A 54,776-nucleotide genomic window follows, 5' to 3' on the forward strand; every position below is an offset into this window, starting at 1 on the left:
GCCGATGATGCTGGGCGAGGCCGCTGCCTTGTTGCAGGGCGCAGCGGCCCCGGCCGGTAGTTGGACGGTAGCGCGCTATCAGTCCGATCCCGCACCGCTGGTCGAGCCGGGACAGATGGAGGACCGGCGCGCCGCCGCGCAGGTCGCCGCGCTGCTGGGTGTGCGCCCGACCGACGTCCGCCTGATGCGCGAACTGCCACCGATGCGGATGGCTGATCCCGATCGGAAGGTCTGGCCACGGCCTAATTTCGGTCCTGACGGCACGATGCTGCATGGCGCATTCCTGCTGGCGAGGCGCACAACGGGCGGCTGGCAGGTGGTGCAGGCGCGGCAGGGGGCGAACGGGCGCTGGTACGCCATCACCCTGTCGCTGATGGCGGGCATCTTCATCCTGCTGCTGCTGCCTGCTTATTGGGTGGCGCGGCGCATTACCCAGCCGATCCGGCAATTGGCCGACGGCGCGGCGACCGAGCGGCCCGAACGCGCGGACCCGCTGCCGCTGACCGGCCCGCCGGAGGTGCGCGCGGTCGGCGCGGCCTATAATCATATGCGCGCGCGAATCGCCGATTATCTGAACGAACGCACGGCGATGCTGGTCGCGATCGCGCATGATCTGCGCACGCCCATGACCCGCCTGTCGTTCCGGCTGGAGGCGCTGCCCGACGGGCCGCGCGCCAAGGCGCAGGCGGATGTGCAGGAAATGCGCGCAATGGTCACCGACCTGCTCGATTTCATGCGCGGCCAGGGCGAGGGCGCGGCGCGGGTGCGCATCGACCTGTCCGCCATCATCGAGACGCTGGCCGACGACCTGGCCGATATGGGGCAGGATGTGGCGGTGACGCATAGCAGCCGCGCGGTGGTGCGCGGCGACGCGGTGGCGCTGCGCCGCTGCATCGCCAATCTGGTCGAAAATGCGGTGCGCTATGGCGGATCGGCCCGAATCGCGATGACAGTGGCGGATGAGCGCGTGACGGTGGCGGTCGAGGATGACGGGCCGGGCGTGCCCGATGTCGCGATCGAGCGGCTGTGTGAGCCTTTCTATCGCGGCGAAGCATCGCGTAACCGGGAGACGGGCGGCGTGGGCCTGGGCCTCTCCATCGCGCGGCGGATTGCGGACAGCCATGGCGGCGCACTGGCCTTCGCCAACCGCGCCGGCGGCACCAGCGGATTACGGGCCAGCATCACCCTGCCCCTGGAACGCTGAACCCGACGGAGTCGCCGATCAGTCGCCGCCGTCGAAGGCGAGCGAGGCCCAGGACGCCATCGCATCCACCGCCAATGGCGACAGGCGGATCGCGCGGCGACGCCGGCTGCTGGGCGAACTGCGATGTTCATCCAGAAGGCCGCGCCGTTCCATCACCCCGACCTGGCCGACGACGACGCTTAGCGACAAGCGCAGCGTCTCGCTCAACTGCTCCAGCGTCAGCCCGCCGCCCTCCAGTTCCGCCTGATACAGCAGCAGCAATATGTCCCAGGCCGGATCGGCGAACAGATCATGCCCGAACAGCGTTGAGCGCATCCGCCGCGCTTCGACATAGCGGGCCAGCGCGGGTCGCTGGTCGTTCCCCTCGCCGTCCAGTATCGCCGGCTCTTCCTGCCGGGCGTGAAAATTGGTCAGGCATCGTTGCAGCGCGACCACTAGGTCGACCGCCTCCTGACTCGGCATGTGGCGGTCAGGCGGGATATGCACGGTCATGCGACGCCTTCCGGTCGAGTTCGATGCCGATGATGGCGAACAGCATCAGCGGGATCACCCAGACCGTGCTGAGGCCCGCATAGATCATGTCCGGAAAATCGGGCCGCAACAGGGTGACGACATGAGTCAGCACCGTCATCAGTTGGCAGGCGGCGACCCAGATCGGCCAATAGCGATTGCTGCGCAGCATCAGCCACAGCAACGCCGCAAAGGTCGCCATATCCACGACCAGCAGCCAATATTGGGTGGCGTGCCATGTCCCGGCGAGTTGCGCCGGGATGCTAAGCAGCGCCGCTATGACCGAAATCACCACCAGCAGCCGCCCTTCGCGCCCGCCGAAACACACGGCGAAGGCGCAGGTCATGAGCATCAAAAGCCAGAAGAAAGCCGCCAGCATCCGCATTTCCGATTGAGAGGGAGAACAATGGTCATACAGATGCCGACGGCTTTCACCCCGATCAGGCGACCAGGGTCAGGTGACGCGCGGTTTCGCGCTGTTCGAGTTCCAGGCCGATGGGGCAGCCAAAGGCCGTCACCTCATGCTGGCTGCGTTCGATGCAGCGGGTCAGCAGCGCGGTGGCGCGGACCATGTCGCTGCGGCCCTCGATGATCTTGGTCGCGCTGTCGTGGATCTGCTTGAGGATACGCTGGCTCTCGCTGGCGGTCAGCCCCGATCCCTGCGACGCGGTGAGGAAGGCGGCGGTCAGCTGCGCGGCGTCGACCAGTGCATTGTCCAGCGCGGCAAAGGCCTGGCGAGTCTGGTCGGCGACGGCCTGGGTCTTGGTGGAATCGAGGTTGAGCACAAGTCATCTCCTTCGCACGACGCTCGTTTCACCGAGCGGTGCGTGTTCAGCATGGCGATTTGGGAAAGATCAGCCCAGGACCGTGAAGGCCCCGCGAATGAGCAGCAGCAAAGCGACGACACCAACCCCGGTCAGGACAGCGGCCCGGATCATCGCCAATATGCGGCCATCAATGCTCAGTTCATTGGTCGATCCCCCTAGCGGCGGGCCGAAGGCGAGGATGCGGCGCAGGAGCGTAGGGCGCTCCGTCTCCTCATCCGGCTTGTCCGGCTGACCAAGGGATGACGCAGGTTCGGGGCCGGAGGCAAGCGGCTCCGGCTGATATATCAAAGGCTGATATGTGTCACTTTGGGGCGATCGTTGATCAACCGAAACGAATAGGCGGGCGGCCTCCTTGCGCGACGGCACACCGAATTTGCGCAGGCTGGTGCGGACACGCTGATCGACCGTATGCTCCGACACGCGGAGCTGACGTGCGATTTCCTTGGAATTGAAGCCCTGCGCCACCAGCCGCAGACACTGCTTTTCCCCCTCGCTCAAGGCCGGAAGGGTTTCCGCCACTTCATCATTCCTCCTGCGTGAGCCGCCTGCCGGTTCAACGAACGACCGGACGGGAAGGCTCAGCCACCCACATCTTCATTCACCATAGAAGGTTGCGATTCGGTTTGCACCGGACCCTAAAGTGACACGACAGGATGCAGGGATGCAATGCGGATGGGCGGCGGAACGTCCGCCCCCGACTCACATGTCCGAATTGAGCGTCCGAATCAGGCGTCCGGCTTCGCCCCGCCCTGCTTTGCCTTATGCGCCGCGAGCAGCGCGTCGATCTCGACGATGCGCAGGCGCTGGACCGTGTCCTTGGCCAAGCCCTTCAGGCGACATTCGGCCCAAAGGGCGCGGCGCTCGGATGTCAGCGCCTTAAGATAGAGGTCGGCCATGTGCGGACTCCTGCAAACCGATTGGGGGCGGTGCGTTGCCGCCCGCCCCCTTCGGCGGGCCTTCGGCCCGCCACCTCCCCATGCCGAGGAGGAACTCTATGACTTACGCCGCCTTGGAACGGCTCATGCGCTTGCGCTCGTTCGGGTCCAGGTAGCGCTTGCGCAGACGGATGGTCTTGGGCGTCACTTCGACCAGTTCGTCATCGTCGATATAGGCGATCGCCTGTTCCAGCGTCAGCTTCCATGGCGGGGTCAGGCGAACGGCGTCGTCCTTGCCCGATGCACGGAAGTTGGTGAGCGCCTTGCTCTTCATCGGGTTGACTTCCAGATCGTCGGGCTTGGCGTTTTCGCCGATGATCATGCCTTCATAAAGCGCTTCGCCCACGCCGACCATCAGGATGCCGCGTTCTTCGAGCGGACCCAGCGCATAGGCATTGGCTTCGCCCGACCCGTTGGAGATCAGCACGCCGTTCTTGCGGCCTTCGATCTTGCCCTTGTGGGGACCATATTTCTCGAACAGGCGGTTCATGATGCCGGTGCCGCGCGTGTCGGACAGGAATTCGCCATGATAGCCGATCAGGCCGCGCGACGGGGCGGAGAAGGTGATGCGGGTCTTGCCGCCGCCCGAGGGACGCATGTCGGTCATCTCGGCCTTGCGGATGTTCATCTTCTCGACAACGGTGCCGGAAAATTCCTCGTCCACGTCGATCATGACGGTTTCATATGGCTCGGTCTTGCCGCCATTCTCGTCTTCGCCAAACAGCACGCGCGGGCGGCTGATCGACAGCTCGAAGCCTTCGCGGCGCATGGTTTCGATCAGCACGCCCAGCTGAAGCTCGCCGCGGCCGGCGACTTCGAAGCTGTCCTTGTCGGCGCTTTCCGTGACCTTCACGGCGACGTTGGATTCGGCTTCGCGGGCCAGGCGGTCGCGGATCATGCGGCTCGTGACCTTGGTGCCTTCGCGGCCCGCCATCGGCGAATCATTCACGGCAAAGCGCATCGAGAGCGTTGGCGGATCGATCGGCTGGGCCTGGATCGGTTCGGTCACCGAAATGTCGCAGATGGTGTTCGCCACAGTCGCGACCGCCAGACCGGCCAGCGAGATGATATCGCCCGCCTTGGCTTCGTCCACAGGCACGCGGTCCAGGCCATGGAAGGCCATGATCTTCGACGCGCGGCCGGTTTCGATCACCTTGCCGTCCATGTCGAGCGCGTGGATCGCCTGGTTCACCTTCACCGAACCGCTGGTCACGCGGCCGGTCAGGATGCGGCCGAGGAAGTTGTCGCGGTCAAGCAACGTCACCAGGAAGGTGAAGGGCACGCCTTCGACTTCCACGGCCGGCGCTGGCACATGATCGACGATCTTCTGGAACAGCGGGATCAGCGTGCCCGAACGGAGCGTGGCGTCGTCATTGGCATAGCCGTTGCGGCCCGATGCGTAGAGGACGGGGAAGTCGAGCTGTTCGTCGGTCGCGTCGAGCGACACGAACAGGTCGAACACTTCGTCCAGCACTTCCTGAATGCGCTCGTCGGGACGGTCGACCTTGTTGACGACGACGATGGGCTTGAGGCCCAGCGCCAGCGCCTTGCCGGTCACGAACTTGGTCTGCGGCATCGCGCCTTCCGACGAATCGACCAGCAGGACGACGCCGTCGACCATCGAGAGGATGCGCTCGACTTCACCGCCGAAGTCGGCGTGGCCGGGGGTGTCGACGATGTTGATGCGGACGGGTTCGCCGCCTTCGGGCGTCCATTCGACCGAGGTCGGCTTCGCCAGGATGGTGATGCCGCGCTCCTTTTCCAGGTCGTTGCTGTCCATCGCGCGCTCTTCGACGCGCTGGTTGTCGCGGAAAGTGCCGGACTGGCGGAAAAGCTGGTCGACGAGGGTGGTTTTGCCGTGATCGACGTGCGCGATGATCGCGATATTACGCAGGGACATGTCTTGCCTTCGGGATATGGGTTCCCCCGGCCGACACAAGGTCACGCAAGAGGCTTCGGGCGCGCCCCTACAGGAAATGACGCGATGCGGCAAGGGTGGGCGCGTCGAGCGGGCCGATGGCGGGTTGGGCCGCCCGATCCGTCGAACATGGCGCCAGCACAGGAGACGCCCATGACCGACATCAGCCGCCGTACACTGATCCAGGCGGCCGCCGTCGCCGCGCCGCTGGCCCTTTCACCGCAGATGTTGAGCGCGGCGGGCAAACCGGCCTTGCGCGCGGCAATGCTGCTCGATCCGGCGATCCGTTATTTCAACGCCGCGAACATCGCGCCGACCTTCCGCAGCGTGGCGGCGATCCATGAACAGGAGACGCGCGCGTTCCAGATGGACCCGTCGGTCGAACGGCGCGCCCTCTACCCCAAGGTGGCCGACGCCCTGCGCGCGCGGATCGCCGTCCGGCTGAAGGTCACGGCGCAGGAAATCGCGCTGGTCCGCAATGCGAGCGAGGCCAATACGGTGGCGGTGCGCGGACTGGCGCTGAAACGGGGCGACCGGATCATCCTGACCGACCATAATCATCCATCGACCTGGGACAGCTGGAAACTGCGCGCGGAGCGGGAGGGGCTGGACCTGCATGTCGTGCCGGTGCCGGTCGACGCCGAATCGCCGCAGACGCTGCTGGACGGCATCGCCGCCGCCATCACGCCCAACACGAAGGCGATCTTCCTGTCGCACATGAGCAACATCACCGGCATCATATATCCGGTGGCTGAGATCGCGAAGCTGGCGCAGGCGAAGAATATCTGGCTCCATGCCGACGGCGCGCAGACCTTCGGCTGGATGCAGCTGGACCTGCCCGCGCTGGGCGTCGACAGCTATTCGGGCAGCACGCATAAATGGCTGATGGGGCCGCTGGAGGGCGGCATCCTCTATGTAAAGCGCGCGCGACAGGCCGAACTCCAGCCGATCATGATGAGCCATGGCTATTGGTTGACCGATCCGGCCAATCTGGAGACGGCGCAAAAATATGAGATTTCGGGGCAGCGCGACGATCCCAAGCTGATGGCGATCGCCGCGACGCTGGACGTGCTGGACGGCGTGGGCGGCGACGCGGTGATCGAACCGGCGGTGCGCCAGCGCGCGGCGGCGATGCGGCAGGCGATAGCCGGCGTCGCGGGCGCGCGGGTCATCGGCAGCGGTGCGGCCGCGATCACCGGGCCGGTCATCACCGTCGCCTTCCCCGGCCGTGACGTGCCGGCGATGCGCGCGAAACTGTGGCAGGGCAAGATCGCTACCGCCGCGTCGAAGCTGGAGGGCGGCGCGATCCGCTTTTCGCCGCATATCTATAATAGCGACGATGATGTGGCGGCGGTGATCGAGGGGCTGCGCGCGGGGTAGCTGAGTAGCGCGCAGGTTGCGATAGTAAGGGGACTGTTCCTTTTTGCCCTCTCCCGCTTTCACGGGAGAGGCTACGGAGACTTGGTAGCTTGCTGCCTAGTCGATGTCGGTTAGGGTCTTTCCTCTTTCTGGGGGTGACCAGTCAATAGAAAGACAGACCCTCACCCACGAAAGCGGGAGAGGGCTAGGCAGCAGACCGTCCCCTTCCCTCTCAATCCACCGCTGCTTTACGTCAGTGCAATATCTCCTTGCCCCCCGCGACGACATTTCTATGGTGCCCCGCGTCGCCAATAATATAGCCTGATGCCAAGGAGCTTCCCTCTCATGCGGTCTGCCGCCACCTTAGCTTTCGCCTCGCTGATCGCCCTCGCCACCCCGGCCTTCGCGCAGAAGGATGCGCCCGACGCCGCGAAGCAACATGCCGACAAGGTCGCCGAAGAGGTCGCGGCCAACTGGGCCAGCGCCCCGGTCGAGGAAGTGACGCAGAGCAGCAAGGGCACGGCCCGCGTCGATGGCAAGGCCATCCCCTACACCCAGACCGCCGGCACGCTCACCATCCGCGATGAAAAGGGCAAGCCGGTCGCCAGCATGTTCTACACCGCCTATACCGCGGCGGGTAAGAACCGTCCTGTCACCTTCCTGTATAATGGCGGTCCCGGCTCCTCGTCGCTCTGGCTGCGCATGGGCAGCTTCGCCCCGGAGCATGTCCGCACCGGCAATCCGGAGGCGGTGAAGCCCGCCCCGTTCGACGTCGGCCCGAACAATGACAGCCTGATCGGCAGCACCGACATGGTGTTCCTCGACACGATCGGTTCGGGCTATTCGCGCATTTTGGGCGACGCCAAGCCGTCCGATTTCTACAGCGTCGATGGGGATGTAGACGCCTTCGCCAAGGCGATCATCCGCTACACGACGAAAAATGGCCGCTGGGCGTCGCCCAAATATATTTTCGGCGAAAGCTATGGCACGACCCGGTCGGGCGCGCTTGCCTATCAGCTGGAGGATCGCGGGCTGGCGCTGAACGGCGTGGTACTGTTGTCGTCGATCATGAATTATGGCGTGCGCCAGTCGGGCTTCGACACCATCCATATCGGCTATATCCCCAGCTACGCCGCGACCGCCTGGTATCATAACCGCGTGCCGGGCGGCCGCCCCGCCAGCCTGGAAGCTTTTGTCGAGGAGGCGCGCCAGTTCGCCAATGGCCCCTATGCCACAGCGTTGCTCAAGGGGTCTGACATCAGCCCACAGGAAACCGACCAGATCGCCCAGCAATTGAGCCGCTTCACCGGCCTGTCGGTCGATTATCTCAAGCGCGCCAATTTGCGCGTCAGCCTGTCGCGCTTCCGCAAGGAATTGCTGCGCGATGGCCATGAGACGGTGGGCCGCTTCGACAGCCGCTACAAGGGCATAGACGCCGACGCGGCGGGCGAGGAGCCGGAATTTGATCCGTCCAGCACCGGCATCACCGGCCTTTATGTCGGCAGCTTTCTGGATCAGGTAACGCGCCAGATCGGCTACAAGACCGACCTTAACTACCGCCTGAGCGCGCGCGAGGGCGGCGATTTCAAATGGGACTGGAGCCATCAGGCACCGGAAGGCGGCAAGCAGAATGTCGCGGACGTGACCGCAGACCTGAGCGCCGCGATGCGCACCAACCCGCATCTGCGCGTGCTGTCGCTCAATGGCTGGTACGATATGGCGACGCCCTTCTTCTCGACCGAGCGCGATTTGAAGCACATGATGCTGGAGCCGCAGCTGCGCCAGAACCTCCAGTTCAAATATTATCCGGCAGGCCACATGGTCTATCTGAACCCGGAAGCACTGCACCAGATGCGGCTCGACATGGAGCGCTATTACGCGGAAGGCGCGCGCTGATTGCATCGGGCGCGGAGCCGGGCCATATTCGCCATTGAAGCGCCACTGTAATAGTCACATATGACAGCTGGTTCGCAATGCCGTTGGGAGACGATATGGCCACGACCGCGCCCACCACGACCGTTACTGCCGACACGCTGAACCTGACCGCGCCCGATCCGGTGCCGGTGGTCGCGCCTGAAAAGGCGGCGGGTCTGGTCCCGATCGAGGACGAGAAAAAGTCCAAGCTGGACGAGAAGGTCGACGCCTTCGTCGCGGACCTGGTCGCGCAGGACGCCAATTCGCCCGAGTTCGGTGCGCGCGTCGATCAGCTGACCAATATGGGACGCAAGGAAATCGCCGAGGCCGCGGGCCACTCCAACCGCTTCCTCGACCGGCCGGTGCGCGCGATGGACAGCGATACCAAGGTCGGCGCGGACCTGGCCGAACTGCGCCGCACGGTCGAGGATCTCGATCCGGGCAAGCGCGGCAATCTGCTCGCGCCCAAGAAGCTGTTCGGGATCATCCCGTTCGGCAACAAGATGCGCGACTATTTCGACGGTTATAAGAGCGCGCAGGGCCATATCAATTCGATCCTGGGGTCGCTGGCCAGCGGCAAGGATGTGTTGATCAAGGATAATGCCGCGATCGACGTCGAGCGGCAGAATATGTGGGCCACCATGGGTCGTCTGGAACAGATGATCCATATCAGCAAGACCATGGACGCACGCCTAGAATCCAAGGCGCTGGAACTGGATTCGACCGACCCGACCAAGGCCAAGGCGATCCGCGAAAGCGCGCTCTTCTACATCCGCCAGCGCACGCAGGATCTGCTGACGCAGATGGCGGTGACGGTGCAGGGCTATTTGGCGCTGGATCTGGTGAAGAAGAACAATGTCGAACTGGTCAAGGGCGTGGACCGCGCCAGCACCACCACGGTCGCCGCGCTGCGGACGGCGGTGACGGTCGCGCAGGCGCTCGCCGGGCAGCGGTTGGTGCTGGAGCAGATCACGGCGCTCAACACCACCACCGCCAACATGATCGACCGGACCGGCGAATTGCTCAAAAGCCAGACCGCGCAAATCCACGAACAGGCCGCGGCCAGCACGATCCCGATCGAAACGCTCCAGCGCGCTTTCCAGAATATCTACGATACGATGGACAATATCGACGCCTTCAAGCTGAAGGCGCTGGAAAATATGAAGACGACGGTGAACACCCTGTCGGGCGAGGTGGAAAAGTCCAAGGGCTATATCGCCCGCGCGCAAGGCCAGGCGCAGGCCGCCAGGGAAGTGCGGGCCGACAATCCGCTGCTGAGCGCGATCGAGGGGTGAAGATGATCGCCATCAACGTCCGTTCGTTTCGAGCGAAGTCGAGAAACGCAGGCACGGCGTTCGCCGCTTCTCGACACGCTCGAAGCGAACTGAGGCGGGCGTCATGAGCCGATCCGACCGCGTTCTGGCCGACGCCGAGGCCGTACTGCGCCGCCATAGCGATCGCGGCCAAAGCCTCTCGTCGCGCGCACGGCAGCGGCGCAATGCCGGGCTGATGCGCAAGGTCAAATATGCCTTCTGGGCGGTGCTGGCGGTAGTGCTGGCCAGCGCGGTGGCCGGTTTCATCCTGCCGCTGGGCACCACAGGCGTCATGATCGCGCTGGGCGTGATGATCGCCGCGCTGCTGCTGATCGCGCTCGCGCCGACGGAAAGCCGGGTGAAGACAGAGGCGCTGGCCGCGACCGAACTCACCGCCTTGCCGCTCAAGACCGAAATCTGGCTGGAAAACCAGCGCAAGGCCCTGCCCGCCCCGGCGATCACCCTGGTCGACAGCATCGGCGTGAAGCTGGAGATATTGGCCCCGCAACTGGAGCGGCTGAACGATCAGGAGCCGGCCGCGCAGGAGATTCGTCGCCTGCTGGCCGATCATCTGCCCGAACTCGTCACCGGCTATCAGTCGATCCCGCAGCCGCTGCGCCGCGAGGAGCGCAATGGCCGCGTGCCGGAAAAGCAGCTGGTGGACGGCCTTTCCGTGATCGATGCCGAAATCGGCCGGATGAGCGAGAGTCTGGCCAGCGGCGATCTCGACAAGCTGGCGACGCAGAACCGTTTTCTGGAACTGAAATATCAGGAAGCCAAGGAATTGGGGCAGTAGCTCCGTCCTGCCCTTGGCATGATCCATCTCACCCTCATCATCGTCGATTTCCTGACGGGCCTGCTGGCGGCCGGCGCCTGGGCGCTGGCGTCGGCCGGCGGCGCGATTGCCGCGGTGGTGGGTAGCGGCGTGCTGGGCGTGTCGCTGTTCCGGCGCTGGCGACGCAAACCCTAAATCTCCAGCTGCGACCCCAGTTCGACCACGCGGTTCACCGGCAGCTTGAAGGACTCCATGGGGCTTTCCGCATTGCGGATCATCCAGGCGAACAGCTTTTCGCGCCAGATCGCCATGCCAGGGCGGGCCGAAGCGATCAGCGTCTGGCGGCTGAGGAAATAGCTGCTGTCCTTGACCGTGATCGGGCCGCCGCAATCCTGCACCGATTTCAATGCCGCGGGAATATCGACTTCCTCCATGAAACCGTGGTTGAGCACGACGCGGTAGAAGCCTTGGCCGTTATCGGTCACGGCCACCCGGCTCTCCTCGCGCAGATGGGGCACGCCCTGGGTCCGCACCGTCAAGATGATGTTGCGGTCGTGCAGGATGCGATTGTGCTTCACATTATGGAGCAGCGCGGGCGGCACCCCATCGGTGCTGGACGACAGGAAGATCGCGGTGCCCGGCACCCGTTTCAGCGATCCGCTGGTGGAGCGGATGAACAGGTCCAGTTCCATCGCCCCGTCACGCAGCCGTTCGCGCATGATCCGCCGGCCGGTCGCCCAGGTGGTCAGGCCGACAAAGGCGATCGCCGCGACCAGCAGCGGGAACCAGCCGCCATCGGGGATCTTGGTTGCGTTGGATGCGAAATAGGCACCGTCGACCAAAAGGAAAGCGAGCGTCACGCCGCCCGCGACCAGCGGGTGCCAGCGCCACACGCTGAAGGTCAGCACGCCGACCATGCAGGCGGTAATCAGCATCGTGCCGGTGACGGCGATGCCATAGGCCGCGGCCAGATCGGTCGAACTGCGGAAGCCCAGCACCAGCAGGATGACGAAGATGAGTAGCGCGACATTGACCAGCGGCACATAAATCTGCCCGGCCGCCGACGCGCTGGTGTGCAGGATGCGCAGGCGCGGCAGGAAGCCCAGTTGCACCGCCTGCTGCGTGACCGAGAAAGCGCCCGAAATCACCGCTTGGCTGGCGATGATGGTCGCCATCGTGGCCAGGATCACCAGCGGCAGCCGCGCCCATTCCGGCGCCATCAGGAAAAAGGGATTGGCGGCGGCGGCGGGTTCGTCGAGCAGCAGCGCGCCCTGTCCCAGATAGTTGAGCAACAGGCAGGGAAAGGCGGCGTAGAGCCAGGCGATGCTGATCGCCTTGCGCCCGAAATGGCCCATGTCGGCATAGAGCGCCTCCGCCCCCGTCACCGCCAGCACGACCGATCCCAGCGCCAGGAACGCCAGTTGGGGATCATAGGCGAAGAAGCGCACCGCCCAGACCGGGTTGACGATGGCGATGATGTCGGGATGGCGCGCGATGTTGAGGATACCCAGCGCAGCCAGCACCAGGAAATAGACGACCATGACCGGCCCGAACAGCGCGCCGACCTTGGCCGTGCCGTGGCGCTGGATCAGGAACAGCCCCACCAGGATGACGATCGCGATCGGCAGCACCAGCGGGGTCAGGCTGGCCTGCACCACGGTCAGCCCCTCCACCGCCGACAGCACGGAAATGGCCGGGGTGATGATCGCATCGCCATAGAAAAGCGCGGTCGCCAGCACGCCCAGCATGGCGATCCACGGCGTCCAGCGCGATGGCCCCAGCCGCCGCCCGATCAGCGCCAGCAACGCCATGCTGCCGCCTTCGCCATGATTGTCGGCGCGCATGACGATGAACACATATTTGACCGTGACGATCAGCGTCATCGTCCAGAAGATCAGCGACAGCACGCCATAGATATGCAGCATGTCCACGGTGAGGGGATGATGGCCGACGAAGCTTTCCTTGAGCGCATAAAGCGGCGAGGTGCCGATGTCGCCGAAGACGACGCCCAGCGCGCCAAGCGCCAGCGGCGCCAGCGGCTGCCCCGCGCCGGCATCATGGGGCCGCGCGTCGTCGGTCGGAGAATACATTGTCGCAATCCTTGCCTGCGTAGGTCCGCCCGCGATGCCATGAACCGACATTGCATTTCCATAGGGATAAGCAGGCAGGCGCATAGTATTTTCATAGGATTCGGCGTCCAGCCCGGTGCTTGCCCCAACAATTTATATGCGATCCCTACGGCGGGGGAGGTTTTGCGCTCTCGCATTGCTATGCGCCCATGGGTAGATGGAGCGCCTCCCCAGCATGGAGGCTACATCATGTCCCAATGGCGTCCCCGCCCCGCCACGCAAATCGGCCTGCGATTGATCGGATTGGCGCTGCTCATAAGCTTGCGCCCGCAAGCGGCGTGGCTGCACCTTCTGGTCCGGCAGTCGCCGTCGGTCACGCCCCTGCAACTCATGCTGGCGTCATCTTGCTTCATGAGCGCTGCGGCCGGCATCGCGCTGCTGCTGATGGGACCGGACCTGTGGAAGCCAGTGCGCGTGGCACGCCGCTGGCAGAACGGACGCCAGCGCGCGCATGTTTGGGGAAAATCGCCCCGGACGGCCGATGATGCGTGCAGTTCATCAAGAGGCCGTCCGGGGTCGCAGCATCATCCGACTTTGGAGAAGTCATGACAACGCTGTCCTGGCGCTTTAGAGGATAAGCGCAACCGACGCAACCGGCTTTGATCGGTAAAAATGGAAAGGGCGCGGCCCGCCTGCGACGGCCGCGCCCGTTTGGCGTTGGTGAGCCAGATCAGCCCATATAAAGGTTGGTCGGCAGGCCGCGGACGCCGCTCTCCACCTCGAAAAAGCCGCCATCATAGGGCGTCGGATCGTCCAGCCCCACAGTCGCGCTGCTGACGAACATGCGGTCGAGATTGGGACCGGCAAATGTGATGTTGGTCACCTGCCGCGCCGGAAGGGCGATGGCGCGGTCCAGCCTGCCGTCGGGCGTGAAGCGGCTGATCCGGCTGCCGCCCCAATGGGCCACCCAGATATGCCCCTCCGCATCCACGGTCATGCCGTCGGGATAGCCATCCTCTTCGCCGAACTGGATGAACGGCTCCCGATCGGTCGCGCCATGCTCGGTCCGGCGGAAGCGGTACATCTGCTGCTTCGCCGTATCGCTATGATAAAGCCACCGGCCGCAGGGCGAGAAGGCGGGGCCATTGGGCACGCGATAGTCGCTGTCGATAATGCTCCAACTGCGATCCGGTGCCAGGCGGTAGAGCGCGCCGCGGTCATGCTCCTCGGCCATGTCCATCGTACCGCACCAGATATGGCCCTGCGCATCCGCCTTGCCGTCGTTCATCCGGTTGCCGGGGAAGTGCGGTTCCGGGTCGCCGAACGGCGTAATGACCAGCGGATCGAAGTTGATCTCGGCAAAGCCGCTCTGGAAGCCGCCGATGAACCCACCGGCCTCGCGCTCCGCCACCCAGCCCAGCGGCTCGGCCATGGCGAACCGATCGACCGCGCCGCTCTCCAGCGACAAGCGGTTGAGCGAGGGGGCAAGGATATCGACCCAATAGACGGCGTTATCGCGCGCCGACCAGAGCGTCCCCTCCCCCAGACTGTCCGCGACGCCGCGGTCGATCAACCGCCATTCCGGCATCAGCGCGCCACCGACAGGCGATAGACCATTGCATGATGATAGGGCTTGCCGGGATCGACGCGCGCCGACACGAAGCCAGGCTGGTTGGGCGCATCGGGGAATTTTTGCGGCTCCAGCGCGATGCCGTCGCCCATGCGATAGACGTGCTGGCTCTTGCCGATGAAAGTGCCGTCCAGAAAATTGCCGGTGTAGAATTGCACGCCCGGTTCGGTCGTCAGCACGTCCAGCACCCGGCCCGACACCGGGTCTTCCAGCCGCGCGGCCAGTTCCGGCGTCTTGGTCGCGCCCTTGTCCAGCGCGAAATTATGGTCGTAACCGCGACCCGCGATGATCTGCGCATCGCGCCCGTCGCGCAATCCATCGGCAACGCGGCGGGGCGCACGGAAATCGAACACACCGCCTTCGACCGGCTTCAATGCGCCGGTGGGGATCAGGTTGGCGTCGACCGGCGTATAGGCCTTGGCCGGGATCGTCAGCATATGGCCCATCGCGCCGTCGGGCGCCCCTTCGCCCGCCAGATTGAAGATGGCGTGATTGGTCATGTTGACGATCGTCGGCTTGTCGGTCTTCGCGTCGAACGCGATGCCAAGGTTGCCGGCGTCGTCCAGCGTATAGGTGACGGTCACGTCCAGCTTGCCGGGATAGCCCGAATCGCCGTCCGCGCTGGTCAGCCCCAGCACCAGCGACGCCTTGGGACCGCTCTTGAGCGACACGACCTTCCACACCTGCTTGTCGAAACCCTTGCCGCCGCCATGCAGCGAATTGACCTTGTCATTCAGCGGCAACTGATAGGCTTTGCCGTCGAGGCTGAACTTGCCACCGGCGATGCGGTTGGCATAGCGGCCCACGGTGACGCCGAAATAATTGGGGAAATCGACATAGCCTTTAAGATCGTCATAGCCGAGCAACACGTCGGCGACTTTGCCGTCCTTGTCGGGGCCGGACAGCGACTGGAGCGTCGCGCCATAGGTCAGGATCTTGGCAGACACGCCAGCGCCATTTTTCAGCGTGATCGTTTCGACCGCGGCACCATTGGCGGTGCCGGCGGGCGCGCGGCTGGCGTCGGCGGCAAGCGCCGTGCCGCTTGCGAGCGTGACAGCAAGCGCATACAGACCGACAGCGGGTGACAACGCTGTTTTCAAATCGACGACCTTCCGCATGGACTTCCTCCCTGATAGCTGCGCCCATTGACGGGCGGTTAAGGGGGATATACTCCGACAAAATAAGCAGGCGCAACCCTTGATCGGGTGGCTTGCTACTGGAACTGCAGTGGAGAAGGATGAATGGCAGGACCGATCTCATCAGGCGCGGGCGTGACCGCGACGCACAATCCCGGCACGCGCTACGGCCCTGCGCTGGCGTTGCTGGCCAGCCTCTTCTTCATGTGGGGCTTCATCACCGTCATCAACAACACGCTGCTGCCGCATCTGCGCAGCGTGTTCGAACTCAGCTATACCCAGACGACCCTGATCGAGTCGGTGTGGTTCATCGCTTATTTCGTGGCGTCGATTCCGTCGGCCAAGCTGATCGAACGGGTCGGCTATCAAAAATCGCTGGTCATCGGCCTGCTCGTCATGGCGGCGGGCGCGCTGGGCATGACGGTCGCGGCGTCGATCCCTTCCTATGGCGTGACCCTGGTCATGCTGTTCGTCATCGCCAGCGGCATTACCCTGTTGCAGGTCGCGGCCAACCCTTATGTCGCGATCGTCGGCAAGCCGGAAACCGCATCGTCGCGCCTCAACCTGGTGCAGGCGATGAACTCGGCGGGCACGATGCTGGCGCCCCTGTTCGGCGCCTATCTGATTCTGGGCCGGTCGAAGGGCGGCACGGCACAAGGCGACGTCGTCCTGACGCAGGCCGAACGGCTGGCCGACGCCCAGTCGGTGATCCTGCCCTATGTGATCGTGGCCGCGGTGCTTGCAGTTCTGGCCATCGTCATCGCCCGCTTCCCACTCCCCGCCATGGGCAATGCTACCCAGCGGCACAGCAAGGAGGAGCGGAAGAACTATTCGCTCTGGAACCACCGCAATCTGGTGTTCGGCATCCCGGCGATCTTCATCTATCTGATCGCGGAAATCGGTGTCGCCAACCTGTTCGTCAACTTCGTCAGCCAGCCCGACATCGCCAACCTGACCCATGAGCAGGCGGGCCGCTACCTGACCTTCCTGTGGGGTGGCATGATGATCGGCCGGTTCGCGGGTTCCGCGATCATGCAGAAGTTCGACGCGGGTCATGTCCTCGCCGCCTTCTCGATCGGCGCGTTCATCGTCATGCTGGTCACGGTGTTCACCACCGGCCCGGTCGCCATGTGGTCGCTGATCCTGGTCGGCCTGTTCCATTCGATCATGTTCCCGACCATCTTCACGCTCGGCATCAAGGGGCTTGGGCCGCTGACCGAGGAAGGATCGGGCCTGCTCATCATGGCGATCGCCGGCGGATCGCTTGTGATCGTGCAGGGCTGGCTGGCAGATCATTATGGGTTGCAGACCAGCTTCCTGCTGACCGCGATCTGCGAACTGTACATCCTCTTCTATGCGCTGTGGGGGTCGAAGACGACCCACGCGCTGCCGGACCAACAGGTCGCGGCGGAATAAAGCCGAGGGTCGCACCTGTGGCGTGAAAAAGGCCGGAGCGGACATGCCGCTCCGGCCTTTTTTATTCCTGCCCTGCAAGGGGAGGTGGCGACCCGCAGGGTTGACGGAGGGGGGTAACGACCAGACGCAACGCCAAGACCGCGCACCCCCTCCACCACGCCCTTTGGGCGCGGCCCCCTTCGGCAGAGGCGCATGACTCTGCCGAACCGTGCCGGGGAGGATTTACCGCTGCATCGCGCTCGCCGTATCCTCCAGCGCCAGATCGACCAGTACACCCATTGCTTCGGCCGCCGCAGCCGGATCGCCCGCCGCGATCGCGTCATAGACACGCACATGGTCGGGGATCGGGTTGCGCGGCAACGCGCGGGCGCGCTGCTTATATTGCGTCGTCCAATTGACCGCCGCGCCGATGCTGGCGGTCAGCACCAGCAGCGCGTCGTTGCGCGTCGCGTGCAGGATCGCATTATGGAAATCCCGGTCGGCCGCGCGGCCCGCCTCGGTCGCCAGCGTATGGCGGCGCATCGCAGACAGCGCATCCTTCATGATCTTGAGGTCATCCTTGTCGCGCCGGACCGCCGCCAGCCGCGCTGCGGCGGGTTCAACGATGGCGCGCAGTTCGAACAGATCGCGCACGAACTGGATGTCCGGCTCCCCGGCAAAGGCCCAGGCCAGCACTTCGGGGTCGAGCAGGTTCCAGCGGTTGCGCGGCAGGACGCGGGTGCCCGCCTTGGGCCGGCTTTCGACCAGCCCCTTGGCGGTCAGCACCTGGATCGCCTCGCGATAGGCGCTGCGGGAGACTTCCAGCTCTTCGGCGAAGGCGACTTCGCCAGACAGTACGTCGCCGGGCGCATAATGGCCGGACAAGATCGCCATGCCCAACTTGTGCGCGATCGCACCGTGCAGCCGCCGTCCAGGGCCGCGAACCGCCTTGGTTGCACCGCCATTTTCCGCCTCAATATTCTGCAAAGACGGATTTTCCTTCACCATTTCCGTTCCTCTCGCCTTTCCCCAATCAGGCATATCCGTCCCTATAATACAAGCATTGCCATTACCATCATCCTGTAATATGTCGGAGTAATTAGCAGATTCACCGCCGCCGCCTCGCCCGACAGGGCGATGGTTCGGCGCGCGGCAAAAGGCTTGTGATTTCAATTGAGCGCCGTTTCCAGGCGCGCGGGAGGAGAGTTTTCATGACATTGCGCCTGTTGCAGCACCGTTCGGACAGTGGCGAGCGGACGGTCATCGCCGCGCAGGGCGACAGCGCGCATGTCGTACCAGGTTTCGCCACCATCCGCGCGCTGGCGCTCCATGCGATCGCGCAGAAGATCAGCCTGGCCGCCGCAGTCGAGGCCGCCGGCCAGGGTGCCGCCGTGGATATCGCCGCCGAGTTCGAGGCGGGTCGCCTGCTCGCCCCGATCGATCATGACGATGGCGCCCATATACTGCTGACCGGCACCGGCCTGACACACCTTGGCTCTGCCGAGGGTCGCGACAAGATGCACCGCGAAGCCGCCGCCGCCGAAAAGCAGACCGATTCCATGCGCATGTTTCTGGAAGGGCTGGAAGGCGGCAAACCTGCCCCCGGCGTCGCTGGCCAGCAGCCCGAATGGTTCTACAAGGGCGACGGGTCGCAGCTTGTCGGCCCGACCGACCCGCTCACCATGCCCGCCTTCGCCCAGGATGGCGGCGAAGAACCGGAAATCGCCGGCATCTACATCATCGGCGAGGACGGCACCCCCTATCGCATCGGCCTCGCGCTCGCCAATGAGTTCAGCGACCACATCACCGAGCGGCACAATTATCTGTGGCTCGCCCACTCCAAGCTGCGCCAGGCCGCGCTTGGCCCGGAACTGCTGGTCGGCACCCCGCCCGAGCATATCGAAGGATCGAGCCGCATCCTGCGCGATGGCAAAGTCATCTGGGAAAAGCCGTTCCTGTCGGGCGAAGGCAATATGTCGCACAGCTTTGCGAACCTGGAACATCATCATTTCAAATATGACCTGTTCCGTCGCGCGGGCGACGTCCATGTCCATTTCTTCGGCACCGCCACCCTCTCCTTCAGCGACGGCATAGCCTGCCAAGAAGGCGACGTGTTCGAAATCCTGGCCGCGCCCTTCACCCTCCCGGTGCGCAATCCGCTGCAACGCGCGCAAGCTGTCCAGGTCGCTGTCCAGGCGCTCTGATTTCCATGGACCCGATCCGTATCGCGATCGTCGGCATAGGCAAGATCGCGCGCGATCAGCATGTGCCGGCGATAAGAGGCAATAGCGCCTTCAGCCTGGCGGCCACCGTCAGCCCGCATGATGCGGGCCTCGACGGCGTGCCCCATCATGCCAGCCTGGACGACTTGCTCGCCCAGGGTCCGGCGGTGGACGTGATCGCGCTCTGCACCCCGCCCCAGGTCCGTTATGACCTGGCGGCGCAGGCGCTGGGCAAGGGCATCCACCTGTTTCTGGAAAAGCCGCCCGGCGCGACCCTGGCGGAGGTGGAAGCGCTCAAAGCCCAGGCCGACAAGGTCGGCGTCAGCCTGTTCGCCGCCTGGCACAGCCGCTTTGCCGCTGGCGTCGCCCCGGCCCGCGCCTGGCTGGCGGAACGCCGCATCGACAAGGTGTCGATCATCTGGCGGGAGGATGTGCGCGTATGGCATCCGGGCCAGGCCTGGATCTGGCAACCCGGTGGCCTTGGCGTGTTCGATCCGGGGATCAACGCCCTGTCCATCGTCACCCACATCCTGCCGCGCCCCTTCTTCCTGAAGGACGCGACGTTGGTGCTGCCGGAAAACCGCGCCGCGCCGATCGCCGCCGACCTGGCGTTTCGCGATACGGCGGGCGCACCGATCCACATGGACCTCGACTGGCGCCAGACCGGGCCGCAAAGCTGGGACATTATCGTCGAAACCGACGCCGGGACGCTGAAACTGGCGCAGGGCGGCGCGGTGCTGACCCTGCCCAGCGGCACCGAACATGGCGAGGATGTCGAATATGCCGGCCTCTACGCCCGTTTCGCCACGCTGATCCGGGGCGGCCGATCGGATGTCGACACCAGCCCGCTGCGGCTGGTCGCCGACGCCTTCCTGCGCGGCAAGCGCGAGACGACCCAAGCATTTCACGACTGAACTGAACAGGAGAGGACGGATATGACAAAAACCCTGCGCCGCACCGCCAGCGCGCTGATGCTGTGCGCCAGCGCTTTGATCTGGCAGCCGGCCGCCGCCGACACCGGCGGCAAGCCCACGACCGCCACGATCGACGCCGCCAAGCCCGGCCCGGTCTATGACAAGCGCATCTTCACCCAGTTCGCCGAACATCTGGGCAATGGCATCTATGGCGGGCTGTGGGTCGGCAACGACAAGTCGATCCCCAACACCAACGGCTTTCGCAACGACGTGATTTCCGCGCTCAAGAACCTGGCCGTTCCCGTCGTGCGCTGGCCCGGCGGCTGCTTCGCCGACGAATATCATTGGCGTGAAGGCATTGGCGGCAAAGCCAAGCGCCCGGTCAAGATCAACACCCATTGGGGCGGCGTGACCGAACCCAACACCGTGGGCACCCATGAATTTTTCGAACTGATCCGTCAGATCGGCGCGGAAGCCTATGTCGCGGGCAATGTCGGCAACGGCACGCCGCAGGAAATGGCGGAATGGGTCGAATATATGACCTCGCCCGCCGGCACGCTGGCCGACGAACGGGCGAAGAACGGCCATAAGGAGCCCTGGGCAGTCCCCTATTTCGGCGTCGGCAACGAACTATGGGGCTGCGGCGGCAATATGCGCGCCGAATATGCCGCCGACCTCACCCGCCGCTACGCCACCTTCATCAAGGCGCCGAGCGGCACCAAGATCCTGAAGATCGCGGCGGGCGCCAATGTCGACGATTATAACTGGACCGAAGTGATGATGCGGGAGGCCGGCGCGCAGCTCGACGGCGTTTCGCTCCATTATTACACCCTGCCCCAGGGCGGCTGGCCGCCCAAGGCCGATCCGGTGAATTTCGACGAGACGCTCTGGGCCGACACCCTGTCCAAGGCCGTGCATATGGATGAGCTGATCACCAAGCACACCGCCATCATGGACAAATATGACCCGGCCAAGCGCATCTTCCTGGCGGTGGACGAATGGGGCACCTGGTATGCGCAAGACCCCGGCACCCATCCCGGTTTCCTGCGTCAGCAGAACACGATGCGCGACGCGCTCGTCGCGTCGATCCATCTCGACATCTTCGCGAAACATGCCGAGCGCGTGAAGATGAGCGCGATCGCGCAGATGGTGAACGTCCTCCAGGCGATGATCCTGACCGATGGCAAGAAGATGGTGCTGACCCCCACCTATCATGTCTTCGAAATGTACAAGCCGTGGCAGGACGCGACCGTGCTGCCGATCAGCATCGATACGCCCTGGTATAATAAGGACCAGTTCGTGATGCCGGCCGTCAGCGGCTCTGCGGTGCGGGGCAAGGATGGCAAGGTGCATGTCGGCCTGTCCAACCTCGATCCCAATCAGGCCAACACGGTCACGGTCAAGCTGGGCAGCCTCAATGCCGCCAGCGTCACTGGCCGCATCCTGACCGCAGGCGCGATGAATGCGCACAACACGTTCGATGCGCCCGAAACCGTCAAGCCCGCCGCCTTCACCGGCGCGCAGGTTAGCGGCGGCATTTTGACCGTGACGCTGCCGGCCAAGTCGGTGGTGGTGCTGGAACTGCAATAAAAGTTTGGAGCGGGCGGCGGGTGGAATCACCGCCCGCTCCAATCCCCAAAGGGAAGCGGCTCCTGCGCAGGCAGGAACATGTAGTTCATTCAAGGAGAGGCCCGGATGACCAGGCAGATCATGTCGATAATGGCGGGCCTCGCCCTTCTCGCAGCGACGGCCCCCGCCAGCGCGCAACTGCCGCCGCGCGATACGCTTAACAGCCGCCTGACCGGCGACCTCGTCCCCACCCATGATCCGGTCATCGCGCGTGAAGGCGACACCTATCATGTGTTCAGCACCGGCCATGGCAAGCGGCTGATCGAAACCCGCACCTCGCCCGATCTGGTGACCTGGACCGCGGGCGACCCGATCTTCACAGCGCTGCCCGCCTGGGCGAAGGACACGATCCCCGGCAGCGACGGCATGTGGGCGCCCGATATCAGCTACGTCAACGGCCGCTATCGGCTTTACTATTCCGTCTCGACCTTCGGCTCCAACCGATCGGCCATCGGCCTCGCCACCAGCCCGACGCTGGACCCCAAGGCGAAAAATTACGGGTGGCGCGACGAAGGGCTAGTCGTCATGTCCACCAGGGACGATGATTACAACGCCATCGACCCGAATTTCATCATCGACCGCGAAGGCCGGCATTGGCTGTCGCTCGGCAGTTTCTGGACCGGCATCAAGCTGTTCGAACTGGACCCAAAAAGCGGCAAGCCAAAAGATCCCAAGGCCAAGCCCGTCAGCATCGCCCGCCGTCCCGCCCCCGCCGGCGGCCCTGCCCCGGTGGAGGCCCCCTTCATCGTCGACCATGGCGGCTATTACTGGCTGATGGTCAGCTACGACTATTGCTGCAAGGGCGTGAACAGCACCTATTACACCGTCATCGGCCGATCAAAGGCGATCACCGGCCCCTATCTGGGCAAGGATGGCAGCCCCCTGATGGAGGGTGGCGGCACCATCTTCCTGCGCGCCGACCTTCAGGAAGAGCAGCGTTTCCGCGGTCCCGGCCATGCCGGATGGCTGCACGATAGCGACGGGAAGGACTATGTCGTCTACCACGCCTACGACAAGCAGGCCAACGGCGCGCCCACCCTGCGCATCGCGCCGGTGCGCTGGGGCACAGACGGTTGGCCGCAAGCCGAATATTGATCTATTAGTCCGACTAACATCTTCGGAGAGACACCCATGTCCCTATCTCTATCCCGCCGCGGCTTCATCGGCAGCGCCGCGGCCTTGTCGGCCACACCGGCCATCGCCCGCGCCGCATCGACCCCGGCCGACGCCGCCGGCCCGGTCAATCCGCTCGTCAAGCAGCGCGCCGACGCCCAGGTCTTTCGCCATGACGACGGCTTCTACTACCTTACCGGCTCCGTCCCCGAATATGACCGGCTGGTGCTGCGCCGGTCCAAGACGATCGCGGGCCTGACCACCGCGACCGAAGCCGTGCTGTGGCGGCACGAAGCCAGCGGCCCGCGCTCCGGCTTCCTCTGGGCGCCAGAACTGCACCAGATCGACGGCCAATGGATCATGTATTTCGCCGCCGGCCCCAGCGGCGGCGGGGACGACGTGTTCCGCATCCGCACCTATGCCGTCATCTGCGACGGCGCCGATCCGATGACCGGCAAATGGAGCCTGCTGGGCGAACTGCAAACGCCCTGGGACAGTTTCAATCTCGATTCGACCGTCTTCACCCACAAGGGCGTTCGCTACATGGCCTGGGCGCAGCGCGAACAGGGGATCGAGACGAACAGCAACCTCTACATCGCGAAACTGGAATCCCCGCTGAAACTGGGCCAGGTCACGCGCCTGACCGTGCCGACGCTCGACTGGGAAGTGCGCGGCTACAAGGTCGCCGAAGCGCCCGCCATCCTGAACCGTAACGGCCGCCTGTTCATGACCTATTCGGCCAGCGCCACCGACGCCCGCTACTGCCTGGGGATGCTGAGCGCGGACGAAAATGCCGACCTGCTGGACGCAAATAGCTGGACCAAGTCGCCCCAGCCGGTCTTCGTCACCAACGGCGCCACCAGCGTCTATGGCCCTGGCCATAACAGCTTCACCGTCGATGAAAAAGGCCGCGACATCCTAGTCTATCACGGCCGCGATTATGAGGCGATCCAGGGCGATCCGCTGTTCAATCCCGACCGCCACACCCGCATCCAGCGCCTCTATTACACCGCCGACGGCACCCCCGATTTTGGCGTGCCGGTGGGCAATGGCCCGCTGCCCGAACGCTTCATTTCGTCCACCGATCCGACGCGGCTGATGGCGCATGACGGCACGCAACTGATCGCGGGCAACCCTTCGCTGGCGCAGACGCAATTCCGCCAGCTGCCCGGCCGCGCCGGTGCCCGCAGCGTCATGCTGTCCCCCATATTGATGCCTGACCATTATCTGGTCGCGGGCCAGGATGGATCGCTGACCCTGCAACAGGACAGCAAGAGCGCCGATTTCGCGCTGCGCAGCCAGTTCGTCCGCTTCGACGAGAAGGCGCTGCACGCCGCGCGCTTCGTGTCCATTGCGGTGCCCGGCAAGGCCATCGGCCTGTCCGCAGACCGATTGACGCTGGTCGCCAGCCGCGACCCCAGCGCCTGGTGGCATATCGACTGACGACATAAGTCTGACAATTCAATGCTCGGCGTGCGTCCTGCGTTATGCAGGACGCCCTATTTTTATCCATGCCCTCACGGAAACAGGCCGGAAAACCCTACAACCCTGCGGTGCGGCAATAATATCACATCGCTGAAATTTCCCTGCAATGAACTGCAAAATTCCGCTTGCGATTCATTTGTCGGAGCAATAATTAGTCTGAGTAATTCATGCATGGCCGATGGCCAGCGATAGGGGAGGATTTTGAAATGGCTATCAAGCCGATTGCACTGGGTTCCGCGTCCATGTTCGCGCTGATGCTGGCGGGTGCCGCCCACGCCCAGACCACGCCGACCCCCGTCGCGCCGCAGGCGGCGGATAACGAAGCCGCCGACATCGTCGTCACCGGCGTCCGCGCCTCGATCGTCGGTGCGCTCAACGTCCGCAAAAATTCGATCCAGATCGTCGATTCGATCGTGTCGGAAGACGTCGGCAAGCTGCCCGACAACAATGTCGTCGAAGCGCTTCAGCGCGTGACCGGCATCCAGGTCACCGACCGGGCCGGCGGCGAAGCGGCGACCATCACCATTCGCGGCCTGACCGATCCGCTCACCACGCTCAATGGCCGCAACATCTTTACGGCGGCTGGCACGTCCTTCGCGTTGCAGGATATCTCCGCCAACCTCGTCAAGCAGGTCGACGTTTACAAGACTCGTTCGGCCGACCAGCTGGAAACCGGCCTCGCTGGCCAGATCGACGTCCAGACCCGTCGCCCGCTCGACTTTGACGGCTTCACCATTTCGGGCCTGGCGCGCGGCGTCTATTCGGAACTGGCGGACAAATATAATCCCAACGTCGCCCTGCTCGTCAGCAACCGCTGGGAAACCGGCCTCGGCGACATCGGCTTCCTGGTGAATGGCAGCTATACCCGCGCCGAATTCCGCAACCAGAATTTGCAGGCAGGTGCCATGGTGCCGTTCGCCACCGAAACTCCGCCTGCTGGATCAGGCCTGACGCCGCTGCAGCGCATCTTCCCCGGCGCCACCAATGAAAACTGGACGCCTGGCCTCGACGCGGGCCTGCCCACCGCGCCCGGATCGACGCTCAACATCAATGGCGTCGAAACGCCCTATTATCTCGCCCGCGACGCTGTCATCGCATCCGATGTCTATGGCAAGCGCGATCGGAAGGCGATCAACGCCGCGCTGCAATGGGCACCCAACGACAGCTCGGTCTATACCGCCGAAGTGTTCTACACGGGGTTCAAAGGCGAGACGTTCAACAGCCTGAACTTCAGCTTCGTCGATTGGTGGGGCAACCTGCCTACTGACGTGGCAAACAGCTTCGAACTGTTCGAAGGCACCAACATCATCAAATCGCGTCGGGCAGGAGCCGTCGCGGGCTTCAACAGCGGTGACAGGGCGACCAGCCGCACCGATAGCTATGTCTATGCCCTCAACGCCAAGTGGGATGTGGGCGAACGCGGCAAGATTTCGGCCGATATCGCCTATCAGGACAGCAAGAACGAGACGAGCTTCTTCGCCATCCGCACCGACCGCGGCCCGCTCGACATCGATGTCGATTTCAACGCCGGTGGTGGCCTGCCCGCCTATAGCTTCGGCAATCAGGACGTCCTGACCGACGCTAGCAAGTGGACCGTCGGCAACCTGTTCGATAGCGGCACCAAGAATACCGGTAGCGCGCTGACGATGATGCTGGACGGCGAATATAAATGGGACGAAGGCTTCCTGCGCCGCATTAAAGCGGGCTGGCGCTACGACAAGCGTTCGGCCGACAGCTATGTCCGCGATCAGGGTGCAGGCGGCCTTGGCATAACGCTTGACGCCTTTGGCGAAGGCACCCCTTTCACCAACGAAGGCTTCTTCGACGGTCGGGCGGACATACCGACCAGCTGGGTGCTGGCCGATCCGCGCAGCATGGACAGGGATGCCGTCCGCAACCTGTATCGCGCCGTCGCGCCCGGTCTGCTCCTGTCGGACCAGCTGAGCTTCGGCCGCGTGTTCGGCATCAAGGAAAGCAACCTGGCCGCCTATATCGTAGCCGATGCAGAGGTCGAGATTTTCGGGCGTCCGCTGCAATTGCAGGGCGGCGTGCGCTATGTCGCGATCGACACCGACTATGAATATTTCGACCGTGGCGCGAATTTCGCCCGGACCGGGGTATCGACCGGTTCCGACGATTTCCTGCCGTCGTTCACCGCGCGCTATGCCATCACTGACAATCTGCGCATCCGGTTCAACTATGGCAAAACGCTGCGTCGTCCGGCATTCGGCGACCTGAACCCCAATCTGGCGCTCGGCGGCGATCTGTCGCGCATCGGCTTTGGCACCGGGTCTTCGGGCAACCCCAATTTGCGGGCGACCAAGTCGGAGAATATGGATTTGGCGATCGAATGGTATTTCGACCGCAACAGCGCTATCTACGCCACCGCCTTCCGCCGCAAGATCGAAGGTCTGGTCGTGCCGCTGACCGTGCGGGAATTCATCCCGGACAACTATCTGCCGCGCAACGAAACCTATACCGAATTTTTCAACATCACCCGTCCGGCGAACGCCTCCAACGGTACGCTAAAGGGTCTGGAACTGGGGCTGACCTACTTCCCCTCCTACCTGCCCCCCGTCCTCGACGGGTTGGGCTTCACCGGCAGCGCGACGATCCTGGATTCCGAACAGACGATCCCGGTCGTCAACAATGCAGGCGAAATCACCGGCACGGCCAAGTCCGCCTTCTTCGGTGTGTCGAAGCTCTCCTACAACGCCACGCTGGCCTACGATAAGGGTCCGGTCGGTGCCCGCCTGTCCTATATCTGGCGCAAGGGCTTCCTGAACAACAATGAAGCCCGCGCATTCGCCAACCCGATCGGCATGTGGCGTGCGCCTGAAAAGAGCCTGGACTTCCAGCTCACCCTGAACCTGAACGAAGATATCGGCATCACCTTCGACGCGGTGAACATCACCAAGGCGAAGCAGCAGAATTATTACAAGTTCGGCGATGTCGGCAACCCGACCGAGTTCAACTCCAGCACGCTGCTGATCGACCGCACCTTCGCTCTGGGTGTCCGTTTCAAGTTCGACTAAGCGCCCCATGGGACGCGGCGTCTCCTCGCCGCGTCCCATGATTGGCGGCCGTATCGGGACACTCTCCAGTTCCGATACGGCCGCCATATTTGTTTGTGGATCATAGGGAGGATGCGATGCGCGCCGTGAAGATGCTGCTGCTGGCCGGGGCCGCGACGAGCGGGATCGGCGCAGCGGCACCGCAACCAGCGATGGACGTGGCTGCCATCGCCGCCCAGCGCTTCGGCAACGACGCGCCCTGGTATCGGGACCGCATCCCCTTCTTCGAATCGGCCGATCCCAAGATCGACGCCGTCTATTATTATCGCTGGCAGGTCTATCGCGCGCATCAGCGCGACCTGGGTGCTGAGGGCTATATCACCACCGAATTTGCCGACGATGTCGACTGGCAACGCCATCCCTATGCCAGCCTGAACGACGCCAGCGGATTCCATATCGGCGAAGGGCGCTGGCTGAACGACCGCCGCTTCGCCGACGATTATATCAATTTCATGTATCGCAGCGGCGGCAACGATCGCCATTTCACCGATCATATGGCCGACAGCGTCTGGGGCCGCTATCTGGTCGACGGCGACCGCGCGGATGTGGTGGAACATCTGCCCGTCATGAACCACATCTACCGGCTGTGGGACGATAAATATGACTTCGACAAGGGCCTCTATTTCGTAGAGCCGCTACTCGACGCCACCGAATATACCGTCTCCTCGATCGATGCATCGGGCGGCAAGGATGGGTTCCGCGGCGGCGACGCCTTCCGCCCCTCAGTCAACGCCTATATGTTCGCCAATGCCCGCGCACTGGCGAAAATGGCGGCGATGGCGGGCGACACGGGACTCGCCGCCGATTACACTACCCGCGCCGAAGCCTTGCAAAAGCGCGTGCTGGCCGACCTGTGGAGCGAGAAACTCACCCATTTCATCGACCGCCACCAATCGCGCAAGAATGATTTCGTCCGCTACTGGGAGCCGATCCGCAACCGCGAACTGGTCGGCTATCTGCCCTGGATGTTCGACCTCGTCCCCGACGACGCCAAATATGCCGCGGCCTGGGCACACCTGCTCGACCCCGCCTCGCTCGCCGGCAACGCGGGGATGCGGACGGTCGAGGCGAATTACGAATATTATATGCGCCAATATCGCTATCTGGGCACCGCGCCGGAATGTCAGTGGAACGGCCCGATCTGGCCCTATCAGACGACGCAGATACTGTATGGCATGGCGAACCTGCTCGATCATGCGAAGGCGACCGGTCCTATCACCCGCAGCGCCTATATGCGTCTGCTGCGCCAATATGCCGCGCTCCATTATCAGGGGGACCGCCTGGACATCGAGGAGGATTATCACCCCGAAACCGGCACGCCGATCGTGGGCCTGGACCGCAGCCACCATTATTTCCATTCCGGTTTCAACGATCTTGTCCTGACCGGACTGGTCGGCATCCGCCCCCGCGCCGACGACCTGCTGGAGGTAAACCCGCTGCTGCCCGATACGGCCGACGCCCAGGCCCTCGCCTGGTTCCGGGTGCAGGACGTACCCTATCATGGCCACAAGGTCGCGGTGACATGGGACGTGGACGGTCGCCATTATAAGCGTGGCAAGGGTCTGTCGATCGAAGTGGACGGCCAGGAAGTCGCCCGCCGCGACACGCTGGGCCGCGTCGAAGTACCGGTCGCGCGCGCCGCCACCCCGGCCATCGCCCGCCCGATCAACCGCGCGGTGCAACTGGTCCGCGGCCAGTTCCCGATCGGGTCGGCCTCCAGCAACAGCGACCCGGAAAATATCCATGACGCGATAGACGGGCGGACATGGTTCTTGCCCGAATTGCCCAACGGCTGGTCGTCGTCGCCGTCTCCGGCCCCGCAATGGTACGCCATCGACTTGGGCAAGCCGGTCGATCTCGCCCGTGCCGAACTCGCCTTCTTCGCCGACGGCAAGGGTTTCGCCGTCCCCCAAAGCTACCGGCTCCAGGCTTGGATCGATGGCGACTGGCGCGACGTCGCCACGCCCAAGGGCAGCCCGATCGCCAACGGCATCACCGACATAAGCTGGCCGCGACTGCGCACCGGCAAGGTCCGCCTGCTCTTCACCCAGCCCAGGGGAAAGGCGACCCGCCTGGCGGAATTTAAACTGTTTGAAAGGTGAAAGACGAAGCAGCGGCCGGAACCCTCCATTGCCGCCCGATCTTCTCTGGCCACCGCAGGAAAGGGATGATACACCTCGAAATAAGTTAAATGACGCAGATACTCGCCCCTTCCCGCCCCGGCATTTATGCTCGCGGCACCGAAACGGTCGACGCCATCCTCAAGGCGGCGATGGACGTGCTGATTGACGAAGGGGCGGATGCCTTCACCATCCGCCGCATCGCCGCGCGTTGCGACATGAAGGTAGGCAATGTCAGCTATCATTTTCCCCGCAAGGAAATGCTGATCCAGGTGCTTCTGGATGAGCTGGTCGACAGCTATGGCAAGCTGCTCGACGCCGTCGTGCACAAGCCCGGCCTGACCGCGGAAGAACGACTGAAGCTGGTCATCATCCTCTGCCTCGACGATATCGGGTCGAAACGCACGACCCATTTGTTCACCGAACTTTGGGCGCTGGCCAATCACAACCCCTTCGTCGCCGACCGGGTCAAGGCTTTCTACGACCGGGTCCATGGCGTGATCGGCGACCATGTTGCCGCGATCAATCCGGCGCTGTCGCCCGACGACGTCCGTACCGTGGCCCTGTTCATCAGCGCGACGATGGAGGGCGCAACGCCCTTCCTGGGCCATGGCAAGCCCTGGGCCGACAAGATGCCCGCCTTCACCGCGCTCGCTGTGCAATCGCTGGTGGCGCTGGCCCGCAATGCAACCTCGGCGGACATCGCCGCCCTCGCCCCGGCGCGCGAACCCGAACTGGCCTGACGGCAAACGCTGCGTCGCAACATTTATTTGTTGCTACGTCATTTCGCCCCCTTGACCAAATCTGGACAGCTGTCAAACCTTGTCCCCGGCGCAGCAGGGATCAGGGGGATCAGCCAGCATGTCGAAGACCAGTTTCAGGATATTCGCCGCCGCCCTCTGCGGATCGCTGCTTGCCAGCGCCGCATTGGCGCAGGCCGCACCGGCCGACACCAAGGCTTCGGTCGAACCCGAAGAATCCGACACGTTGACCATCGACCCGCCCAAGCCGACATGGTTCTTTGTCGACGGCGGATGGGACATGCCGGGCACCAGCATCTTCGACGGCGAAAGCGGCAAGATGAAGGGGATGGTCGAAACCCGGCGGCTCGCCGACATGGCGATCGATCCGGCCGGCAAATATTATTATGTCGCCGAAACCATCTGGTCGAAAAACGACCGTGGCACGCGGCAGGACATGGTCACCGTCTATGACAGCAAGACGCTCAACCTGGTCACGGAAATCGCGATGCCGGGTCGCCTGCTGATCGGATCGCGCAAGAATAATTTCATCATCAGCGACGATGGCAAGACCGGCTATATCTATGATTTCAGCCCGACATCGGGTGTGAACATCGTCGACCTGGCCAAGCGCAAGCTGATCACCGCGATCGAACTGCCCGGCTGCGCCAGCCTGATGCCCAATCCGGGCGTCGGCTTCTCCGCGCTCTGTTCCGACGGATCGATCGCAACCGTGGCGATCAAGGGGACGAAGGGGGACATCACCCACACCGCCCCCTTCTTCGCCGCCAGCGACGATCCGATCTTCGACAATTTCGCCTATGACCGGATCAAGAAGCAGACGACTTTCCTGACCTATACCGGCCAGATCTACACCGCGAAGATCAGCGCGACGCCGACCGTGTCCGCGCCCTTTTCGATCCAGGCGGCAGCCGGCATCCGCGTCGGCGACGCCAAGCCGCTCGACGTCAACTGGTATCCGGGCGGCCGTCAACCGATGGCGCTGCACCGCGCGACTGGCATGTTGTTCGTGCTGATGCACAAGGGCGAATATTGGTCGCACAAGGCGTCGGGCGACGAAGTATGGCAGGTCGATGTCGCCGCGCAGAAGGTGGTCAAGCGCTTCGTGCTCAAGGAGCCGATGAACAATATCGAAGTGTCCCAGACCGAAAATCCGCTGCTCTACATGAACGGCGAAAAGGGCGAAGTGCATGTGATGGACGTCGCCACCGGCGAGGAAAAGCACAAGATCGAGAAGGCCGGTGGCGGCATCATCACCGTGCTGGAGCCGTCCTGACCATGGCTTTGGCGGAGCAGATGCTGGCCCTGTCAGGCCTTGCCGCCTCGATCGCCGTCGGCCTGTTCTTCCTGGTCGCGGGCATCGACCAGTGGCGTCATCGCGCGCTGCTGCCCGGCGTGATCGCCAATTATCGCCTGCTGCCCCGGCGGCTGATCGTCCCCGCCGCCCGGCTGCTGCCCGTGGTGGAGGTCGCCACCGGCGCGGCGTTGCTGGTCGGCCTGCGCCCGTTGCCGCAATTGCTGGGAATAGCGCTGCTGCTGCTGTTCGCCGCGGCGATGGCGATCAACATCCTGCGGGGGCGCGGCCATATCGATTGCGGCTGCGGCCATGGCGCGCTGCGCCATGCGATAGGCTGGCCGCTGGTCATCCGCAACGGCGCGCTCGCCGCGCTGCTGGCGCTCCGCCTGCCCACGCCACCCGCCTTCGGCGCGATCGACCTCGCCACGGCCTTTGCCGCCGGTGTCGCCATCGCGCTCCTTTGCCTGCTCTTCCAGTCGCTGGCCGCGCTCGCCGCCTCGCCCGCTCATCGGAGATAACCATGCTCACCTCGCTGATCGTCTCCCAGATCCTGTCATGGATCGTCATTATCGGCCTCGTCGTCGCGCTGCTGGCGCTGGCGCGGCAGGTCGGCGTGCTGCACATCCGCGTGGCGCCTGCCGGCGCGCTCGCCACCAGCGGCGGCCCGGCAGTCGGCGGCGCGATCGGCGCGATCCCGGCCACCACGCTCGACGGCCAATCGGTCAGCGTCGGTGGCCATGCCCATGGCGTGCCGTTGCGGCTCCTGCTGTTCGTGTCGGCGCAATGCCCGCTGTGCAAGGCGGTGATCCCGATGGCGACCAGCTTCGCCCGCGCCGAGCGCGTGGCGTTGACCTTCGTGGGCGATGACGACGCCGGAGCACAGCGCGCCATGATCGCGCAGCACGGGCTGGAGGGCCATGCCTTCCTCAACGGACCCGAAGTGGGCCAGGCGTACCAGGTCGCCAAGCTGCCCTTCGCGGTGCTGCTGGACGAAGAAGGGACGATCCTGTCGAAGGGGCTGGTCAACAGCCGCGAACATCTCGAAAGCCTGGTGGTCGCGCATGAAATGGGCATCGCCACGGTGCAGGATTATATTGGCGGGCTGAAGGCGCAGGCGGCCTGACGGCAGAAATGGGGGCAAGTTCATGAAAAAGTTCAACGCCGACAGCATGGGCGAAAAATTGCTGCGCAAATTCGCCGGGGCCAGTTCGCGCCGCTCGATGCTCTCGCGCCTGGGAGCCGCGCTGGTCGCCGCCCCCGTTTTCCCGCTGCTGCCGGTCAGCCGCGCAGAGGCCGCCAAGCCCGATCGCTCGCCCGAAACCAAGACTTTCTTCGCCCGCACCGCGCAGACGAAGGACGATACCAAATGCGACTATTGGCGCTATTGCGCGATCGACGGGGCGCTCTGCACCTGTTGCGGCGGCGGCATCCACAGCTGCCCGCCCGGCGCGGAGCCTTCCCCCGTTTCCTGGGTCGGCACCTGCATCAACCCGGATGATGGCAAGGCCTATCTGATTGCCTATCGCGACTGTTGCGGCAAACCCGCCTGCGGCCAATGCGGCTGCGACAATACCGATCGCGAGACGCAACTCTATGTGCCGCAACTCAACAATGACGTGATCTGGTGCTTCGGCACCAGCAGCATGGATTATCATTGTTCCACCGCGGTTCTGGTAGGCGCGGCAAGCTAAGGCCACTTATGGCGCATCGTCCAAGTCACCGTTCGCTTCGAGCGAAGTCGAGAAGCCTTTGCGCGACCGTTTCTCGACTCCGTTCTAAACGAACCGGTGGTGGCGCGGTATCTCGCTAGTGCTCGGCCTGTCTCCAAAAACGCCTATCGCCGCGCTCTGCGCCGCCTTGCTCCTGCTCGGCACCGCCATCGGCGTCCGCGCGGCGCTCCCACCCATGGGCCTGCTCCCCGCGGCGATCGCGGACCCGGACATGGCGCGCGCGGACTATGTCGAACAATGCGCCGGCTGCCATGGCGTCACCGGCAGCGTCGCGCCCGCCCGGCTGCCTGAACTGCGCGGCCGGGTCGGCTGGTTCCTGTGCACACCGGAAGCCCGCGCCTATCTCATCCGCCTGCCCAATGTCGCGCACAGCCGGATCAAGGATAATCAGCAACTCGCCGACATGATGAATTTCGTCGTCTTCGGCTTGGGCGGCGCCAGCGCGCCATCGGGAGCCGCACCCTTCACGGCGGACGAAGTCGCGCGCGAACGGCTGCACCCCCTGTCCACCACCGCGCTCAAGGCCGAACGCGCCCGCCATGTCGACGCCGCGATCCGCCAGTGCAAGGCGCCGGCCTCACTACGACTGCTCTATCCAGGCGAAAAGGGCTAAGCCTCTTACTGCCCGGCAACCGCATCTGCGCCGCCGCCCGCGTTCAGGAATGGCTGCACCCGCAAACGGGGGAACACGTCTTCCAACGACTTGCTGTCGGGCAGGATATAGACATAGCCGCCCTTCTTGCGAAAACGCGGGCTGACGCTCTGATTGTAGAAAATCTTGGGCACGTTGATGCAGCCGAAGGTGATGCGGTTATCGTCGATCGCGGGCGAGAGCATCCGTTCCTTGCGTTTGTCCTTCGGATTGCCGGGCGGAATGACGTGCAACGCCACCGACGTCGCATAATCCACCCACAACACCCGCTGCTTGCCTGCGGCCACGCCGAATTTCGCCAGGAAGCGCCCCGCCGGCGTCGTCTTTTCCGCCGGACCGATCTCGGAAAGATTCTTGCTGCCGATGCCCGGCGTCGCCTCGTCACCCGGCGCGATGCCGATCAGGACCGGCGCATGGGCCAGCATCTTACCCTTGGCATCGAACAGATAGGCCACAGCGCCCGGCTTATCGATGATGATATAGGGCAGCGCGTGATTGTCCTGCGCCCCGGCGACCCAGTCTGCAACGCGCGTGGCGCCATCCGACAGGATCACCGGCGCGTCGGTCACAGGCGCTTGGGCGGCGGCGGCCTTTCCCGTTTCCACCGCGCGCACCGGCCCGGCCAAGGCCAGGCCCTGCGCGGCAACCGCCACCAATATCGCAAACTTCATGGGATAACCTCGAAGAGGGGTTCGGCAAAAAGGGCCGGCACCAAGGGAAGCGCCGGCCCGATCGCGATCAGGACGGCCAGGCCGTCCTTGATCTGTGAGGCGTATCAGTTGCGCGCGCGCTTGCGCTGGGCTTCCTGCATCCGCTGCTCGACGCCATCGACGCGGCCGTTCAGCTGGTCGAGCCGCTGGCTGTTCTGCTGCGACTGACCCGATGCGGCGCGGGCCTCCGCCAACGCCTGCTGCGCGGTGCCGTCGGTCGTCTGCAATTTCGCGTCGAGCGCATCGACGCGCTGGTTCACGACGGCGACCTGTTCGCGTACAAACCCTTTGGTGGCGCAGCCGGTCAGGCCCATCGAGCCTGCCAAAACCGCGGTCAGGGCCCCTATTTTCGTCAAAGAGGGCGACATATTATTCTCCTGATAGTCGAAATGACCCACTCGTTGGAGGCCGCCCAAGACCGTTTCGGCAACGTGATTATGACCGGGCGTGCATTGGCCCGGTTGAACTGAGCGATCCGGAAAAGCGCGCTATTCCGCCGAAAACCAGGATGAATTGTGGATGAACTTAGTGCGGGATCGCGCTTTCCGTCGGTCCGAGGTGATGCCCGCTTCATCGCCACCGCCCAAAAAAGAGCCGCCGCCGAATCCTGCGATTCGGCGGCGGCGCATCCTTGGTCGATAGGATCAGGCCGTCAGTATTTCTGGCCGAAGCGGATACCGAAAAATTGCGGCTTGATGGTGAAAGTGCGCGACGATCCCGAACAGAAATCGATCGAGCAGAAGGTGTTGCGCGTCAGCTGCCCCCGCTTGTCGAAGGCGTTCTGGAGGAACAGGGTCAGGCTCCAATTATCCTTCTTGATCCCGCCGGAAAAATCGAAGCTGACGAAGCCCTTGGTATTGCCCAGCAGCGCATTGCTGTCGACGTTCAGATCCTGCGATGCCCCGGTCTGATAGAGCGCAGCGCCCTGCAAATAGGCGCTGTAATCGCCCATATAGGTATCGAAGCGGATCGACGACGTGCCCTTGAACTTGGGCTGGCGCGGCAGGCGGGTGCCGTTGGCCGCGGCAACGGATGGGATAGGCGGATTCGCGCCGACATCGACACCCGGCGCGCAACTGCTGAGCTGGCCAATCGCGGTGCCCGCATCGTTGAGCGCAAAATTGCAGAAGTCGCCCTTCAATTTGCCGTCATTATAGGCGCCAGAGGTCGAGAAGGTGAACTTGCCCAGTTTCAGGTCGGCATCATATTCGATACCTTTGACCACCGCCTTGCCCGCATTGCCGGTCATGCCCGCACCCTGCGCGCCCGCGACGACGACGCTATACTGGATGTTGTTCCACTTCTCATAATAGACCGAGGCGTTGAAGCGGAACATGTTGTTCCATGTGGTCTTCACACCCAGTTCGAAATTGGTCAGCTTTTCCGACTCGAACGGGGCCACATCCACGATCTTGCCCAGGCTGCGGATGCGCAGCGGCCGGTTATAACCACCGGGGCGGAAGCCGGTCGAATAGTTGGCATAGACCATCTTGTCGGGCTGGAACTGCCAGTCGAGCGCGACCTTGTGGGTTTCGCCATCCTCCTTGTAGCGGCCAGTCCCGTCCGCTGCATTGGTATTGGTGTTGATACAGGTCAGGCGCTCGTCGACCGGCAGCGGCGTCGCGCAGCCAACGCCCGCAGCCGATCCCGCAACCCCGGCAAAGCCCTTCACCTTGAAGTCCGTCCAGAAATAGCGGATGCCGCCGGTCAGCTTCAGCGTGGGCGTGATGTTGTAATGGCCTTCGGCGAAGATCGCCTTGTCATGATACAGCTGGTTCTGCTCCGTGATGTAGAAGCCGTCGCCCTTCACCGCCTGCGTGCCCAGCAACATCGTGCCCAGCGGATTGCCGTTGGGATTGATCACGTCGGTCGTGTCGAAAAAGGGATTGCCATCCTCGTCATAGCCGATGCCATACATCGCCGGCACGCCGATCAGGCCGCCCGCCACATCGCCGCCGCCGGTCGCGGTATAGCCGGTGATCGTGTCCAGCCCGCGAATGGCGTAAAAGGTGTTCGTTTCGTTCTTCTGCCGCTGGTAAAAGCCACCGACCGTGACGTCGAACGGCCAGTCCTTCGGCGTGGAGATGCGCAATTCCTGGGTGAATTTGTTCCGGTGGGTGTCAGCGTGATAATATTGCGTCGGGTCGATCAGCGAACATTGCTGCGACGCGCCCGATCCGGTGCAATTGTCGAAAAATTGCAGATAGCTTTCATAGCCCGCGCCGAAACCGTCATAGGTGACGGTGTAATAGGTATAGTCGTTGAGCGTCTTGGTGCGGCGTTTGAAGAAACCGGTGGCCGACACGACATCCCAGTCGCCGATATGGCCATGGATGCTCAGTGCCGCCTGATACCAGCGATCATCATTCTTGGTCTGGTCATAGTCATGGACTTCCAGGTCGCCGACGCGCGGGTCATAACCGAAATAGCCCTTGGACACCTGGCGCTGGCCGGTGAATTGCGGCGTGATTTCCCAATCGTCGGCCGGCTGCCAGAGAATCTGGATGCGGCCGCCAAATTCCTTGATCGTGTTATAATCGTCCTTCGCGATGTCGCTATTGTCGAGCGCGAAATTGGTGTTCGGGTTGTTGTCGCCCAGCGTATAGACGGCCGGGTTGCCGTTGTTGAGCAGGCCGTTGTTGGGCGTATTGTCGATATAACCGCCATCGCGGCGATAATAGCCCATCACGCGCAGCGCCATATTGTCGCCCTGCGGAATGTTGATATAGGATTCGATCTGGCCGCCGAAATCACCCTTGCCATATTTATTGGCTTCGACGTCGTACCCGAATTCGAACTTGTCGAGATTGGGCTTGTTGGTGATCAGGCGGATCGTGCCCGCCAGCGACCCTGCGCCGTAGAGCGTGCCCTGCGGCCCGGCCAGTGCCTCGACCCGCTCCATGTCATAGGCATGGATATCGGGGACTTCGGTGCCGGTGATGGGAATGTCGTCCAGATAATAGCCGACCGAGGCATAGGCACCGCCCGCCGGCACGATGCCGCGGAAGAAGGCGGTGTTGCGGCCCGGCCCGATCCCTTCGAACGACACGGATGGCAGCAGCGCCGCGAAATCGCTCAAACCCTTGACCTGCCGCTGCGCCAGCGTCTCGGCGCCCAGCGCCTGCATGGAGATCGGCACTTTCTGGATCGACTGGGCGCTGCGCGTCGCCGTGACGACAATTTCGGTGAGGCCGCCCCCGGCATCATCGGCAGCGGCGACTGCGGCCGGATCGGCGGTGACCTGCTCGGCCGCAAAGGCGACGGCTGGCACGGACAGGCCCGCCAATATGGTGGTCACCCCCAAAATCTTCATGAACTGCGACCGGCGACGCGACGGGACTTTCATCTTGTTTTGACTCCCCCTTGAATAAACAGCGCCTTCCGCCTCACTCTCCCCGTCCCGCGGTTTTGCCCGCGTGCTTATGACGCACTGCACCCTGCCCTTGGCAGGCATATTAATCCGCTGGCCCTCGCAAAAGCACATGCCCCCGCGACCGGAAACCCAGTGGCTTCCAGACCAGCCGCGCGACCGCGCGACATCCATGATGATATGACTACCCCTTGGACTTTCGCCATTCCATGACGCTTGTCCAGCTTTGATAATGCGGCAACGAAAGCAGGAGTCAACAGCTTAGTTGCAGTCGCTTTCATAGTTTGTTGCGCCGCCGCAAAATCCCGGTCATGCTGCAAGGCAGAAAGGAAATAGGACAGACGATGAACCCTGTTTCGACCGCCGCCGCCCGCCCGCCCCTTCCGCCATGGGCATCGGCGCACGCCGCCATCGCGGCCGGCGATACCGCCAGAGCCATCGCCCTGCTGCAAAGCCTGTTGCGGCAGCAGCCTGCCCTGGCCGCCGGCTGGTTCCTGCTCGCCGCGCAATTGCGCAAGGCGGGCCAAGATCAGGACGCCTGGCGCGCCGACCTGTCCGGCGTCCATGCCTCCTCCCGCGACCGCACCCTGCTCGAAGCCGCAATGGCGATGCATGCAGGCGATCTCGACGCTGCCGACGCCCGGCTGGCGGCCCGCGACGATCCACCCGCGATCCGCATGGTCGGCGAAGTCCAGTGGCGGCGCGGCGACATGAGCGCGGCGCTGGCGCTGGTCGAACGCGCCGTCGCGCTCGCCCCCGGCTTCGACCTGGCGCGCGACTTCCTGATCCGACTGCTGCTCCAGAATAACCGGCTGACCGAAGCGCTGGACCATGCCGACATCCTCGCCGCCTCGCCGATGAAGCATCCCGGCTATGATCTGATCCGCGCTTCCGTGCTGGTGCGGCTGGGCGATCAGGATGGCGCACGGGCGATCTACGAACATCTGCTGGCCATCAAGCCCGACCAGCCGCAGGTCTGGCAGAATCTGGGCCACGCGCTCAAGACGCTGGGGCGGCAGGACGACGCCGTCCACGCCTATCGCCAGGCGGTGGCCCATCAACCGGCCATGGGCGAAGCCTGGTGGAGCCTCGCCAACCTCAAGACCGTGAAGCTGGACGCCGCCGACATCGCCACGATGGCCCGCGCGCTCGCCACCCTCGCGCCGGACGCCGCGACCCGGCAGGAGGATGTCTTCCACCTCCATTTCTCACTGGGCAAGGCGCTGGAGGATGCAGGCGAGGACGAAGCCGCCTTTAGCCATTATGACCAGGGCAATCGCCTGCGCCGCACGATGATCCGCCATGACGCCGCCGAATTGTCCGCCGAAGTAGCCGCCGCGCGCGACACCTTCACCAGCGCCTTCATCGCCGCCCAGGGGACGGGTGGCTGCCCCGCCCCCGACCCGATCTTCATCGTCGGCCTGCCGCGCGCGGGATCGACGCTGGTCGAACAGATCCTCTCCAGCCACAGCCGGGTCGAAGGCACGATGGAGCTGCCGGAGATGATGATGATCGCCGGCCGCCTCCAGTCGCGCATAGACGATGGCGAATTTCCCGATTTCGCGACGATGATCGCCTCGCTCACGCCAGCCGACCGGCTGCGGCTGGGCGAGGAATATATCGATCGGACCCGCGTCCACCGCCAGACCGCCCGGCCGTACTTCATCGACAAGATGCCCAATAATTGGCAGCATGTTGGCCTGATCCAGTTGATCCTGCCCAACGCCCGCATCATCGACGCCCGCCGTCATCCGATGGCTTGCGGCTATTCGGCCTGGAAACAGCATTTCGCCCGTGGCCAGGCGTTCAGCTACGACCTGACCGACATCGGCCTCTATTATCGCGACTATTTCGCCCTGATGGCGGCCTTCGATGCCGCAGCGCCTGGCCGGGTCCACCGCGTCCTCTATGAACAGATGGTCGCCGACACGCCGGGCGAAGTCGCACGCCTGCTCGCCCATCTGAACCTGCCGTTCGAGGATGCCTGCCTCGCCTTCTGGACCAACAAGCGCGCCGTGCGGACCGCCAGCAGCGAACAGGTGCGCCAGCCGATCTTCACAGACGGTGTCGACCATTGGCAACGCTTCATCCCCTGGCTGGGGCCGCTGGAACAGGCATTGGGACCGGCCTTGCTCGACTGGGACCGCTGAAGCCGCCTGCCGCCCGATCGGCGCGCATCGGCGCATTTTCCCCTTGCCCCGGCGGCAATCCCATGCACAAAGCTTGCCAACTGCCGTATGCGTTCCGAAATTTAAGGGGTGCTTAGTCAAACGGCTGCAAGGATAGACGCATGGACGACGTGATGACCCCGGAACGGACGGCGCAACGCCCGCAAATCCCGCAGGAAGTGAGCGACGGCCTGTCGGTCATTTCGATCGCCAAAAGCTATGACAAGCGCGTCGTCCTGTCCGACGTGTCGCTGACCGTGGGCAAGGGGGAGGTCGTCGGCCTGCTCGGCCCCAATGGCGCGGGCAAGACCACCTGCTTCTATTCGGTCATGGGCCTCGTCCGCCCCGATCACGGCCGCATCGTGCTGGACGGGCAGGACATCACCAACCTGCCCATGTATCGCCGCGCCATATTGGGCCTGGGCTATCTCCCGCAGGAAACCTCCATCTTTCGCGGCATGACCGTGGCACAGAATATCAGCGCCGTGCTGGAGCAGGCCGAGCCGGACAAATCCGCCCGCGCCGCCCGGCTGGAGCAGCTGCTCAGCGAGTTCGGCCTTGTCCGCCTGCGCGATTCGGCCGCGATGGCGCTGTCGGGCGGCGAACGCCGCCGCTGCGAAATCGCCCGCGCGCTGGCCGCCAACCCGTCGATCGTGCTGCTGGACGAGCCGTTCGCGGGCATCGATCCGCTCTCCATCGCCGACATTCGCGACCTGGTGAAGGATTTGAAGACCCGCGGCATCGGCGTCCTCATCACCGACCATAATGTGCGCGAGACGCTGGAAATCGTCGACCGCGCCTGCATCATCTATGACGGCCAGGTGCTGTTCGCGGGCAACCCCACCGAACTGGTCGCCAATGCCGACGTCCGCCGCCTCTATCTGGGCGAGAATTTCCAGCTTTGATATGATGCGGGGGCGCGATCTTCTCACGCCGCACCGGCCCACACCCCCAGCCGGTGGCCCGACGTCAGTAGCCTATGGGCGGCCGGGTGAGGGTTCAAACGAGTCACGTGCCTCATTTGAAGGCCGGTGCGGCTCCAGAACGCGCTCTTTCGCGCGTTCTGGCGAAGTAGCGCGATAATGGCGCTCGGCCCCCGCCTCGACATTCGCCAGAGCCAGTCGCTCGTCATGACGCCCCAGCTTCAGCAGGCGATCAAGCTGCTGGCGCTGTCCAATCTGGAAATCGAAGCCTTCGTCGCGGGCGAACTGGAAAAGAACCCGCTGCTCGAACAATCGAGCGGCGACGACGCCCCGCCCACGCCCGACGGCATCGACCGCATCGTGGACACCCCCACCCTGTCCGCAGAAACGGGCGCCAGCGACGATCTGATCGCACAGGGGTTGGGCGGCGCGGACAGCCCGCTCGACATAGATCATGGCGCAAGCAGCTTCATCGACGATGGACCCGGCGACCGCATGGCCGACGCCCATGGCACCGGCGGCGGCGGCATGGACGCGCTGTCGGGCGGCTACAGCGAGGACGCGCCCGATTTCGACAGTTTCGCCGCCCCCGACATCGGCCTTCAGGAACATCTGATGGGGCAGGCCCGCGCCGCGTGCACAGGCATGGACCTGTTCATCGCCACCCAACTCATCGGCCAAATCAGCGAGGCCGGCTATCTGGAGGCGAACCTGCTCCAGACCGCCCACGGCCTCGGCGTCCCCCTGTTCGACGTCGAGCGGGTGCTGGGCGTCATACACACATTCGATCCCACCGGCGTCGGCGCGCGCTCGCTGGCCGAATGTCTGGCGCTCCAGGCGAAGGAGGCCGACCGCCACGATCCCTGCATGGCGCGGCTGCTCGCCAATCTCGACCTGCTGGCCAAGGGCGCGCTGCCCCAGTTGCGCCGCATCTGCGGCGTGGATGAGGAGGATATGGCCGACATGATCGCCGAACTGCGCGGCTATGATCCCAAGCCCGGCCTGCGCTTCGCCAACGATCGCGCCGCCCCGGTCACGCCCGACCTGTTCGTGCGGCCGACCAAGGACGGCTGGGCGATCGAGATCAACAGCGCCACCCTGCCCCGCGTCCTTATCAACCGCAGCTATTATGTCGAACTGTCCACCGGGCCGCAGGACAAGAGCGCCAAGGCGTGGCTCGCCGACTGCCTCGCCAGCGCCAACTGGCTGGTAAAGGCGCTGGACCAGCGGCAAAAGACGATCATCAAGGTGGCGAGCGAGATCGTGCGCAGCCAGGAGGCCTTTTTCCAGCAGGGCGTCGCGCACCTCAAACCCCTGACCCTGCGTGCGGTCGCCGACACGATCGGGATGCACGAAAGCACCGTCAGCCGCGTGACTTCCAACAAATATCTCGCCTGTCCGCGTGGCCTCTACGAACTCAAATATTTCTTCACCAGCGGCGTGTCGTCATCGGGCGGCGATGGGGGCTCCGTCTCGGCCGAAGCGGTCAAGAGCCACATCAAGGCACTGATCGCCGCCGAAGACCCGCAGGCGATCCTGTCCGACGACACTTTGGTCGACCTGCTCCGCGCCAAAGGCATGGACCTGGCCCGCCGCACCGTCGCCAAATATCGCGAGGCGCTGGGGATCGGTTCGTCGGTGCAAAGGCGGCGGCAGAAGGCGTTGAAGGGGAAGGCGGCGTAGGCTGCGCGGAGCCGAATGGCTGCGAGTTAAGCGACGACGGTTGGCGGCCGATTTGGGTGGAAAGGGGACTGGCGGGTTTACAGGAGCAATTGTTGTAGAGCAGTCATAAAATCCACCGTCACCCCAGCGAAGGCTGGGGTCTCAGGCGGCCGCGCGCTACGGTAGGGCATGGCGCGAGGCGGCTACACCTATCATCATGACCAACAAGCCGAGGGGTGTTCTCTATATCGGCGTCACAGCCGACATTGCAGCACGCGCCGAACAAGATCGAAACGGCACTGGTTCGGCTTTTTGCAAAAAATACGGGCTGACCCGCTTGGTTCTAGCCGAGCCACATGATGACATCATGCGCGCCATTACCCGCGAGAAGGCGCTCAAAGCCTGGAAGCGGGAATGGAAAATCCGGCTTGTCGAAGAGAGGAATCCAAGTTGGCGCGATATGTCAGACGCTATCTCGTGACCGCCTGAGACCCCAGCCTTCGCTGGGGTGACGATGAGGGAAACGGCCGCTTCCGGACAAAGGCACACCATGTTTTGAAGGCAAAAAATGGTCGTCTCCAGACCGTTAAGAAGCCTCCCCTCACCCCACCGGGTCGAGCAGGCACCCCCAGCCCGGCTTGAACCGCGCGGTGCGGCTGGCGAGCAGCGGCACGCTGGCTTCCACCGCGCGGCTGTCGGGTAGGTCGGTCAGGCGCACCAATTCCATGCCTGGTTCCTTGTCCGCGTCGCAACTGCCCATGTCGCGCCCTTCGACATAGCGGCAGGAACAGCCGATCCGCGCGCCATAGGCCGCGCCCAGGCGCGCCCGCGCGCTGAGCGTCGTCCATTGCCACGCGACAAGCGCGAGCAGCGCCAGAAGGAGCAAGCCGCCCGATAACCACCATTTCCGTCGAACCACCATGGCCCTTTTCGATTCCGTTGCGTAAGGGCGGCGGCTTATGCCGATCTATAGCCGAATCGTAAAGCGCCTTGGACTGGCGCTGGGCGCCGCGGGCGTCGTGGTCGCCGGGACGCTGGTCGTCCGCGCGGCCCCTGCCCCCGCGCCCGTCTATGCCGTGGCCAGCGACGCCGTCGTGGGCGCAGACGCGCTGCGCGCCGCGATCGACCCGCTGTTCGAGGATGAAGCGATGGGCGAGACGCGCGCCCTGCTGGTGATGCGCGACGGCCAGGTGATCGCGGAGCGCTACGCCCCCGGTTTCAGCCCCGACACTAAATTATTGTCCTGGTCGATCGCCAAGAGCGTGACCGCGGTGCTGGTCGGCCTGATGGTGTCGGACGGGCGGCTGGCGCTCGATTCGTCGGTGCCGGTCGCGGCCTGGAGCCAGCCGGGCGATCCACGCGGCAAGATCACCCTGCGCCAGTTGCTGCAAATGCGGTCAGGGCTGGACCATGTCGAGGATGGCGAACCGATCACCCGTGGCGATACGCCGCGCATGTTGTTCATGGACGGCGCGCAGGACATGCGCGCCTATGCCGAATCCAAGCCGATCGCCCATGCGCCGGGCGCGGTCTTTTCCTATTCGACCGGCAGCAGCGTCATCCTGTCCGACCTGATGACGCGGATGCTGACCAGCAGCGCGGACCCCGCGGTGCGGCGGCGGGCGATGGCGACGTTCATCGACGGGCGGCTGAAGGCACCGGGCAACCTGCCCAGCCTGACTCCCGAATATGATGCGGCGGGCACGATGATCGGCGGCAGCATATTGCACATGACCGGGCGCGATTATGGGCGCTTTGGCGAATTGCTGCGCAACCACGGCCGATCGCCCAACGGCCATCAGATATTGCCGGAAAAATGGGTCGATTTCATGCGCACGCCATCGCCGCGCAACCCCGCCTATGGCGCGCATCTGTGGCTCAACCGGGAAAGCAGCGAGAGCGCCCTGATGCCGGGCCGCGCGCCCGACAGCCTGTTCGGCTGCGTCGGGCATAACGGGCAATATATATTGATCTCCCCATCGCAGCGGTTGACCGTGGTGCGGATCGGCATGTCGCCAGAGAAGGAACAGCGCGCCGCGGTGCGCGGCGCGCTGGCGCGGTTGATGGGGTTGTTTCCGGGGTAGGGACAGCCGGTCTTACCTACATCCGTTCGGGCTGAGCCTGTCGAAGCCCTGCCTTCTTCCGGCGTGGTAAAAAAGAACAGCCCTTCGACAGGCTCAGGGCGAACGGAATGGGTGTCAGAGAAAAAAGCGCCCTTCGATCACGGTACGGCATTGACCGGTCAGGATGACGCGGTCCCCGGCCAGGGTGCAGCCCAGCCGCCCGCCCCGCGCCGATGCCTGATAGGCGCTGAGTTGCGCCTTACCCAGCCGCGCAGCCCAGAAGGGCACGAGCAGGCTATGCGCCGATCCGGTGACGGGGTCTTCGTCCACGCCGCCGCCCGGCACGAAGACCCGGCTGACGATATCTCTGTCCTCGCCCGGCCCCGAACCCCTTGCCGTGGCGATCAGCATGACATCGCCATGGCGCTTGAGCGCCGCGAAATCGGGGGTGAGTGCGCGCACGGCGGCAGCATCGGGGAAGAGGAAAAGGCTGTAGCCGCCATCGTGCCAGTGTGATTCGACCGGTGCGCCGCCGAGGCCTGCCGCCAGCTCCGGCAGCGCCTTGGCCGCCATGTCCCAGGCGGGGAGCGACAACGCATAGCCATCGCCATTGCGCGTGACGGTAAGGATGCCGGAATGGCGGGTACGGAAACGGATCTCTTCCCCCTGTAGCAACACATGCCCGCTGGCCAGCGTCGCATGGCCGCACAGTTTCACCTCCACCGTCGGGGTGAACCAGCGCAGGGCGTAATCTGCATCGGGATCATCCGACGTCGGCACGGTAAAGGCGGTTTCGGAAAGGTTATTCTCCGCCGCAATGGCCTGAAGTACAGCGTCGTCGAGCCAGGCGTCGAGCGGCATCACCGCGGCGGGATTGCCGGTGAAGGCCGCGTCGGCAAAGGCATCGACCTGGGTGAAGGCTAGGCTGGTCACGGGTCTGGTCATGGGCTGATCCTTATGCATTTGCGCCGTGATGGCGCGGCGGGATGGCCAAGAACAGGGCCAGTTCAGCCCAGAAGGACTAATGCGCTGCACACCGCGAGGCCAACGACGATGTTGATCGGCACGCCGATCCGCACGAAATCGGCAAAGCGATAATCGCCCGCGGCATAGACCAGCGCATTGGTCTGATAGCCGATCGGCGTTGCGAAACAGGCCGATGCGCCGATCATCAGCGCGATCACCAAGGGGCGCGGCTCCACGCCCAACTGGTGCGCCAGCGCGATGGTGATCGGCGTCAGCAGCGCCGCCACCGCATTGTTGCTGAGCAGTTCCGACAGGATGAGGGCCGCGAAATAGACGATGAAGACAAGCGTCCAGGCCGGTGCGACCTCCATCAATGGCGTGATCCAGCCGACCATCAGCGTGACGCTGCCCGCCTGCTCCAGCGCCAGCCCCACGGCCAGCATCGCGAAGATCAGGATCAGCGTGTCGCCATCGATCGCGCCCCAGGCTTCTTCCGGGTCGATGCAGCGGGTGACCAGGATCAGGCCGACCGCGATCACGGCGGCCATGCCGATGCCCACCACGTCGAAGGCGGACAGCAGCACCGCGCCCGCCATCGCCGCCATCGCGATCCACGCCTTGCGCGGGCGGAAGGCGCGGGTGCGGCTGATGTCGACGCCGATCAGGTGTGGATTATCCTTCAGCGCGCGCATGGCATCGTCACCGCCGGCCACCAGCAACCGGTCCGCGCCGCGAACGCGCGTTTCGGCGAGGTCCGGACCCGGCAAATGCCGCGCGCGATGGATGCCGATGATCCGCACCCGCAGCGCATGAAGGAAAGGAATGTCGCCCAACCGCTCGCCGATCGACGGGTGGCTGGGCGCGACCATCGCCTCGACGACGGTGCCGTCCTGCGCGCTGGTGCGCGAATCGGCGGCGACGCCCAGCTCGAACTGGCCCGATTCGCGCAGCGTCATGATCGCCGCGCCATCCGCCCGCACGATCAGATGGTCGCCGGATCGCAATTCCTCCGTCTCCAGCCCCTGCCGCCTTATGTCACCGCTCCGTTTGAGGCCGAGCAATTGCACCGATCGTCCGAACAGCCCCAAAGCGCCGATTTCGCGCCCGATATCCTCGCTGTCCTGCGGCACGACCAGTTCGGTCAGATAATCCTGCACCGCCGTCCCGCCATTCTCGCCCGCGATCGACGGAGGGTCGCTGGGCAGCAGGAAGGATAGGCAGAGCAGCGCCACGATGCCCGCCGCAGCGCCCGCCGCGCCATAAAGCGTGATGTCGAAAATGCCGAACCGGTCCATGCCCTGATCGGCGGCGATACCGGCGACGACCAGGTTCGTGGAGGTGCCGACCAGCGTCAGGCAGCCGCCCAGCACCGCGATGACGTTCATCGGGATCAACAGCTTCTTGACCGGGTAGCCGGTCGCCTGCGCCAGTTTGAACATGATCGGGATCAACAGCACGACGACCGGCGTGTTGTTGAGGAAGGCCGACAGCAGCAGCGCACCCAGCGCCACTTCGGCCAGCGCAATGCGCGGATGCCGCTCCGCACGGGTCATGATGAGGTCGGCGACGCGGCCGATGACGCCGGTGCGCACCAGCGCGCCCGACAGGACGAACATTGCGCCCACCGTCAGCGGCGCACTGTTCGAAAAGACGGAGAACATCGCCTTTTCATCCAGCATCCCGAATATGCCATAGGCGCAGGCGCCGACCACGGCGATGACGGTTGGCGAATAGCGTTCGCGCACGAAGGCGACGAACATGCAGGCGAGGATCAGCAGGCCGATTTCCGCGCGGTAGACGCCCAGCAGCGCGGTGATGAAATGCATAGAATCCCCCGTCGGATCGCGTGGTCGCGTGTCCATCCACGGGTGGAACGAAATGGGCCAGCCATGGTTGCATGGCTGGCCCGTGTCGCGGCGTTTAGGGACGTTTTGACCGTCAATTCACACTTTTTAATCGCAGCGTTTTTCGAGAAAAACGCTTTGGCGCGTAATGACGCTCCCTGTGCTTACGCTCTGCCGCTTGCCCTCTCGCGGGCGATGTTCGTCATGCTATCGTAGTGGAGCCGAGTCGTCTCGCATCGAATCGACATTGGGCGCGGGATTCGCGCGGCTCGCCGCGTCGAAGTTGCCGACCTCCGTTCGTTTCGATCGCAGTCGAGAAACGGGCAACGCCGCGCTACACGCTTCTCGACACGCTCGAAGCGAACGGGCTTGGAGTTATTCCTTTTCCTCACCACATTGCGCGCGGTGCAGCAGCTTCTGGTCGGCCAGCACCAGCGCCATCATCGCCTCGACCACCGGCACGCCGCGAATACCGACGCAGGGATCGTGACGGCCCTTGGTGATGATGTTGGACGCTTCGCCTTCCCGCGTCACCGTTTCGACCGGGATCAGGATCGAGCTGGTCGGCTTGAAGGCGATGCGCACCTTGACCGGCTGGCCGGTGGCAATGCCCCCGGCGATGCCGCCGGCATGGTTGGCAAGGAAGACCGGGCCGTCGTTACCGGGGCGCATCGGGTCCGCATTCTGCTCGCCGCGCAGGTTGGCGGCGGCGAAACCGTCGCCGATCTCGACGCCCTTGACCGCGTTGATGCTCATCATCGCGCTCGCCAGTTCGCTGTCGAGCTTGGCATAGAGCGGCGCCCCCCAACCGGCGGGGACGCCCGATGCGATACATTCGACCACCGCGCCGAGCGAAGAGCCATCCAGCCGCGCATCGTCGACCAGCTTTTCCCAGCGCTTCGCCGCTTCCGCGTCAGGGCAAAAGAAGGGGTTCTGGCCGATCTGCGATGGGTCGAAATTCGCATAATCGATCGCGTCGCCACCGATGGCGCTGACATAGGCGAAGATATCCACTTCAGGGATGACCGCGCGCGCGACCGCGCCCGCCGCGACCCGGCTGGCCGTCTCGCGTGCCGAGGAGCGCCCACCGCCGCGATAGTCGCGAAAGCCATATTTTGCGTCATAGGCGTAATCGGCATGGCCGGGGCGGTATGCCTTGGCGACGTCCGAATAATCCTTCGACCGCTGGTCGGTATTCTCGATCATCAGGCTGATCGGCGTGCCGGTGGTCCGCCCTTCGAACACGCCCGACAGGATGCGCACTTCGTCCGCTTCGCGCCGCTGGGTGGTGAATTTTGACGTGCCGGGCTTGCGCAGGTCCAGCCATGGCTGGATGTCGCTTTCGCTGAGCGACAAACCCGGCGGGCACCCGTCCACCACCGCACCGATGGCAGGACCATGGCTTTCGCCCCAGGTGGTGAAGCGGAAGACGCGACCGAAACTGTTGAAACTCATTCTGCTGCTTCGCTATCCCAATCGGAGCCGAAACGCTGCGCCATATAGCGCAGGCTGCCGAAACGGCCGGCCATCAGGCCCTCCACGGTCAAGTCGGCGTCCAGTTCTTCCCAATGCAGGCCGAATCCGGCCCCTGCAATCTCGACCTTGTCCAGTTGATCGGCGCTCGCCTGCTCCAGCCCTTGCCCCAAGGTGGCCGGGAAGGAGAAGGTGGCCCCGCTGACCAGATCGATCACGACATGGCCGCTGTCCCGGTCATAGCGCGCAGCACGAGCGCGCGGCTTGATCGCCAGATCATGCTCGCCGCGCCTGACGGCTTCTTCGAACTGCGTCTGGGTCAACTCACCCATGAATGTCTCGCCACCTTTCGAGCAGATAGTCCCGCTTTTCTCGCACAATATAGAGAGCGCGTCGACTCTCGCGCCGGTCTGCCCCGACGATCCGCACCACTTCTGCCGAACCATCCTGCCCCAAAAGGGCGATCCTGGTTTCGCCATCCCCGAACACATGAACATGCGGCGGCGGATGGTCATCCGTGTAGATCACAACCCGCAGATTGCCTTCACGCAGGACCGTCGGCACGTTTCCTAGTTATCCAGCGCGATGTCCGGTGCGTCTTCGGCCTTCATGCCGATGACGTTATAGCCCGCATCGACATGGTGGATTTCACCGGTCACCCCCGATGCCAGGTCCGACAGCAGGTACAGGCCAGCGCCGCCCACATCTTCGATCGTGACGTTCCGGCGCAGCGGCGAGTTCAGCTCGTTCCATTTGAGGATATAGCGGAAATCGCCGATGCCGCTGGCGGCCAGCGTCTTGATCGGTCCGGCGGAAATCGCGTTGACGCGGATATTTTCCGGCCCCAGATCCATCGCCAGATATTTGACGGAGGTTTCCAGCGCCGCCTTCGCCACGCCCATGACGTTATAATGGGGGATGACCTTTTCCGCGCCATAATAGGACAGGGTCAGGATGCTGCCACCGTTGGGCATCAAAGCGCGCGCGCGCTTCGTGACTGCCACAAAACTGTAAGCAGACACGTTCATGGTCAGCAGGAAATTCTCCAGGCTGGTGTCGACATATAGGCCGCGCAGCTCGTTCTTGTCGGAAAAGCCGATCGCATGGACGACGAAGTCGAGGCCGCCCCAACGTGCTTCGATCTCGGCAAAGGCCGCGTCCAGCTTGTCCATGTCGGTGACGTCGCAGTCGATGAGGAAATCCGACCCGACCTGTTCCGCCAGCGGCCGCACCCGCTTCGCCAGCGCGTCGCCCTGGTAGGAAAAGGCCAGTTCCGCGCCATGCGCGTGCAATTGCTGGGCAATGCCCCAGGCGAGCGACTTGTCGTTCGCCAGCCCCATGATGAGGCCGCGTTTTCCTGCCATCAAGCCGTTCATATCGTCGTTCCGTTCCCTGGGTCTTTCGCCGCCGCCTCCAGTTCCTCTTCGGGAAATTCCGCCAGCGCCGCATTCAATTCCGCGCCAATTACCACGCCAAGCCCAACGAGAAAGAAAAAAATGAGGCTGATCATCACGCCCGCCAGGCTGCCATAGGTGCGACCATAGCCGCCCAGCAGCGACAGGGTCGGCGGCAACAGCAGGACGGTGCCATACCACCAGAGCGATGTCGCCACCGCGCCGGGCCATTTGGGGAAGCGGCGGGACTTGTAGAGGGTAGGCGTCAAGGCCGCGAACAACGACCATAGCGCCAGGCAGGTGATCGCCATCGGCACCAGCTTGGCCGATGCGACCAGACCGATGGCGTCATCCGCCCAGGGCAGAATATTGGTGAGGAATTGGTCGAGGCCAGTGATCGCGACCTGCAACGAGAAGGCGAACATCAGTGCGAAGACGCTGACCAGCGTAATGCCGATCGCGCCCAGGCGATAGCGCCAGAAGGGCTTGGTGCTTTTGGTGCCATAGGCGCGGCGCAATATGTCGCGGATCGTTTCGATCAGACTGCCCACCGTCCACAGGCCGACGAGGCCGCCGAGCCACAACAACGGCCCGCTGCGCGCGGTCAGCACGTCGCTGATCGGCTGGCGCACCACATCGGCGACGCCGCGCGGGACCGTCGTCAGGAAGGCGTTGACCGCCTGCACCCCGTCATGGGTGCGACCAAAGATGCTGGCTACCGCCGCCGCGACGATGAAGAAGGGAAACAGCGTCATCAGCGACAGATAGGCGAGGTTCCCGGCGTGGATGAAGCCGTCGCTATAGGTGCCAACCGCGACCCGCTTTGCCACCTCGAAAATATGCGATCCCGGCCTGACCCGGTCCATCTGCCGATGGAAGTGCGCGCGCGCGCCATGCCCATGCTGACGACGGGATTCGGGCGACAGGGGCGATGGCATCGGCATGGATGGCCTAACGCATCACACGCCCAGATGGGCGCGCACCGGCCGTTCGTCCTGCCAGCTTTCGACCAGCGCCTTGATCGCCGGGTCGTCGGCCGGCACGTCGATCTGGATCGTCACCAGCTGGTCGCCGCGCTGGCCATCCTTGCCGGTAAAGCCCTTGCCGCGCAGGCGCAGCGTCTTGCCGGAGGATGTACCCGCGGTCACGCCCAGCATCACCGGCCCGTCCACGGTCGGCACCTTGACCTTGCCGCCCTTCACCGCCTCATCGAGCGTGATGGGCAGGTCGAGCAGCACATTGTCGCCGTCGCGCGTGAAGAAGGGGTGCGGCTTGACCTCGATCGTGACGATCGCATCGCCCGCCCCGCCCGGCCCGGCCTGCCCCTTGCCCGAGAGGCGCATCTGGGTGCCGCTTTCCACCCCGGCGGGCAGCTTCAGGTCGATGGTCTTGCCGTCCTGCAAGGTGATCCGCTGGGGCGCGAGGGTCGCCGCATCGGTGAACTGCACCGCCAGCCGATAGGCGACATTGGCGCCCTTTGACGGCGGCGCCTGCCGACCGAAACCGCCGCCCGCGCCCGCACGACGGCCCGCGCCACCGAACAGCCCTTCGAAAATATCGCCGAAATCCGCGCCGCCCGGCTGGCCACCACCGGGCTGACCGCGAAAACCACCACCGCCGCCGCCATAGCCGAAGGGGGCTGCCGGATTGCCATCGCCGTCAATCTCCCCCCGGTCGAAACGGGCGCGCTTGTCCTTGTCGGACAGCAGGTCATAGGCGTTGGTCACGGCGGAAAACTTGTCCGCCGCCTTCGGGTTATCCTTGTTCTTGTCGGGGTGCAGTTCCTTGGCGAGCTTGCGATAGGCGGATTTGATCTCCGCCTCGGTCGCGCTGCGCGTCACACCCAAAAGGGAATAGGGATCGGCCATCATTCTACCTGTTGCACAAAAGCATCACTTGCCGACTATGTGGACGATGCCGCGCCGACATTCAAGCCGGGGATGTCCCCGAATGCCTGCCATACCCCGCATGGGGTATGCGCATAACCCTTTGGCCTGTTACCGACCTACCGCCCGCCGGGGGATGGCGGGACAATTGGGGGCTTAACATATATGCAGAAATTTGGATGGAGCGCGCTTGGCGCCGTAGCAGCGCTGTGGGCGATCGCACCTGTCGCACAGGCGCAGGTCGGGCCGCCGCCGCCCTCGCCGCAGCAGTTGGACGACATTGAAAGCCTGTTCCGCATCGGCGTGACGCTGGGCGTGGGTGGCGGCGCGACGATCACCGACAGCTATGGCCTGGACATCGCCAATGACGGCCAGGATTTCATGAATCCGCAGCGGCTGCGCGAACGCTATGGCGCGCGCTACAACGACCGGCTGCCGGTCAGCGGCGTGATCGATTTTCGCGGCCTGCCCATTTATGGTTTCTACGACACCAACAGCGCGGTGTTCCGCATCGCCATCCCCGCGCTCGATGCGGAAGGCGAAGTCTATCAGAATCGCTTCAACGGGGTGACGCGCCAGGCGTCCTACGACCTGTTCGACAGCTATCTCAACGATATCGACAGCGCAGAGGCCGAACGGCTGGTCCGCCTTCTGCTCAAGTCGCTGGCGCGCTATTCGCCGGTCGATCCGCTCGCGGGCAATCCCGGTTCGGTGCAGAGCGGCCTGGTCCGATCGAGCCTGGACCTGTCGTCGGGCGATTCGGCGATCGAGCAGGATGCGGCCAATAGCGGCGGCACCAACACGGCGGGCGACCCCTGGATCATGGGCGCCAATTATAGCGGCGGATCGTCGAATGGCGGCCGTTACGACTTCATGCGGGTAGACGGGCGCGTCGCCCGCAGCTTTCGCCTGACCGAAGGCGGCCGCGCGTTGCTGAAATTCGACCTGCCGGTCAGCTATTCGGAAGTGAACGGCGCGCGCGCCGCCACCGCCCAGTTCGGCGTAGGCGTAGAATTTCCGGTCATCGCGCGCCGCTGGTCGCTGGAGCCGCGTGTGGGCTATGGCATCACGGCGTCGGATCAGCTGGGATCGGTCGGCAACATGTTGTCGACCACCATCGCCAGCCGCTATGTGCTCGATGGTCTGGGCCGCGGGCGGCTCGTGATCGGCAACATGGTCGGCTATACCACAACGCTGAGCACCGGCATCACTGGCTACAACGTCAATCCGGGCTTGAAGAACTGGGCGTTCCGCAACGGCCTGGCCTATGACCTGCCGCTCAAATTCCGCGGCCTGGGGCGCAACACGTCGGCGCGGGTCAGCTATACGTTGACCAACTATGCCGGCGACAAGCTCTATTATGACACTTTCCATGAAGTGACGCTGTCGCTGGGCCTGCGCGGCCGTGAGGAAAGCGCGCGCAACGCCCGCGACCTCATCCGCCTGAACATGAACCTGATCAAAGCGGGCAGCTATACCAGCTGGTCGGCGGGCCTTGGCTTCCGCTTCTGATCCTGACACGCGATCCGGGGTGGCCGCTCGCCGCCCCGAATGGCGCTTCGCCTGATCGACAACGGCGTATCGACAGCAGCGGGGCCGCCGCTTAAGGGTCGGGCATGACCGATCCCTTCACCCTGTTCGACGAGTGGTACGCGCAGGCGCGCGACACCGAAATCAACGATAGCAACGCCATGGCGCTGGCCACCGCCGATGCGCGCGGGCGGCCGTCCGTCCGCATGGTGCTGCTCAAGGGCCATGGCCCCGACGGTTTCGTCTTCTACACCAATTTCGAAGGGCGCAAGGCGGGCGATCTGCTGGAAAACCCCCATGCCGCGCTGCTTTTCCACTGGAAATCGCTGCGCCGCCAGATCCGCATCGAAGGGGCGGTCGGCCCGGTCGACGATGCCACCGCCGACGCCTATTTCGCGACCCGCAGCCGTGACAGCCAGCTGGGCGCCTGGGCATCCGACCAGTCCCGCCCCCTGCCCGACCGGCAGACCTTCATGGACCGGTTCGACACGGTCAGCGCCCGCTTCGAAGGCGGCCCGGTGCCGCGCCCGCCGCACTGGTCGGGCTTCCGCCTCACCCCCGAACGGATCGAGTTCTGGCAGGATCGCGAACATCGGCTGCACGAACGCCGCCTGTTCGAACGGGCCGGCGACAGATGGAGCGAAGGGCTGCTCTACCCCTGAGCGGGCACGGCTAAGAGTCTTCTGTGGTTGCCGCCCGTGAGGCAAGAAGTTTTTGAACCGGTGAACAGGTGATCGAGCGCGGTCTTCTGTCAGGCCTTTGATTGCAGCGTTTTCCAGAAGCCGCTGGCCGGTATGGTGATCCG

General features: G+C 64.2%; 50 protein-coding genes (1 of these 50 cut by a window edge). 28 read left to right on the forward strand and 22 right to left on the reverse strand.

Annotation, left to right across the window (positions count from 1 at the left end):
• Positions 1-1,204, forward strand: partial view of an ATP-binding protein gene (locus HHL08_RS06395; RefSeq protein ID WP_328804583.1) — the 3' portion only. 131 nt of this gene lie to the left of the window's left edge; 1,204 of the gene's 1,335 nt are visible here — the last part of the coding sequence; its start codon lies off the left edge, out of view; its stop codon occupies positions 1,202-1,204.
• Positions 1,205-1,222: 18 nt separating this feature from the next.
• Here the strand turns inward: HHL08_RS06395 and HHL08_RS06400 are convergent, their stop codons facing one another.
• The 6 genes from HHL08_RS06400 to typA all read right to left on the reverse strand — a co-directional run bounded on the left by HHL08_RS06400 (position 1,223) and on the right by typA (position 5,376).
• Entirely contained in the window at positions 1,223-1,696 is a 474-nt protein-coding gene (locus tag HHL08_RS06400; RefSeq protein ID WP_169571641.1) for an ArsR family transcriptional regulator, read from the reverse strand.
• Positions 1,674-2,093, reverse strand: a complete 420-nt coding sequence (locus HHL08_RS06405; RefSeq protein ID WP_169571642.1) for a hypothetical protein — start codon at positions 2,091-2,093, stop codon at positions 1,674-1,676. Before HHL08_RS06405 ends, HHL08_RS06400 begins: the two co-directional genes overlap by 23 nt.
• A 61-nt stretch (positions 2,094-2,154) precedes the next feature.
• Positions 2,155-2,499 carry a hypothetical protein gene (locus HHL08_RS06410; protein ID WP_169571643.1) on the reverse strand — a complete coding sequence of 115 codons (345 nt, stop codon included), beginning with the start codon at positions 2,497-2,499 and terminating at the stop codon, positions 2,155-2,157.
• Positions 2,500-2,568: 69 nt separating this feature from the next.
• Positions 2,569-3,060, reverse strand: coding sequence for a LuxR C-terminal-related transcriptional regulator (locus HHL08_RS06415; RefSeq protein ID WP_169571644.1), 492 nt, complete (start codon positions 3,058-3,060; stop codon positions 2,569-2,571).
• Between the two features lie 206 nt (positions 3,061-3,266).
• Positions 3,267-3,437: a hypothetical protein gene (locus tag HHL08_RS06420; protein WP_169571645.1), complete on the reverse strand. Its 171-nt coding sequence runs from the start codon at positions 3,435-3,437 to the stop codon at positions 3,267-3,269.
• A gap of 103 nt (positions 3,438-3,540) precedes the next feature.
• On the reverse strand, positions 3,541-5,376 hold the full coding sequence (gene typA / locus HHL08_RS06425) for a translational GTPase TypA (protein WP_169571646.1): 1,836 nt from the start codon (positions 5,374-5,376) through the stop codon (positions 3,541-3,543).
• Between the two features lie 171 nt (positions 5,377-5,547).
• On the opposite strand from typA, the gene HHL08_RS06430 reads away from it, so the two are divergent.
• From HHL08_RS06430 to HHL08_RS06450, 5 genes are all read left to right on the forward strand, one after another.
• Positions 5,548-6,774 (forward strand): aminotransferase class V-fold PLP-dependent enzyme, encoded by a 1,227-nt coding sequence (locus tag HHL08_RS06430; RefSeq protein ID WP_169571647.1) that lies wholly within the window; start codon positions 5,548-5,550, stop codon positions 6,772-6,774.
• A gap of 324 nt (positions 6,775-7,098) precedes the next feature.
• Positions 7,099-8,649 carry a S10 family peptidase gene (locus HHL08_RS06435; protein WP_169571648.1) on the forward strand — a complete coding sequence of 517 codons (1,551 nt, stop codon included), beginning with the start codon at positions 7,099-7,101 and terminating at the stop codon, positions 8,647-8,649.
• Positions 8,650-8,744: 95 nt separating this feature from the next.
• Positions 8,745-9,962 carry a toxic anion resistance protein gene (locus HHL08_RS06440; protein WP_169571649.1) on the forward strand — a complete coding sequence of 406 codons (1,218 nt, stop codon included), beginning with the start codon at positions 8,745-8,747 and terminating at the stop codon, positions 9,960-9,962.
• Between the two features lie 103 nt (positions 9,963-10,065).
• Positions 10,066-10,776, forward strand: coding sequence for a hypothetical protein (locus HHL08_RS06445; RefSeq protein ID WP_169571650.1), 711 nt, complete (start codon positions 10,066-10,068; stop codon positions 10,774-10,776).
• A gap of 18 nt (positions 10,777-10,794) precedes the next feature.
• Positions 10,795-10,950: a hypothetical protein gene (locus tag HHL08_RS06450; RefSeq protein WP_169571651.1), complete on the forward strand. Its 156-nt coding sequence runs from the start codon at positions 10,795-10,797 to the stop codon at positions 10,948-10,950.
• Here the strand turns inward: HHL08_RS06450 and HHL08_RS06455 are convergent.
• Complete coding sequence (locus HHL08_RS06455) at positions 10,947-12,845, reverse strand: potassium transporter Kup (RefSeq protein ID WP_169571652.1); 1,899 nt, start codon at positions 12,843-12,845, stop codon at positions 10,947-10,949. The genes HHL08_RS06450 and HHL08_RS06455 overlap by 4 nt on opposite strands.
• 273 nt (positions 12,846-13,118) lie before the next feature.
• Here HHL08_RS06455 and HHL08_RS25520 point away from each other — a divergent pair, with 273 nt between their 5' ends.
• Positions 13,119-13,433 (forward strand): hypothetical protein, encoded by a 315-nt coding sequence (locus HHL08_RS25520; RefSeq protein ID WP_235954957.1) that lies wholly within the window; start codon positions 13,119-13,121, stop codon positions 13,431-13,433.
• A gap of 121 nt (positions 13,434-13,554) precedes the next feature.
• On the opposite strand, the gene HHL08_RS06465 is transcribed toward HHL08_RS25520, so the two are convergent.
• Positions 13,555-14,412, reverse strand: coding sequence for an SMP-30/gluconolactonase/LRE family protein (locus HHL08_RS06465; protein WP_169571653.1), 858 nt, complete (start codon positions 14,410-14,412; stop codon positions 13,555-13,557).
• A complete protein-coding gene (locus tag HHL08_RS06470) occupies positions 14,412-15,572 on the reverse strand; it encodes an aldose epimerase family protein (RefSeq protein ID WP_169571654.1) in 1,161 nt (386 codons plus the stop codon). Before HHL08_RS06470 ends, HHL08_RS06465 begins: the two co-directional genes overlap by 1 nt.
• A 123-nt stretch (positions 15,573-15,695) precedes the next feature.
• Here HHL08_RS06470 and HHL08_RS06475 point away from each other — a divergent pair, with 123 nt between their 5' ends.
• Positions 15,696-17,006: a sugar MFS transporter gene (locus HHL08_RS06475; protein WP_169571655.1), complete on the forward strand. Its 1,311-nt coding sequence runs from the start codon at positions 15,696-15,698 to the stop codon at positions 17,004-17,006.
• A gap of 222 nt (positions 17,007-17,228) precedes the next feature.
• On the opposite strand, the gene HHL08_RS06480 is transcribed toward HHL08_RS06475, so the two are convergent.
• Positions 17,229-17,993, reverse strand: coding sequence for a FadR/GntR family transcriptional regulator (locus HHL08_RS06480; protein ID WP_206377755.1), 765 nt, complete (start codon positions 17,991-17,993; stop codon positions 17,229-17,231).
• A 203-nt stretch (positions 17,994-18,196) separates the two neighbouring features.
• Here HHL08_RS06480 and araD1 point away from each other — a divergent pair, with 203 nt between their 5' ends.
• From araD1 to HHL08_RS06545, 13 genes are all read left to right on the forward strand, one after another.
• Positions 18,197-19,189, forward strand: a complete 993-nt coding sequence (gene araD1 / locus HHL08_RS06485; protein ID WP_169571656.1) for an AraD1 family protein — start codon at positions 18,197-18,199, stop codon at positions 19,187-19,189.
• A 5-nt stretch (positions 19,190-19,194) separates the two neighbouring features.
• Positions 19,195-20,121, forward strand: a complete 927-nt coding sequence (locus tag HHL08_RS06490; RefSeq protein WP_169571657.1) for a Gfo/Idh/MocA family protein — start codon at positions 19,195-19,197, stop codon at positions 20,119-20,121.
• Between the two features lie 21 nt (positions 20,122-20,142).
• Entirely contained in the window at positions 20,143-21,711 is a 1,569-nt protein-coding gene (locus HHL08_RS06495) for an alpha-N-arabinofuranosidase (protein WP_169571658.1), read from the forward strand.
• A 105-nt stretch (positions 21,712-21,816) separates the two neighbouring features.
• Positions 21,817-22,845, forward strand: coding sequence for an arabinan endo-1,5-alpha-L-arabinosidase (locus HHL08_RS06500; protein ID WP_169571659.1), 1,029 nt, complete (start codon positions 21,817-21,819; stop codon positions 22,843-22,845).
• A 36-nt stretch (positions 22,846-22,881) separates the two neighbouring features.
• Entirely contained in the window at positions 22,882-24,306 is a 1,425-nt protein-coding gene (locus tag HHL08_RS06505) for a glycoside hydrolase family 43 protein (RefSeq protein ID WP_169571660.1), read from the forward strand.
• A gap of 248 nt (positions 24,307-24,554) precedes the next feature.
• Positions 24,555-27,383 carry a TonB-dependent receptor gene (locus tag HHL08_RS06510; RefSeq protein ID WP_169571661.1) on the forward strand — a complete coding sequence of 943 codons (2,829 nt, stop codon included), beginning with the start codon at positions 24,555-24,557 and terminating at the stop codon, positions 27,381-27,383.
• 116 nt (positions 27,384-27,499) lie between these two features.
• Positions 27,500-29,524 (forward strand): MGH1-like glycoside hydrolase domain-containing protein, encoded by a 2,025-nt coding sequence (locus HHL08_RS06515; RefSeq protein ID WP_169571662.1) that lies wholly within the window; start codon positions 27,500-27,502, stop codon positions 29,522-29,524.
• An 89-nt stretch (positions 29,525-29,613) separates the two neighbouring features.
• On the forward strand, positions 29,614-30,285 hold the full coding sequence (locus HHL08_RS06520) for a TetR/AcrR family transcriptional regulator (RefSeq protein WP_169571663.1): 672 nt from the start codon (positions 29,614-29,616) through the stop codon (positions 30,283-30,285).
• Between the two features lie 118 nt (positions 30,286-30,403).
• Complete coding sequence (locus tag HHL08_RS06525) at positions 30,404-31,579, forward strand: amine dehydrogenase large subunit (RefSeq protein ID WP_169571664.1); 1,176 nt, start codon at positions 30,404-30,406, stop codon at positions 31,577-31,579.
• A gap of 2 nt (positions 31,580-31,581) precedes the next feature.
• Positions 31,582-32,118, forward strand: a complete 537-nt coding sequence (locus HHL08_RS06530; RefSeq protein ID WP_169571665.1) for a MauE/DoxX family redox-associated membrane protein — start codon at positions 31,582-31,584, stop codon at positions 32,116-32,118.
• A gap of 2 nt (positions 32,119-32,120) precedes the next feature.
• Entirely contained in the window at positions 32,121-32,723 is a 603-nt protein-coding gene (locus HHL08_RS06535) for a thioredoxin domain-containing protein (protein WP_169571666.1), read from the forward strand.
• A gap of 22 nt (positions 32,724-32,745) precedes the next feature.
• A complete protein-coding gene (gene mauA, locus HHL08_RS06540; protein ID WP_169571667.1) occupies positions 32,746-33,291 on the forward strand; it encodes a methylamine dehydrogenase (amicyanin) small subunit in 546 nt (181 codons plus the stop codon).
• Between the two features lie 118 nt (positions 33,292-33,409).
• Entirely contained in the window at positions 33,410-33,943 is a 534-nt protein-coding gene (locus HHL08_RS06545) for a cytochrome C (protein ID WP_328804585.1), read from the forward strand.
• Between the two features lie 5 nt (positions 33,944-33,948).
• On the opposite strand, the gene HHL08_RS06550 is transcribed toward HHL08_RS06545, so the two are convergent.
• The 3 genes from HHL08_RS06550 to HHL08_RS06560 form a co-directional block, all read right to left on the reverse strand.
• Positions 33,949-34,653 (reverse strand): hypothetical protein, encoded by a 705-nt coding sequence (locus HHL08_RS06550; RefSeq protein WP_235954958.1) that lies wholly within the window; start codon positions 34,651-34,653, stop codon positions 33,949-33,951.
• 104 nt (positions 34,654-34,757) lie between these two features.
• Positions 34,758-35,060 carry a hypothetical protein gene (locus tag HHL08_RS06555; RefSeq protein WP_169571668.1) on the reverse strand — a complete coding sequence of 101 codons (303 nt, stop codon included), beginning with the start codon at positions 35,058-35,060 and terminating at the stop codon, positions 34,758-34,760.
• 284 nt (positions 35,061-35,344) lie between these two features.
• Positions 35,345-38,005, reverse strand: coding sequence for a TonB-dependent receptor (locus HHL08_RS06560; protein WP_169571669.1), 2,661 nt, complete (start codon positions 38,003-38,005; stop codon positions 35,345-35,347).
• Positions 38,006-38,406: 401 nt separating this feature from the next.
• Between HHL08_RS06560 and HHL08_RS06565 the strand changes: the two genes are divergently transcribed.
• The 4 genes from HHL08_RS06565 (at position 38,407) to HHL08_RS06580 (ending at position 43,296) form a co-directional block, all read left to right on the forward strand.
• Positions 38,407-40,212 carry a tetratricopeptide repeat-containing sulfotransferase family protein gene (locus HHL08_RS06565; RefSeq protein WP_235954959.1) on the forward strand — a complete coding sequence of 602 codons (1,806 nt, stop codon included), beginning with the start codon at positions 38,407-38,409 and terminating at the stop codon, positions 40,210-40,212.
• Between the two features lie 140 nt (positions 40,213-40,352).
• On the forward strand, positions 40,353-41,135 hold the full coding sequence (gene lptB, locus HHL08_RS06570) for an LPS export ABC transporter ATP-binding protein (RefSeq protein ID WP_169571671.1): 783 nt from the start codon (positions 40,353-40,355) through the stop codon (positions 41,133-41,135).
• Between the two features lie 177 nt (positions 41,136-41,312).
• Positions 41,313-42,836, forward strand: a complete 1,524-nt coding sequence (gene rpoN, locus HHL08_RS06575) for an RNA polymerase factor sigma-54 (protein WP_169571672.1) — start codon at positions 41,313-41,315, stop codon at positions 42,834-42,836.
• A 196-nt stretch (positions 42,837-43,032) separates the two neighbouring features.
• Complete coding sequence (locus HHL08_RS06580) at positions 43,033-43,296, forward strand: GIY-YIG nuclease family protein (RefSeq protein WP_169571673.1); 264 nt, start codon at positions 43,033-43,035, stop codon at positions 43,294-43,296.
• Between the two features lie 120 nt (positions 43,297-43,416).
• Here the strand turns inward: HHL08_RS06580 and HHL08_RS06585 are convergent, their stop codons facing one another.
• Positions 43,417-43,737, reverse strand: a complete 321-nt coding sequence (locus HHL08_RS06585; protein ID WP_169571674.1) for a hypothetical protein — start codon at positions 43,735-43,737, stop codon at positions 43,417-43,419.
• A gap of 37 nt (positions 43,738-43,774) precedes the next feature.
• Here HHL08_RS06585 and HHL08_RS06590 point away from each other — a divergent pair, with 37 nt between their 5' ends.
• Entirely contained in the window at positions 43,775-44,899 is a 1,125-nt protein-coding gene (locus tag HHL08_RS06590) for a serine hydrolase domain-containing protein (protein WP_169571675.1), read from the forward strand.
• Positions 44,900-45,013: 114 nt separating this feature from the next.
• Here the strand turns inward: HHL08_RS06590 and HHL08_RS06595 are convergent, their stop codons facing one another.
• The 8 genes from HHL08_RS06595 to HHL08_RS06630 form a co-directional block, all read right to left on the reverse strand.
• Complete coding sequence (locus HHL08_RS06595) at positions 45,014-45,811, reverse strand: PhzF family phenazine biosynthesis protein (RefSeq protein ID WP_169571709.1); 798 nt, start codon at positions 45,809-45,811, stop codon at positions 45,014-45,016.
• A 74-nt stretch (positions 45,812-45,885) separates the two neighbouring features.
• A complete protein-coding gene (locus HHL08_RS06600; RefSeq protein WP_169571676.1) occupies positions 45,886-47,670 on the reverse strand; it encodes an SLC13 family permease in 1,785 nt (594 codons plus the stop codon).
• A 393-nt stretch (positions 47,671-48,063) separates the two neighbouring features.
• Positions 48,064-49,143: a chorismate synthase gene (gene aroC / locus HHL08_RS06605; protein WP_169571677.1), complete on the reverse strand. Its 1,080-nt coding sequence runs from the start codon at positions 49,141-49,143 to the stop codon at positions 48,064-48,066.
• Positions 49,140-49,493 (reverse strand): DUF2442 domain-containing protein, encoded by a 354-nt coding sequence (locus HHL08_RS06610; protein ID WP_169571678.1) that lies wholly within the window; start codon positions 49,491-49,493, stop codon positions 49,140-49,142. The genes aroC and HHL08_RS06610 overlap by 4 nt, the downstream gene beginning before the upstream one ends.
• A complete protein-coding gene (locus HHL08_RS06615) occupies positions 49,486-49,725 on the reverse strand; it encodes a DUF4160 domain-containing protein (RefSeq protein ID WP_169571679.1) in 240 nt (79 codons plus the stop codon). Before HHL08_RS06615 ends, HHL08_RS06610 begins: the two co-directional genes overlap by 8 nt.
• A gap of 5 nt (positions 49,726-49,730) precedes the next feature.
• Entirely contained in the window at positions 49,731-50,537 is an 807-nt protein-coding gene (gene fabI / locus HHL08_RS06620) for an enoyl-ACP reductase FabI (RefSeq protein WP_169571680.1), read from the reverse strand.
• Positions 50,534-51,499, reverse strand: a complete 966-nt coding sequence (locus tag HHL08_RS06625; protein WP_169571681.1) for a YihY/virulence factor BrkB family protein — start codon at positions 51,497-51,499, stop codon at positions 50,534-50,536. The genes fabI and HHL08_RS06625 overlap by 4 nt, the downstream gene beginning before the upstream one ends.
• A 15-nt stretch (positions 51,500-51,514) precedes the next feature.
• Complete coding sequence (locus HHL08_RS06630; protein ID WP_169571710.1) at positions 51,515-52,423, reverse strand: DnaJ C-terminal domain-containing protein; 909 nt, start codon at positions 52,421-52,423, stop codon at positions 51,515-51,517.
• A gap of 183 nt (positions 52,424-52,606) precedes the next feature.
• On the opposite strand from HHL08_RS06630, the gene HHL08_RS06635 reads away from it, so the two are divergent.
• Both HHL08_RS06635 and pdxH read left to right on the forward strand, forming a co-directional pair.
• Positions 52,607-53,953, forward strand: coding sequence for a hypothetical protein (locus HHL08_RS06635; RefSeq protein ID WP_169571682.1), 1,347 nt, complete (start codon positions 52,607-52,609; stop codon positions 53,951-53,953).
• 104 nt (positions 53,954-54,057) lie between these two features.
• A complete protein-coding gene (gene pdxH / locus HHL08_RS06640) occupies positions 54,058-54,633 on the forward strand; it encodes a pyridoxamine 5'-phosphate oxidase (RefSeq protein ID WP_169571683.1) in 576 nt (191 codons plus the stop codon).
• Positions 54,634-54,776: the final 143 nt, after the last annotated feature.

The sequence above is a fragment of the Sphingobium psychrophilum genome, assembly GCF_012927105.1.
GTDB lineage: Bacteria > Pseudomonadota > Alphaproteobacteria > Sphingomonadales > Sphingomonadaceae > Sphingobium > Sphingobium psychrophilum.

What these genes read in the sequence shown, in the direction of transcription:
- HHL08_RS06400 (WP_169571641.1), bottom strand. Translation starts at nt 1,696, where the DNA reads ATGACCGTGCATATCCCGCCTGACCGCCACATGCCGAGTCAGGAGGCG.
- HHL08_RS06405 (WP_169571642.1), bottom strand. Translation starts at nt 2,093, where the DNA reads ATGCTGGCGGCTTTCTTCTGGCTTTTGATGCTCATGACCTGCGCCTTC.
- HHL08_RS06420 (WP_169571645.1), bottom strand. Translation starts at nt 3,437, where the DNA reads ATGGCCGACCTCTATCTTAAGGCGCTGACATCCGAGCGCCGCGCCCTT.
- typA (WP_169571646.1), bottom strand. Translation starts at nt 5,376, where the DNA reads ATGTCCCTGCGTAATATCGCGATCATCGCGCACGTCGATCACGGCAAA.
- HHL08_RS06430 (WP_169571647.1), top strand. Translation starts at nt 5,548, where the DNA reads ATGACCGACATCAGCCGCCGTACACTGATCCAGGCGGCCGCCGTCGCC.
- HHL08_RS06435 (WP_169571648.1), top strand. Translation starts at nt 7,099, where the DNA reads ATGCGGTCTGCCGCCACCTTAGCTTTCGCCTCGCTGATCGCCCTCGCC.
- HHL08_RS06440 (WP_169571649.1), top strand. Translation starts at nt 8,745, where the DNA reads ATGGCCACGACCGCGCCCACCACGACCGTTACTGCCGACACGCTGAAC.
- HHL08_RS06445 (WP_169571650.1), top strand. Translation starts at nt 10,066, where the DNA reads ATGAGCCGATCCGACCGCGTTCTGGCCGACGCCGAGGCCGTACTGCGC.
- HHL08_RS06450 (WP_169571651.1), top strand. Translation starts at nt 10,795, where the DNA reads ATGATCCATCTCACCCTCATCATCGTCGATTTCCTGACGGGCCTGCTG.
- HHL08_RS06455 (WP_169571652.1), bottom strand. Translation starts at nt 12,845, where the DNA reads ATGTATTCTCCGACCGACGACGCGCGGCCCCATGATGCCGGCGCGGGG.
- HHL08_RS06465 (WP_169571653.1), bottom strand. Translation starts at nt 14,412, where the DNA reads ATGCCGGAATGGCGGTTGATCGACCGCGGCGTCGCGGACAGTCTGGGG.
- HHL08_RS06470 (WP_169571654.1), bottom strand. Translation starts at nt 15,572, where the DNA reads ATGCGGAAGGTCGTCGATTTGAAAACAGCGTTGTCACCCGCTGTCGGT.
- HHL08_RS06475 (WP_169571655.1), top strand. Translation starts at nt 15,696, where the DNA reads ATGGCAGGACCGATCTCATCAGGCGCGGGCGTGACCGCGACGCACAAT.
- HHL08_RS06480 (WP_206377755.1), bottom strand. Translation starts at nt 17,993, where the DNA reads ATGGTGAAGGAAAATCCGTCTTTGCAGAATATTGAGGCGGAAAATGGC.
- araD1 (WP_169571656.1), top strand. Translation starts at nt 18,197, where the DNA reads ATGACATTGCGCCTGTTGCAGCACCGTTCGGACAGTGGCGAGCGGACG.
- HHL08_RS06490 (WP_169571657.1), top strand. Translation starts at nt 19,195, where the DNA reads ATGGACCCGATCCGTATCGCGATCGTCGGCATAGGCAAGATCGCGCGC.
- HHL08_RS06495 (WP_169571658.1), top strand. Translation starts at nt 20,143, where the DNA reads ATGACAAAAACCCTGCGCCGCACCGCCAGCGCGCTGATGCTGTGCGCC.
- HHL08_RS06500 (WP_169571659.1), top strand. Translation starts at nt 21,817, where the DNA reads ATGACCAGGCAGATCATGTCGATAATGGCGGGCCTCGCCCTTCTCGCA.
- HHL08_RS06505 (WP_169571660.1), top strand. Translation starts at nt 22,882, where the DNA reads ATGTCCCTATCTCTATCCCGCCGCGGCTTCATCGGCAGCGCCGCGGCC.
- HHL08_RS06510 (WP_169571661.1), top strand. Translation starts at nt 24,555, where the DNA reads ATGGCTATCAAGCCGATTGCACTGGGTTCCGCGTCCATGTTCGCGCTG.
- HHL08_RS06515 (WP_169571662.1), top strand. Translation starts at nt 27,500, where the DNA reads ATGCGCGCCGTGAAGATGCTGCTGCTGGCCGGGGCCGCGACGAGCGGG.
- HHL08_RS06520 (WP_169571663.1), top strand. Translation starts at nt 29,614, where the DNA reads ATGACGCAGATACTCGCCCCTTCCCGCCCCGGCATTTATGCTCGCGGC.
- HHL08_RS06525 (WP_169571664.1), top strand. Translation starts at nt 30,404, where the DNA reads ATGTCGAAGACCAGTTTCAGGATATTCGCCGCCGCCCTCTGCGGATCG.
- HHL08_RS06530 (WP_169571665.1), top strand. Translation starts at nt 31,582, where the DNA reads ATGGCTTTGGCGGAGCAGATGCTGGCCCTGTCAGGCCTTGCCGCCTCG.
- HHL08_RS06535 (WP_169571666.1), top strand. Translation starts at nt 32,121, where the DNA reads ATGCTCACCTCGCTGATCGTCTCCCAGATCCTGTCATGGATCGTCATT.
- mauA (WP_169571667.1), top strand. Translation starts at nt 32,746, where the DNA reads ATGAAAAAGTTCAACGCCGACAGCATGGGCGAAAAATTGCTGCGCAAA.
- HHL08_RS06550 (WP_235954958.1), bottom strand. Translation starts at nt 34,653, where the DNA reads ATGAAGTTTGCGATATTGGTGGCGGTTGCCGCGCAGGGCCTGGCCTTG.
- HHL08_RS06555 (WP_169571668.1), bottom strand. Translation starts at nt 35,060, where the DNA reads ATGTCGCCCTCTTTGACGAAAATAGGGGCCCTGACCGCGGTTTTGGCA.
- HHL08_RS06560 (WP_169571669.1), bottom strand. Translation starts at nt 38,005, where the DNA reads ATGAAGATTTTGGGGGTGACCACCATATTGGCGGGCCTGTCCGTGCCA.
- HHL08_RS06565 (WP_235954959.1), top strand. Translation starts at nt 38,407, where the DNA reads ATGAACCCTGTTTCGACCGCCGCCGCCCGCCCGCCCCTTCCGCCATGG.
- lptB (WP_169571671.1), top strand. Translation starts at nt 40,353, where the DNA reads ATGGACGACGTGATGACCCCGGAACGGACGGCGCAACGCCCGCAAATC.
- rpoN (WP_169571672.1), top strand. Translation starts at nt 41,313, where the DNA reads ATGGCGCTCGGCCCCCGCCTCGACATTCGCCAGAGCCAGTCGCTCGTC.
- HHL08_RS06580 (WP_169571673.1), top strand. Translation starts at nt 43,033, where the DNA reads ATGACCAACAAGCCGAGGGGTGTTCTCTATATCGGCGTCACAGCCGAC.
- HHL08_RS06585 (WP_169571674.1), bottom strand. Translation starts at nt 43,737, where the DNA reads ATGGTGGTTCGACGGAAATGGTGGTTATCGGGCGGCTTGCTCCTTCTG.
- HHL08_RS06590 (WP_169571675.1), top strand. Translation starts at nt 43,775, where the DNA reads ATGCCGATCTATAGCCGAATCGTAAAGCGCCTTGGACTGGCGCTGGGC.
- HHL08_RS06600 (WP_169571676.1), bottom strand. Translation starts at nt 47,670, where the DNA reads ATGCATTTCATCACCGCGCTGCTGGGCGTCTACCGCGCGGAAATCGGC.
- aroC (WP_169571677.1), bottom strand. Translation starts at nt 49,143, where the DNA reads ATGAGTTTCAACAGTTTCGGTCGCGTCTTCCGCTTCACCACCTGGGGC.
- HHL08_RS06610 (WP_169571678.1), bottom strand. Translation starts at nt 49,493, where the DNA reads ATGGGTGAGTTGACCCAGACGCAGTTCGAAGAAGCCGTCAGGCGCGGC.
- fabI (WP_169571680.1), bottom strand. Translation starts at nt 50,537, where the DNA reads ATGAACGGCTTGATGGCAGGAAAACGCGGCCTCATCATGGGGCTGGCG.
- HHL08_RS06625 (WP_169571681.1), bottom strand. Translation starts at nt 51,499, where the DNA reads ATGCCGATGCCATCGCCCCTGTCGCCCGAATCCCGTCGTCAGCATGGG.
- HHL08_RS06630 (WP_169571710.1), bottom strand. Translation starts at nt 52,423, where the DNA reads ATGGCCGATCCCTATTCCCTTTTGGGTGTGACGCGCAGCGCGACCGAG.
- HHL08_RS06635 (WP_169571682.1), top strand. Translation starts at nt 52,607, where the DNA reads ATGCAGAAATTTGGATGGAGCGCGCTTGGCGCCGTAGCAGCGCTGTGG.
- pdxH (WP_169571683.1), top strand. Translation starts at nt 54,058, where the DNA reads ATGACCGATCCCTTCACCCTGTTCGACGAGTGGTACGCGCAGGCGCGC.